The 57671-nt window shown below is 65.9% G+C and carries 48 protein-coding genes and 1 pseudogene (1 of these 49 only partly in view); 27 read left to right on the top strand and 22 right to left on the bottom strand.

Features of this window, described 5'->3' with window-relative positions:
• Positions 1 to 285 precede the first annotated feature (285 nt).
• A complete protein-coding gene (locus AC56LN_RS07325; RefSeq protein WP_499570674.1) occupies positions 286 to 1890 on the top strand; it encodes a methyl-accepting chemotaxis protein in 1605 nt (534 codons plus the stop codon).
• A 17-nt stretch (positions 1891 to 1907) separates the two neighbouring features.
• On the opposite strand, the gene AC56LN_RS07320 is transcribed toward AC56LN_RS07325, so the two are convergent.
• Entirely contained in the window at positions 1908 to 2249 is a 342-nt protein-coding gene (locus AC56LN_RS07320; RefSeq protein ID WP_482899196.1) for a hypothetical protein, read from the bottom strand.
• A 506-nt stretch (positions 2250 to 2755) separates the two neighbouring features.
• On the opposite strand from AC56LN_RS07320, the gene AC56LN_RS07315 reads away from it, so the two are divergent.
• A complete protein-coding gene (locus AC56LN_RS07315) occupies positions 2756 to 4135 on the top strand; it encodes an SRPBCC family protein (protein WP_499570673.1) in 1380 nt (459 codons plus the stop codon).
• Positions 4136 to 4393: 258 nt separating this feature from the next.
• Here the strand turns inward: AC56LN_RS07315 and AC56LN_RS07310 are convergent, their stop codons facing one another.
• The 4 genes from AC56LN_RS07310 to AC56LN_RS07295 are packed head-to-tail and all read right to left on the bottom strand — an operon-like array spanning position 4394 to position 9177.
• Positions 4394 to 4786: a RidA family protein gene (locus tag AC56LN_RS07310; RefSeq protein WP_499570672.1), complete on the bottom strand. Its 393-nt coding sequence runs from the start codon at positions 4784 to 4786 to the stop codon at positions 4394 to 4396.
• Between the two features lie 13 nt (positions 4787 to 4799).
• Entirely contained in the window at positions 4800 to 5969 is a 1170-nt protein-coding gene (locus AC56LN_RS07305) for an acyl-CoA dehydrogenase family protein (RefSeq protein ID WP_499570790.1), read from the bottom strand.
• Positions 5966 to 6805 carry an enoyl-CoA hydratase family protein gene (locus tag AC56LN_RS07300; protein WP_499570671.1) on the bottom strand — a complete coding sequence of 280 codons (840 nt, stop codon included), beginning with the start codon at positions 6803 to 6805 and terminating at the stop codon, positions 5966 to 5968. Before AC56LN_RS07300 ends, AC56LN_RS07305 begins: the two co-directional genes overlap by 4 nt.
• A 41-nt stretch (positions 6806 to 6846) precedes the next feature.
• Positions 6847 to 9177, bottom strand: a complete 2331-nt coding sequence (locus AC56LN_RS07295; RefSeq protein WP_499570670.1) for a bifunctional salicylyl-CoA 5-hydroxylase/oxidoreductase — start codon at positions 9175 to 9177, stop codon at positions 6847 to 6849.
• 248 nt (positions 9178 to 9425) lie between these two features.
• Here AC56LN_RS07295 and AC56LN_RS07290 point away from each other — a divergent pair, with 248 nt between their 5' ends.
• The 4 genes from AC56LN_RS07290 to AC56LN_RS07275 all read left to right on the top strand — a co-directional run bounded on the left by AC56LN_RS07290 (position 9426) and on the right by AC56LN_RS07275 (position 17182).
• Positions 9426 to 11657: a hybrid sensor histidine kinase/response regulator gene (locus AC56LN_RS07290; RefSeq protein ID WP_499570669.1), complete on the top strand. Its 2232-nt coding sequence runs from the start codon at positions 9426 to 9428 to the stop codon at positions 11655 to 11657.
• 165 nt (positions 11658 to 11822) lie between these two features.
• Positions 11823 to 14144 (top strand): putative bifunctional diguanylate cyclase/phosphodiesterase, encoded by a 2322-nt coding sequence (locus tag AC56LN_RS07285; protein ID WP_499570668.1) that lies wholly within the window; start codon positions 11823 to 11825, stop codon positions 14142 to 14144.
• A gap of 63 nt (positions 14145 to 14207) precedes the next feature.
• Positions 14208 to 15854 carry a Na+/H+ antiporter gene (locus AC56LN_RS07280; protein WP_499570667.1) on the top strand — a complete coding sequence of 549 codons (1647 nt, stop codon included), beginning with the start codon at positions 14208 to 14210 and terminating at the stop codon, positions 15852 to 15854.
• A 104-nt stretch (positions 15855 to 15958) separates the two neighbouring features.
• The gene (locus AC56LN_RS07275) at positions 15959 to 17182 is read left to right on the top strand and encodes a DNA topoisomerase IB (RefSeq protein WP_499570666.1); all 1224 of its coding nucleotides are present in this window, start codon (positions 15959 to 15961) and stop codon (positions 17180 to 17182) included.
• A 21-nt stretch (positions 17183 to 17203) separates the two neighbouring features.
• On the opposite strand, the gene pncB is transcribed toward AC56LN_RS07275, so the two are convergent.
• From pncB to AC56LN_RS07260, 3 genes and pseudogenes are all read right to left on the bottom strand, one after another.
• Positions 17204 to 18391, bottom strand: coding sequence for a nicotinate phosphoribosyltransferase (gene pncB, locus AC56LN_RS07270; RefSeq protein ID WP_499570789.1), 1188 nt, complete (start codon positions 18389 to 18391; stop codon positions 17204 to 17206).
• Positions 18392 to 18601: 210 nt separating this feature from the next.
• Positions 18602 to 18994: pseudogene (locus tag AC56LN_RS07265) on the bottom strand (SET domain-containing protein); the annotation flags it as partial.
• A gap of 75 nt (positions 18995 to 19069) precedes the next feature.
• Positions 19070 to 20749 carry an AMP-binding protein gene (locus AC56LN_RS07260; RefSeq protein ID WP_499570665.1) on the bottom strand — a complete coding sequence of 560 codons (1680 nt, stop codon included), beginning with the start codon at positions 20747 to 20749 and terminating at the stop codon, positions 19070 to 19072.
• Positions 20750 to 20909: 160 nt separating this feature from the next.
• Here AC56LN_RS07260 and AC56LN_RS07255 point away from each other — a divergent pair, with 160 nt between their 5' ends.
• Entirely contained in the window at positions 20910 to 21176 is a 267-nt protein-coding gene (locus AC56LN_RS07255; RefSeq protein ID WP_183553191.1) for a hypothetical protein, read from the top strand.
• A gap of 10 nt (positions 21177 to 21186) precedes the next feature.
• Here AC56LN_RS07255 and AC56LN_RS07250 read toward each other — a convergent pair whose 3' ends face one another.
• Positions 21187 to 21621 carry an Lrp/AsnC family transcriptional regulator gene (locus AC56LN_RS07250; protein WP_499570664.1) on the bottom strand — a complete coding sequence of 145 codons (435 nt, stop codon included), beginning with the start codon at positions 21619 to 21621 and terminating at the stop codon, positions 21187 to 21189.
• 141 nt (positions 21622 to 21762) lie between these two features.
• Between AC56LN_RS07250 and AC56LN_RS07245 the strand changes: the two genes are divergently transcribed.
• The 5 genes from AC56LN_RS07245 (at position 21763) to AC56LN_RS07225 (ending at position 27414) form a co-directional block, all read left to right on the top strand.
• The gene (locus AC56LN_RS07245; RefSeq protein WP_499570663.1) at positions 21763 to 22983 is read left to right on the top strand and encodes an MFS transporter; all 1221 of its coding nucleotides are present in this window, start codon (positions 21763 to 21765) and stop codon (positions 22981 to 22983) included.
• 100 nt (positions 22984 to 23083) lie between these two features.
• Entirely contained in the window at positions 23084 to 23977 is an 894-nt protein-coding gene (locus AC56LN_RS07240) for an SPFH domain-containing protein (RefSeq protein ID WP_499570662.1), read from the top strand.
• Positions 23978 to 23989: 12 nt separating this feature from the next.
• Positions 23990 to 24184, top strand: coding sequence for a type II toxin-antitoxin system antitoxin (locus AC56LN_RS07235; protein WP_499570661.1), 195 nt, complete (start codon positions 23990 to 23992; stop codon positions 24182 to 24184).
• Between the two features lie 43 nt (positions 24185 to 24227).
• A complete protein-coding gene (fnr, locus tag AC56LN_RS07230) occupies positions 24228 to 24989 on the top strand; it encodes a fumarate/nitrate reduction transcriptional regulator Fnr (RefSeq protein WP_499570660.1) in 762 nt (253 codons plus the stop codon).
• 160 nt (positions 24990 to 25149) lie between these two features.
• Positions 25150 to 27414 (top strand): penicillin-binding protein 1A, encoded by a 2265-nt coding sequence (locus AC56LN_RS07225; RefSeq protein WP_499570659.1) that lies wholly within the window; start codon positions 25150 to 25152, stop codon positions 27412 to 27414.
• Here the strand turns inward: AC56LN_RS07225 and AC56LN_RS07220 are convergent, their stop codons facing one another.
• Both AC56LN_RS07220 and AC56LN_RS07215 read right to left on the bottom strand, forming a co-directional pair.
• Complete coding sequence (locus AC56LN_RS07220) at positions 27415 to 28251, bottom strand: metallophosphoesterase (protein ID WP_499570658.1); 837 nt, start codon at positions 28249 to 28251, stop codon at positions 27415 to 27417.
• A 51-nt stretch (positions 28252 to 28302) separates the two neighbouring features.
• Positions 28303 to 30570, bottom strand: a complete 2268-nt coding sequence (locus tag AC56LN_RS07215; protein WP_499570657.1) for a catecholate siderophore receptor Fiu — start codon at positions 30568 to 30570, stop codon at positions 28303 to 28305.
• Positions 30571 to 31090: 520 nt separating this feature from the next.
• Here AC56LN_RS07215 and AC56LN_RS07210 point away from each other — a divergent pair.
• Entirely contained in the window at positions 31091 to 31588 is a 498-nt protein-coding gene (locus tag AC56LN_RS07210) for a hypothetical protein (protein ID WP_499570656.1), read from the top strand.
• Between the two features lie 401 nt (positions 31589 to 31989).
• Here AC56LN_RS07210 and AC56LN_RS07205 read toward each other — a convergent pair whose 3' ends face one another.
• The 3 genes from AC56LN_RS07205 to AC56LN_RS07195 all read right to left on the bottom strand — a co-directional run bounded on the left by AC56LN_RS07205 (position 31990) and on the right by AC56LN_RS07195 (position 35542).
• On the bottom strand, positions 31990 to 33378 hold the full coding sequence (locus AC56LN_RS07205) for an oxygenase MpaB family protein (RefSeq protein ID WP_499570655.1): 1389 nt from the start codon (positions 33376 to 33378) through the stop codon (positions 31990 to 31992).
• A 13-nt stretch (positions 33379 to 33391) separates the two neighbouring features.
• On the bottom strand, positions 33392 to 34210 hold the full coding sequence (locus AC56LN_RS07200; protein WP_499570654.1) for a carotenoid biosynthesis protein: 819 nt from the start codon (positions 34208 to 34210) through the stop codon (positions 33392 to 33394).
• A 414-nt stretch (positions 34211 to 34624) separates the two neighbouring features.
• Entirely contained in the window at positions 34625 to 35542 is a 918-nt protein-coding gene (locus AC56LN_RS07195) for a LysR family transcriptional regulator (protein WP_499570653.1), read from the bottom strand.
• A 140-nt stretch (positions 35543 to 35682) separates the two neighbouring features.
• Between AC56LN_RS07195 and AC56LN_RS07190 the strand changes: the two genes are divergently transcribed.
• Complete coding sequence (locus AC56LN_RS07190; protein ID WP_499570652.1) at positions 35683 to 36060, top strand: cupin domain-containing protein; 378 nt, start codon at positions 35683 to 35685, stop codon at positions 36058 to 36060.
• A gap of 238 nt (positions 36061 to 36298) precedes the next feature.
• Here AC56LN_RS07190 and AC56LN_RS07185 read toward each other — a convergent pair whose 3' ends face one another.
• Together AC56LN_RS07185 and AC56LN_RS07180 are read right to left on the bottom strand one after the other, a co-directional pair.
• On the bottom strand, positions 36299 to 38131 hold the full coding sequence (locus tag AC56LN_RS07185; protein WP_499570651.1) for a DUF885 domain-containing protein: 1833 nt from the start codon (positions 38129 to 38131) through the stop codon (positions 36299 to 36301).
• A 139-nt stretch (positions 38132 to 38270) separates the two neighbouring features.
• A complete protein-coding gene (locus AC56LN_RS07180) occupies positions 38271 to 38618 on the bottom strand; it encodes a hypothetical protein (protein WP_499570650.1) in 348 nt (115 codons plus the stop codon).
• Between the two features lie 89 nt (positions 38619 to 38707).
• Between AC56LN_RS07180 and AC56LN_RS07175 the strand changes: the two genes are divergently transcribed.
• A complete protein-coding gene (locus AC56LN_RS07175; protein ID WP_499570649.1) occupies positions 38708 to 39673 on the top strand; it encodes an arsenic resistance protein in 966 nt (321 codons plus the stop codon).
• A 115-nt stretch (positions 39674 to 39788) separates the two neighbouring features.
• Complete coding sequence (locus AC56LN_RS07170) at positions 39789 to 40271, top strand: hypothetical protein (RefSeq protein WP_499570648.1); 483 nt, start codon at positions 39789 to 39791, stop codon at positions 40269 to 40271.
• A gap of 8 nt (positions 40272 to 40279) precedes the next feature.
• Here AC56LN_RS07170 and hemN read toward each other — a convergent pair whose 3' ends face one another.
• The gene (gene hemN / locus AC56LN_RS07165) at positions 40280 to 41713 is read right to left on the bottom strand and encodes an oxygen-independent coproporphyrinogen III oxidase (protein ID WP_499570647.1); all 1434 of its coding nucleotides are present in this window, start codon (positions 41711 to 41713) and stop codon (positions 40280 to 40282) included.
• 79 nt (positions 41714 to 41792) lie between these two features.
• On the bottom strand, positions 41793 to 43427 hold the full coding sequence (locus AC56LN_RS07160; RefSeq protein ID WP_499570646.1) for a methyl-accepting chemotaxis protein: 1635 nt from the start codon (positions 43425 to 43427) through the stop codon (positions 41793 to 41795).
• Positions 43428 to 43588: 161 nt separating this feature from the next.
• Between AC56LN_RS07160 and AC56LN_RS07155 the strand changes: the two genes are divergently transcribed.
• The 4 genes from AC56LN_RS07155 (at position 43589) to AC56LN_RS07140 (ending at position 46695) form a co-directional block, all read left to right on the top strand.
• Complete coding sequence (locus AC56LN_RS07155; protein ID WP_499570645.1) at positions 43589 to 44818, top strand: metal-dependent hydrolase; 1230 nt, start codon at positions 43589 to 43591, stop codon at positions 44816 to 44818.
• An 85-nt stretch (positions 44819 to 44903) separates the two neighbouring features.
• Complete coding sequence (locus tag AC56LN_RS07150; protein WP_499570644.1) at positions 44904 to 45299, top strand: MAPEG family protein; 396 nt, start codon at positions 44904 to 44906, stop codon at positions 45297 to 45299.
• Between the two features lie 93 nt (positions 45300 to 45392).
• Positions 45393 to 46226, top strand: a complete 834-nt coding sequence (locus tag AC56LN_RS07145) for a universal stress protein (protein ID WP_499570643.1) — start codon at positions 45393 to 45395, stop codon at positions 46224 to 46226.
• Between the two features lie 7 nt (positions 46227 to 46233).
• Positions 46234 to 46695, top strand: a complete 462-nt coding sequence (locus AC56LN_RS07140) for a hemerythrin domain-containing protein (protein WP_499570642.1) — start codon at positions 46234 to 46236, stop codon at positions 46693 to 46695.
• On the opposite strand, the gene AC56LN_RS07135 is transcribed toward AC56LN_RS07140, so the two are convergent.
• The 3 genes from AC56LN_RS07135 to AC56LN_RS07125 are packed head-to-tail and all read right to left on the bottom strand — an operon-like array spanning position 46674 to position 48825.
• Complete coding sequence (locus tag AC56LN_RS07135; RefSeq protein WP_499570641.1) at positions 46674 to 47216, bottom strand: flavin reductase family protein; 543 nt, start codon at positions 47214 to 47216, stop codon at positions 46674 to 46676. The two genes, AC56LN_RS07140 and AC56LN_RS07135, sit on opposite strands and share 22 nt — an antisense overlap.
• A 1-nt stretch (position 47217) precedes the next feature.
• Complete coding sequence (locus AC56LN_RS07130; protein WP_499570640.1) at positions 47218 to 48279, bottom strand: NAD(P)H-dependent flavin oxidoreductase; 1062 nt, start codon at positions 48277 to 48279, stop codon at positions 47218 to 47220.
• A gap of 60 nt (positions 48280 to 48339) precedes the next feature.
• On the bottom strand, positions 48340 to 48825 hold the full coding sequence (locus AC56LN_RS07125) for an Lrp/AsnC ligand binding domain-containing protein (protein ID WP_183553235.1): 486 nt from the start codon (positions 48823 to 48825) through the stop codon (positions 48340 to 48342).
• A 112-nt stretch (positions 48826 to 48937) separates the two neighbouring features.
• On the opposite strand from AC56LN_RS07125, the gene AC56LN_RS07120 reads away from it, so the two are divergent.
• The 6 genes from AC56LN_RS07120 (at position 48938) to gudD (ending at position 55936) form a co-directional block, all read left to right on the top strand.
• On the top strand, positions 48938 to 50230 hold the full coding sequence (locus AC56LN_RS07120; protein ID WP_499570639.1) for a D-amino acid dehydrogenase: 1293 nt from the start codon (positions 48938 to 48940) through the stop codon (positions 50228 to 50230).
• Between the two features lie 3 nt (positions 50231 to 50233).
• A complete protein-coding gene (alr, locus tag AC56LN_RS07115) occupies positions 50234 to 51337 on the top strand; it encodes an alanine racemase (protein WP_499570638.1) in 1104 nt (367 codons plus the stop codon).
• Positions 51338 to 51443: 106 nt separating this feature from the next.
• Positions 51444 to 52328, top strand: a complete 885-nt coding sequence (locus AC56LN_RS07110; protein ID WP_499570637.1) for a LysR substrate-binding domain-containing protein — start codon at positions 51444 to 51446, stop codon at positions 52326 to 52328.
• Positions 52329 to 52484: 156 nt separating this feature from the next.
• Positions 52485 to 53558 (top strand): porin, encoded by a 1074-nt coding sequence (locus tag AC56LN_RS07105; protein WP_499570636.1) that lies wholly within the window; start codon positions 52485 to 52487, stop codon positions 53556 to 53558.
• Between the two features lie 30 nt (positions 53559 to 53588).
• Positions 53589 to 54557: a Bug family tripartite tricarboxylate transporter substrate binding protein gene (locus AC56LN_RS07100; protein ID WP_499570635.1), complete on the top strand. Its 969-nt coding sequence runs from the start codon at positions 53589 to 53591 to the stop codon at positions 54555 to 54557.
• Positions 54558 to 54595: 38 nt separating this feature from the next.
• Entirely contained in the window at positions 54596 to 55936 is a 1341-nt protein-coding gene (gene gudD / locus AC56LN_RS07095) for a glucarate dehydratase (RefSeq protein ID WP_499570634.1), read from the top strand.
• Here gudD and AC56LN_RS07090 read toward each other — a convergent pair whose 3' ends face one another.
• A complete protein-coding gene (locus tag AC56LN_RS07090; protein WP_499570633.1) occupies positions 55937 to 56638 on the bottom strand; it encodes an SOS response-associated peptidase family protein in 702 nt (233 codons plus the stop codon).
• A gap of 99 nt (positions 56639 to 56737) precedes the next feature.
• Between AC56LN_RS07090 and AC56LN_RS07085 the strand changes: the two genes are divergently transcribed.
• Positions 56738 to 57671 carry the start of a hybrid sensor histidine kinase/response regulator gene (locus tag AC56LN_RS07085; RefSeq protein ID WP_499570632.1) on the top strand. It continues 2267 nt past the right edge of the window, so only the first 934 of its 3201 coding nucleotides appear in the window; the start codon lies at positions 56738 to 56740; the stop codon falls past the right edge of the window.

Here is a 57671-nt window from a genome sequence, read left to right as displayed (position 1 = left end):
CATCAGACGATTGTTGTGTGGTAACTGCAACAAACATGTCAAAGCTTTAAGCAATCATGCGCAAAGAGTGAATCGCGTTGTTCAGTAAGTTTCCCTGCGAATACAATGCTTGCACAAATGTCCATGTGCAGCAAGGTTTACGCACGTCCATGTCCTGTCGCCACGATCGCAGCCGGGTATGAATACACCACTGGCCTCGTCCTGGATATTCCCATCCTGTGACCAGGCTGTGGCTCCCCCTGCTGCCCGTTCTCCCTATCCGTCTTTCGATCACGTCCACCAACGATGAAACTCAGCTTCCGCACCAAACTTTACCTGCCACTCATTCTCAGCTGGTTGTGCCTGTCAGCGATGGCCATTCTCCATGTCTACGAAAGCAGCGCCCAGCGCCTCGAAGAACGCAAGGTTGCACTCCGGTTTGCCACCGACGTCGGCATGTCCACGATCAAGGAATACGCGCAACTGGCGTCGACCGGCGCCATGACCGTTGCAGACGCCAAGCAGCAAGCCCTCAAGCGTCTCAAGTCCATGCGGTACGGGAAGGATGGCTATTACACGGTCATCGATTCGGCCCCGACCATGCTGATGCATCCGGTCAAGGCCGAACTCATCGGCAAGGACCTCAGCGACTTCAAGGATACGAACGGTACCTACCTGTACCGTGACGTGGCGGCCATCGCCAAGGGCAGCGGTGAAGGCTGGGTCGAATACGTCTGGCCCAAGCCGGGCCACCCGGACCAGCAGCAGGTGTTCCCGAAAGGCGCGTATGTGCTCACCTACAAACCGTGGGACTGGACCTTCATGACGGGTCTCTACATGGATGACCTGCATGACGCTTTCGTTGGCGACATGTGGCGCGCAGTCGCTTTCCTGGCCATCTGCGGCGTGGTACTGAGCACGATGGTCCTGCTGGTGCTGCGTAATATCACGCGTTCGATCCGCGAGGCAGTCAGCGCTGCGGACGCAGTGGCAGGCGGCGACTTGACCCATCAGTTCACGATCGATGGCAAGGACGAGATCGCGCAACTGATGTCTTCGCTCAACAGGATGCAGCAAGGCCTGGCCACCGTGGTGAGCGAAGTACGCCAGGGCACGGACGCGATCGCCGCTGCTTCATCGCAGATCGCGCAGGGCAACCTGGATCTGTCGTCGCGTACCGAGCAGCAGGTCGCTTCGCTCGACAAGACCACCGCGTCGATGGAAACGCTGGCCAGCACGGTGCGCGAGAACGGCGAGTATGCGCGACAGGCCAATACACTGGCGCTGTCGGCGTCGGGTGTGGCAACCCATGGCGGCACGATCGTGTCTCAGGTGGTCACGACGATGGCATCGATCAATGCGTCATCCACCAAGATCGTCGACATCATCAGCGTCATCGATGGCATTGCGTTCCAGACCAATATCCTGGCCCTGAATGCGGCCGTTGAAGCCGCGCGGGCCGGTGAACAGGGCCGCGGCTTCGCTGTCGTGGCCGCCGAGGTGCGCAATCTGGCCCACCGCTCGGCTGCAGCGGCCAAGGACGTCAAGACCCTCATTGGCGATTCGGTGGCGAAGGTCGAGGCAGGCAGCAAACTGGTCGGCGAAGCCGGCAGCACGATGAATGACATCGTCGCGAGCGTCAAGCGCGTGACCGATATCATCGGGGAAATTGCGGATGCCGGCCAGGCGCAGCAGCTGGAACTAGCGCAGATCAACGCCACCATTCACGACATGGACAGCACGATGCAGCAAAACGCCGCGCTGGTGGAAGAAGCGGCATCGGCGTCCGCCTCGCTGCATACGCAGGCACACAATCTGACCGGTGCGGTCAGCCTGTTCAAGCTGACGCCGAGCCAGCTGCGACCGTCCACGGCAACGCGCCTGGCATTGACGTCACGCGCTGACGGCTGATCCGGCCTTACCCGGCGTCAGAAGGTGCTCTTTGCAGCGCCGTGCGCGGGATCGACGTCGATCCCGCCATGCTGTTCCAGAATCGCTGCAGCACGCTCGCGCTGCGAGGCATCGGCAACCGACACCGTCATCATGCACAGGTCGCCGCGCACGGCAGGCTTGAAGACATCTTCGTAATCGGTGCCGCCTTTGACGGCAGGCGAATCACCCACATAGAAATTGCTTTCGGCGGGGCCAGCCTCGTCGGTGGTCACGTTGACGTTGATGCCGTCGCCATCGAAGCCCTCGGCCAGCAAACCATTGCGGGCGGCCTCGGCCGCGTCGAAGTTCGGCAGCATGCGAACGATGTGGTTATTCATGGTATCTCCCTTGTCTCATTTGCAATCACCGTATCAGAATCCCGTGACGAGCGGCGCAGGCTACCCTGCAAGATCCGCTCCAATTGCCGTGCGGCAAACGAACGCCGGGAACGCGAAACCGTGGTGTATGCTCAATGCAATGCACGCAGATACCTGCGCAGCTTCACCGCACCATGCGCGTCGCTGACGTCGTGGCGTCAAGGAAGCCCGAGAACGGCGTACTGCTGTTGACCCCGCAAAAAGCAGGGTGACAAGGCACGTCGTCTGACCATCCACTGCGCGACGGATTGTGCGCGAAGCGTGTGATGGTTCGCCGGAGCGCACTGCAACGCATGACTGCGAAGCGGTGCGTTTTTTTATGCGTGCGATGCAACGCCCAGACGCACGATGAACACAGCAACAGACCAGCGATGGACCAGCGTCATGCATGCCATGGCACCGCCAGGCAGGCGACACGGTCCAGCGCACAGCAGCACATACAGTACAACTAACCGAGAGGAGCCGACATGAACGAATCGAACGATCAGGGAAGTAACGCAGGTAAATGGATTGGCGCCGCAGTGGCTGGCGCCCTGCTGATGTATGCCTTCGACCCGGACCGCGGCCCGAAACGCCGTGCACGCGCCAAGGGCGCACTGCGCGATGCGCGCCATCGCGGCGCCGACAAGCTCGACCACGCGCTGCACGTGGCCGGTGAGCGCTTCGACTCGGCGCGCGAGCGTGCCGAATCCGTGTACCAGCGCGCCGGCGCGCGCCTGGCCGGCGCCGCCCACGCTGCAGGCGACCGCCTGGCCGAAGCGTCGCACCAGACGCGCGACCGCCTCGAACACGCACGCGGCCGCCTGGCCGAAGCGTCGTACGACGCGCGCGACCGCGCCTCGCACGCAGCCGATTACGCGCGTGACCGGGTTTCGCACGCGGCTGACACGGCCCGTGACCGCGTATCGCACGCTGCCGACGCAGCCCGCCACAGCGCTGCCCGTGTCGCCGACGATGCACGTGACTACGCGGACGACGTCCGTTCGCGCGCGCACCACGTCGCCAACGATGCGCGCGACCGCGCCAATGACGCCGCCGAGAAGGCCCGCAGCAACGCCGATGACGCTGCCGATCGTGCACGCCAGCGTGCCGACATCGCCCGTGAAAACCTGGCGCAGGCCGCGCACAGCGCCGGCAATGGCGCCCGTGTCCGTGCCAACGCCGTGGGCAACCAGGTCCGCGAATGGACCGATCACCTGACGCAAGCCTTCGGCTCGCGCAGCCCGACGCTGACCAACTCGGCCCTGCTGGGCACGAGCGCGCTGAGCGTCGTCGGCCTGGCGCGTCGTTCGCCAGCTGTCGCCCTGCTGGGCCTGGGCGCGCTGGCAGTGCTGCTGCGCAGTGACCGTGGCCGCAACCTGGTCGATTCGCTGCGTCACCGCGGCGACGCAAGCCGGGTCGAGGTCGAAAACAGCGTCTTCATCGATGCGTCGCCACGCGAAGTCTTCGATGCCTGGTCCGACGTGGAAAACTTCCCGCGCTTCATGTCGCACGTGACCGAAGTGCGTGACCTCGGCCACCGTCGTTCGCACTGGGTCGTGCGCGGTCCGGCCGGCATGGAATACGCATGGAATGCGGTCATGACCGAGCAGTCGCGTCCGGATCGCCTGTCGTGGCGCAGCGAGCCGGGTTCGGAAATCGAACAGGACGGCAGCGTCACGTTCGAATCTGTCAATGGCGGCACGCGCGCGACGGTGCGCATCAGCTACGCGCCACCGGCGGGCGTGCTGGGCCACGGCGTGGCGCGCATGCTGGGCGTCGATCCACAGCGTCAGATGGATGACGACCTGGCGGAAATGAAAGCGTTCATCGAACGCGGTGGTCCGCGTGGCGCTGGCCGCCGCTGATCGAAGCCTGGGTTGCTGCTGATCGAACCCTGGGTTGCCGCTGATCGAACCCTGGGTTTCCGCTGACGTAGGGTGGGCGGGTTTTCCGCCCACGCGTTCAACGATACCATGCGTACCATGGAGCGAGCGTCGTTTGAACGCGTGGACGGCATAGCCGTCCACCCTACGCGATTGCCCTTGCCATTTCGATTGCGCGGCACGACGGTACAAGATCATGAATGGCCCCCATGCGGGGCCATTCGTTCGTCTGGACGGCGCTCAGTCCGGAACGACGGCCGTGACCTCGATTTCCACGCGCGCCCGGTCTTCCATCAAACCGGCCACCTGCACCGCCGTCATCGCCGGATAATGGCGACCGATGACGTCACGATAGGCCGCACCCAGCGCCGGGCCGGCGCCCAGGTATTCGCGCTTGTCGAGAACATACCAGGTCATGCGCACGATGTGCTCGGGGCCGGCGCCGGCTTCGCGCAGCACGGCCACGATATTGGCCAGCGCCTGGCGCGACTGCGCGACAAAATCATCCGTCTCGAAGACGCCCGCCGGGGTCCAGCCGACCATCCCGCTGACATGGACCTGCCGGCCGTGCGCGACGACCCCGTTGGCGTAGCCTTTCGGACGCGGCCAGCCTGGCGGTTGCAAGAATTCCATGGAGTCTCCCGCCTCAGTGTTCCGGCGCGAGCAGTTCGCGCGCGATGATCAGGAGCTGCACTTCGCTGGCCCCCTCGTAGATGCGCAGCGCGCGGATTTCGCGGTACAGGCCTTCGACGACCTGCCCGCGCTGCACGCCCTGCCCGCCAAACAGTTGCACCGCGCCGTCGATCACGCGCTGCGCCGATTCGGTCGCGGCCAGCTTGGCCATCGCCGCTTCTTTCGTGACGCGCTTGCCGCTGTCGCGCAGCCACGCCGCGCGGTAGGTCAGCAATGCGGCGGCGTCGATTTCGAGCGCCATCTGCGCGAGCCGCGCCTGCGTCAGCTGGAAGTCGGCCAGCAGCTTGCCGAACATGGGCCGCGCCTGCGCATGCGCCAGTGCTTCGGCCAGTGCGCGCCGCGCGAAACCCAGTGCCGCTGCCGCCACCGACGTGCGAAACACATCGAGGGTGGCCATCGCGATCTTGAAGCCATCGCCCTCAAGGCCGACCAGACAGGCGGCCGGTACCCGGCAACCGGCAAAGCGCAGGCGCGCCAGCGGATGCGGCGCGATCACGTCGATGCGTTCGGCGACGTCGAGGCCCGGCGTGGCGGCATCGACGATGAAGGCCGAAATGCCGCGCGCGCTGCGTTCAACCGCTTCGCCCGTGCGCGCGAACACGATGTAGAAGTCGGCGATGCCGCCATTCGAGATCCAGGTTTTTTCGCCATCGAGCACCCAGGCGTCGCCGTCGCGGCGCGCCACGCATTGCAGCGCTGCGACGTCGGAACCGGCAGCGGGTTCTGACAGCGCAAAGGCGGCAATCGCGCTGCCGTCGGCCACGCGCGGCAGCCAGCTCTGGCGCTGTGCAGCGCTGCCAAACAGCGAGATCGCGCCGCTGCCCAGGCCCTGCATCGCGAACGCGAAATCGGCCAGGCCGGCATGGCGCGCCAGTGTTTCGCGGATCAGGCAAATGGCGCGGGTGTCGATGGCAGCGTGTGCGCCGCCGTGATCCACGCCGGCCACGGCGTGGCGCAGCCAGCCGCCCTGGCCCAGGCGCGCGACCAGTGCGCGGCAGACCGCATCGACATCGGCCCCGTGCGCGTCCGCCAGGTTCGCGCTCGCCCAGGCGTCGAGCTCACGCCCCAGCACGCCGTGGCGGGCATCAAAAAACGGCCAGTCCAGGTAGTCGTGTTCCATCAGTTGCCCTCGAACCGCGGCCGCTCTTTGGCTACGAACGCCTGATAGGCGCGCTGGAAATCCTGCGTCATCATGCAGATGGCCTGCGCCTGCGCCTCGGCCTCGATGGCTTCATCGACGCCCATATTCCATTCCTGCTGCAGCATTTTCTTCGTCATCCCATGCGCGAACGTCGGGCCGGCGGCCAGCTGCGCGGCAAACGACTGCGCCTCTGCGAGCACCTCGCCTGGTGCGCACAGGCGGTTATGAAAGCCCCAGCGTTCGCCCTCTTCCCCGTCCATCGAGCGGCCGGTGTACAGCAATTCGGCCGCGCGGCCCTGGCCGATCACGCGCGGCAGCAACGCGCAGGCGCCCATGTCGCAGCCGGCCAGACCAACGCGGGTAAACAGGAAGGCCGTGCGGCTGCGCGCCGTCGCATAGCGGATGTCGGCGGCCAGCGCCAGGATGGCACCGGCACCGGCGCACACGCCGTCCACCGCCGCGACGATCGGCTGCGGACAGGCGCGCATCGCTTTCACGAGGTCGCCCGTCATGCGCGTGAAGGCCAGCAGGCCCGGCATGTCCAGCTGCGTCAGCGGCCCGATGATCTCGTGCACGTCGCCGCCCGAACAGAAATTCTCGCCTGCGCCGGTGAGCACGACCGCCTTGACGTCATCGGCATATGCCAGCGCGCGAAACAGGTCGCGCAACTCGGCATAGGCGGCGAACGTGAGCGGATTCTTGCGCTCGGGCCGGTCGAGCGTCAGGGTTGCCACGCGGGTCGCCGGGTCAAGCGCGAAGCCAATGTGCTGCGCCGCGTAGCCGGTCAGGCCCGTTCGATTGCCCGCTAGATCATGCATGCAGTGCTCCTGAGGACGCATTGAAAAAATGGAAGAACCCGTCACGTGCCTGGCCGCTCACGCGCCAGGTTGCGTTCGAGTTGCTGCTTGCCGGGCAGGTACTGGCGCGGCCACGCGGCGCCAGTGTAGCCGATGCGCGCCGCCTCGTTCAGCGTCCAGGCGGGATTGGCCAGGTGCGGCCGGCCCACGGCGCACAGGTCGGCGCGGCCGGCGGCGATGATGCTGTTGACGTGGTCGGCCTCGCTGATGCCGCCGACGGCGATCGTCGCGATGCCGGCCTCGTTGCGGATGCGGTCCGAAAACGGCGTCTGGTACATGCGGCCGTAGACGGGCTGCTCGGCCTTGCTCACCTGCCCGGACGAACAGTCGATCATGTCGGCGCCGGCGGCGCGGAACAGGCGCGCGATGTCGACCGCATCGCCCGGCGTGATGCCGCCATCGACCCAGTCGTGGCTCGAGATGCGCACGCTGATCGGCAGGTGCGCCGGCCAGGCGGCACGCACCGAGGCAAACACGCGCAGCGGAAAGCGGCAGCGGTTTTCAAGACTGCCGCCATAGGCATCAAGGCGCTGGTTGGTCAGCGGCGAGATAAAGCCCGACAGCAAATAGCCGTGCGCGCAATGCAGTTCGAGCCAGTCGAATCCAGCCTGGCTTGCGGCGAGCGTGGCGCGCACGAAATCCGCTTCGATCTGCGCCATGTCAGCCTCGCTCGCCTGGCGCGCCACCTGCGACACGCCGGCCAGATACTGCTGGGGCGACGCCGCCACCAGTGGCCAGTTGCCCTGCGCGAGCGGCTGGTCGATCCCTTCCCACATCGGCCGGGTCGAGCCCTTGGCGCCGGCATGGCCCAGCTGGATGCCGATCTTCGCGTCGCTCGCCGCATGCACGAAGTCGACGATGCGGGCCCAGGCAAGCGTGTGTTCGGGCAGGTACAGCCCCGGGCAGCGCGGCGTGATGCGCGCATCGGCCGACACGCAGGTCATTTCGGCCATGACAAGGCCAGCGCCGCCCAGCGCGCGCGCGCCGAGATGGGCCAGGTGAAAGTCGCCGGGCACGCCATCGACGCACGCGTACTGCGCCATCGGCGAGACGACCACGCGGTTCTTGAGCAGCACGTCGCGCACCCGCAGCGGCGTAAACATCGGCGGCGTGGCCATCGTCGGCGCGGCCACGCCGGCCTGCCCTGCTGCCTGCGCCGCAAAACGTCGCTCGAAGCCTTCTATATAGGCGGGGTCGCGCAGGCGCAGGTTTTCATGCGACAGGCGCTGGCTGCGCGTGAGCAGCGAGTAGGCGAAGCCGTCGACCGGCATGGCGCCGTAGCGGGCCACGTTCTCGAACCAGTCCATCGAATTGCGCGCCGCGCTTTGCAGCTTGCTCACTTCGGTCATGCGCGCCGCCTGATAGCGCAGCAGCGCGGCATCGAGGTCGCCATCCGCTCCGGCAGGCAGCCCGGCGGCCAGTGCGATCGCGTCTTCCAGCGCCAGCTTGGTGCCCGAGCCGATCGAAAAATGCGCCGTGTGCGCGGCGTCGCCCAGCAGCACCAGCGGCACGCGGCGGCCAGCGACGTCGATCGCATGCACCCACTGGCGGCAGGTCAGACGCGCAAAGCGGTGCCACATGCCCGCGCCGCCACGCGTGGCCTGGGTCAGCAATGGCTCGCCGCCGAGTACGCGGGCGAACAGCCGCTCGCAGAACGCCAGCGTGGCCGCGGGGTCCAGGTCGGCCAGGCCGCTGGCGCGCCAGGTCGATTCCGGCGTCTCGATGATGAAGGTCGCATGCCCGTCATCATATGGATAGGCGTGGGCCTGGAACCAGCCATGCTCGGTCTGTTCGAAGGCAAACGTGAACGCGGCGAAGTGCCGCCGTGTGCCGAGCCACACGTAGCGGCACGTCTGCTCCTGCAAGTCTGGCTGGAACACGGCGGCATGGCGCGTGCGGATCGCGCTGTGCACGCCGTCGGCCGCCACCACCAGATCGGCGCCATGACGGCGTGCCAGCGCCACGGCGTCGGTTACCTCGGTATCGAACACGAGCGCGACGCCCGCTTCTTCGCAGCGCGCCTGCAGGATGCCGAGCAGGCGCTTGCGCGCAATGCCGCAAAAACCGTGGCCATGCGACCTGACGGTTGCGCCGTTGATCAGGACGTCGATCGCGTCCCAGCGATTGAACGCGGCTTCGATGGCGCGCGCGCTGGGCGCATCGGCCAGCGCCAGGTTGCCCAGCGTCTGGTCCGAAAACACGACGCCCCAGCCGAAGGTGTCGCCGGCCCGGTTGCGCTCGACGACCGTCACGTTGTGGCGCGGATCGCGCAGTTTCATGAGCAGGCCGGCGTACAGCCCGGCCGGCCCACCACCGACGCAGACGATGTTCATGGTCTCTCCTCTACTGGCATGGCGCCTATCTTACCTGCGGCCAGGCGGGCCATGTCAACGGCACGTCGCGCACGCGAGACTCATCCACTGTGGATAGGTCAATTTTTAGTACAATCAGGAAACTTCGCTGCCAATTCCCCGCCACAGGTTGCGGGTTTATCGATGAATCGTTCGCCAACCATGTTCCACATCGCACAGACAATCGCGCTACCCGTCGTCACCGGCACGCCGTACCCGGGGCTGCAGCGATGAACAAGTCACCTGGACGCTTTCGCCTGAACAGTCTGCGCAGCCGGTTGATGCTGCTGGTGCTGCTTGCCATCACGCCAATCGCGATCGTTACCGTGCTCGGCGGCCTGCGCGAGCGCGAAGCCGCGATCCGCGCTTCCGAGGACAACCTGAAACGCCTGACGGCGCTGGCCGCCGCCAACGAAGCGCAGTCGATCGACCGCGCGCGCCAGATCCTGGTCGACCTGGCCAGCGTGCCCGACCTGATGGGCGACACGGCCGGCTGCAATGCGCTGCTGGCCAATGTCCTCGATCGCAACGAACTGTACGTCAATTTTGGCCTCATCCAGCTCAATGGCGACGTCAGTTGCAGCGCGGTGCCGATGGTGCATCCGGTGAACCTGGGCGACCGCAGCCACTTCAAGCGCGCCGTCGCCGAACGCCGCTTCATCGCCGGCGACTATATTTTCGGGCGCGTGATCCGCCGCCACACGATCAACCTCACCTATCCCGTCACCAACCGCGACGGCAAGGTGGTCGCGGTGGTGTTCGCCGCAATGGACCTGGCGGGCCTGGATACCTTCGTCAACGACATCAGCCTGCCGGCCGGTTCGATCCTCGAGACGGCCGACGCCTCGGGCAAGCTGATTTCGCGCCGTCCCGATCCCGAGCGCTGGTTCGGCAAGCAGGTGCCTGCCACGCTGTTTGCAGCGATGCGCGGCCCGCACGACAATGCGCTCGTCATCCAGGGCGAGGATGGCGTCGAGCGCCTGCACGCATTCGCGCGCGTCGGCCCGCCGACGCTGTCCGACTATACGGTCACGATCGGTGTGCCGACCGAGACCATCACGCGCGTGGCGCGCGAGGCGCAGCTGATGTCGCTGCTCGGCCTGGGCCTGACCACCATCCTGGCCCTGCTGGCCGCCTGGCTGGCCGGCGACAAGCTGATTGTCCGGCGCGTGCGCAAGCTGATGACGGTGGCGCGCCGGATCGCCGCCGGTGAGCTCGACGCCCGCACCGGCATCGGGTCGAACAGCGAAGAAATTGGCCGCTTGGCCGCGGCCCTGGACGAGATGGCCGAGCACCTGCAACAGAAGGAAGCCCAGCGCAGCCAGGCCGAGCGCGAACTGCGCGCGGCGGACCAGCGCAAGGACGAATTCCTGGCGATGCTGGCCCACGAACTGCGCAATCCGCTGGCGCCGATCAGCACCGGCGCCCATCTGCTCAAGCTCCTGCATTCGGACAATGCGCAGATCACGCAGACCTGCGCCATCATCGCGCGCCAGGTCGAGCACATGACGAGCCTCGTCGACGACCTGCTGGACGTTTCGCGCGTGACGCGCGGACTGGTCACGCTGTCGACCCAGATCCTCGACCTGCGCAAGGTGGTCGACGACGCGGCCGAGCAGATCCGGCCCCTGATGCTGGCGCGGCGCCACAAGGTGGTGCTCGACATGCCGCCCGAACCGGCCAGCGTCAAGGGCGACCACAAGCGCCTGGTGCAGGTGGTGGCCAACCTGCTGGGCAATGCGACCAAGTACACGCCGGAAGGTGGCCACATCACCCTGCAACTGGCGCTGCAAGGCGATACCTGGGTCATCGACGTGACGGACGACGGCATCGGCATGGATGCGCGCCTCGTCGAGCGCGTGTTCGATCTGTTCACCCAGGCCGAGCGCACGCCGGACCGCTCGCAGGGTGGCCTGGGCCTGGGCCTGGCGCTGGCACGCAGCCTGGTCGAGCTGCATGGCGGCAGCGTCGGCGCGGTCAGTGCCGGCCCGGGAATGGGCAGCACGTTCACGGTGCGCCTGCCGCGCTTCGCACAAGAGAACCTGGCCAGTCCGGCCGCATCGCCGCTGCTGGCCGGCGTGGCCAGTGCCGCCGGGCCCCTGCGCATCCTCGTGGTGGACGACAATCTCGACGCCGCCCAGACGCTGAGCCTGTTCCTGCGCGCGAGCGGCCATACCGTTGAAGTGGTCTACAGCGCCCTGGATGCAATCGACGTCGCCACCGTGTTCGCCCCGCAGGTGTGCCTGCTCGACATCGGCCTGCCCGACATGGACGGCAACGAACTGGCACGGCGCCTGCGCGTGCTGCCAGGGATGGACAGCGCCACACTGATCGCTGCCACCGGTTACGGGCGTCAGCAGGACCGCGACCAGGCGCGTCAGGCGGGATTCGACCATTACCTGGTCAAGCCGCTCAACACGGTGCAACTGGGCGATATTCTGGCGCAGACGAGTGGTGACTGACGGCGATACCGCGACTGAACCGCTCTCGTGCGCCGTGCCGTTTCATTGGCACAACACTGGATCAGATAGTACGTGACAGGTGTCATTGTCACTACATAGAATTTGCATCAAGCAAAAAACTATGCTCCGGAGCAATTCCGTTCGGCGTGCCTAACAGGATGCTTCATGACAATTCCTCCGGATGACATCGCGCAGTGGCGCATCAAGGTATTCACCTCGATCCTGCCGATCGTCGTGGCACTGGGCTTTGTTGCAGCCGTGCCCAGCATTCCGCTCCTCATCAGCAAGGGCAAATGGCCCGTCATCGTCATGGACGTGGTGGCGCTGGCCTGGCTGCTGGCCATCTGGCGCTTCGACCGCGTCTCGCACAAGGCGCGCGTTCTCAATTTCATTGCGATGCTGTTCCTGATTTCCGTCGGCCTGCTGTTCGCAGTGGGCCCGGTCGGCCTCGTCTACCTGACGGCGCTGCCGGCGATGGCCGTCATCCTGCTCGGCATGCGCCAGGCCCTCGTCATCCTGGCCCTGGGCGCCGCCTGCGTGCTGCTCCTGGGCGTGAACGGCCAGGTCCACCTGTACGTCCCGGGCCTGGAACAGAACGGCCTGGCATCAGCGATCGTCGTCGTCATCAACTTCTGCTGCGTCGGCGCGCTGATCACGATCACCAGCGGCACCCTGCTCAAGGGCCTGGCCCGATCGCTCCTCGAAGCGCGCACTGCCGCCGCCGGACTGGAAGCGGGCCAGCTGCGCCTGCACGCAGTGAACGACGAACTGCGCCTGACGGCGGCGGCCGTCGCGCGCCTGAACGACATGGTCATGATCGCGCGCATGGTCGACGCGCCCGGCGCCGAGCAGCCGATCATCTTTGCCAACGACGCGCTGCTGCGCCACACCGGTTACGCGCGCGAAGAAGTCATCGGACGCAGCGTGCGCATGCTCGAAGGTCCCGACACCGACCAGGACACCGTCCGGCGCGTGATCACGGCCGTGATGCACAAGGAAGCCGCCAGCGCCGAGATGGTCCTGTACACGAAGCACGGCACGCCGTACTGGGTGGAGGCCGAGATGGTGCCATTCTCCGGCGACAGCGGCGCGATCACGCACTGGGTCATCGTCAGCCGCGACGTCACCGAACGGCGCAACGCGGCCGATGCGATCCATCGCCTGGCCTTCTACGACGTGCTGACCGGCCTGCCGAACCGGCGCCTGCTGATGGAGCGGCTCGACGTGGCGGTGGCCGGCGCGCGCACCGGCGCATCGACGGCGGCGGTCCTGTACGTCGATATCGACAACTTCAAGACCGTCAACGACGCCCGCGGCCATGCCATCGGCGACCAGTTGCTCAAGAACGTGGCCGATCGCCTGGTGGCCATGACCGGCGACGCAGGCTGCGTGGCACGCCTGGGCGGGGATGAATTCGTCGTCCTGCTCGACGCGCTCGGGCAACATGCGGACCGGGCCACCGACCGCGCGCTGGCCGTCGCCGAGCGTATCCGGGCTGCGCTGGCCGACAAGATCGTCATCGACACCCAGCGCTACTACGCCACCAGCAGCATCGGCGTGGCGCTGACCGCGTTCGGTCACGCGTCGCAGCAGACCGTGCATGACCTGCTGCGCGAAGCCGACACCGCGATGTACCACGCGAAGTCGCGCGGACGCAATGGCGTGGCGCTGTTCGAACCGGGCATGCTGTCCGACGCCGAAGGCCGCCTGACGCTCGAGCGCGATCTGGGCCAGGCGCTCGACAACGGCGAGCTGTCGCTGCACCTGCAACTGCAGGTCGACGGTGCCCGCATGCCGAGCGGCGCCGAGCTCCTGATGCGCTGGCGCCGCAAGGATGGCAGCAGCGTGCCGCCCGACGTGTTCATTCCGGTGGCCGAATCGAGTGGCCTGATCGTGGCACTGGGCGACTGGGTGCTGCGCGAAGCCTGCCTCGCCTGGCATGTGCTGGACCGCGCCGGCCACCGCTTCCCGCTGTCGGTCAATGTCAGCCCGATGCAGTTCCGCCAGCACGACTTCGTCACGCGGGTCGAAGCGATCCTGTACGAGACGGGCGTGCCGCCCGGCCAGCTGATCTTCGAGATCACCGAAGGCTTGCTGGTCGACCGGCTCGACCAGACCATCGAGCGGATGCACGCACTGGCCGCACTCGGCATCCGCATCTCGATCGACGACTTCGGCACCGGCTATTCGAGCCTGTCGTACCTGACCCGGATGCCGCTGTACGAACTGAAGATCGACAAGAGCTTCATCCGCGACACGCCGCACGACAAGAACGGCACCGCCATCGTGCAGTCGATCCTGGCGATGGCCGGCCACCTGGGCCTGCGCGTCGTGGCCGAAGGCGTCGAGACGTCGGCCCAGGCCGAGTACCTGGCCGCGCACGGCAACGCCTGCATGCAGGGCTATCTGTTCCACCGGCCGATGCCGCTCGAGGCGCTGCTGGCCGAACTGCAGGCTGCGCCGCGGGCCAGTTTGTCGGCCGCCTGATCAACGGCGTCGCCACGGGCGGCGCTGATCCCTTATCATCCTGTCTTGAACAGGGAGATGTTGATGGATGAAGTGGGAATCGTGCTGGCCATGCTGCTGGCGGTGGTGGCCAGCGGCTACCTGGTGCGCATGCTGCCGTTCGCGGTGCCGCTGCCACTGATGCAGATCGCGCTCGGCGCAGCCATTGCCGGCAGCACCGGCCACGGCGTGCGGCTCGAGCCGCATATCTTCTTCCTCGTGTTCCTGCCGCCGCTGCTGTTTCTCGATGGCTGGCGCATCCCCAAGATCGGGCTGTTCCGCGACCGCTCCACCATCCTCGAACTGGCCCTGGGCCTGGTGCTGTTCACGGTACTGGGCGCGGGCTTCCTGATCCACTGGCTGATCCCGTCGCTGCCGCTGGCCGTGTGCTTTGCGCTCGCCGCCATCCTGGCCCCCACCGATCCGGTCGCCGTGTCGTCGATCGCCGCGCGCGTGCCGATCCCGCCGCGCCTGATGCACATCCTCGAGGGCGAATCGCTTCTGAACGACGCCAGTGGCCTGGTGTGCTTCCGCTTCGCCGTGGCCGCCGCCCTGACCGGCACCTTCTCGCTGGGCGAAGCCACGCTCACCTTCCTGTGGGTGGCGCTGGCGGGCGTGGCCATCGGCGCGGGCATCACGGTGGGCGTGAGCTGGGCCCAGCGCCAGCTGGCCGCGCGCATCGGCGAAGAAAGCGGCTCGCCGATCCTGATCAACCTGCTGCTGCCGTTCGGCGCCTACCTGGCGGCCGAGCACCTGGCCGCCTCGGGCATCCTGGCGGCAGTGGCGGCCGGCGTGACGATGAGCTATGTCGAATTGAGCGGCCGCGCCGCGGCCACGACGCGCGTGCGGCGCGCGGTGGTCTGGGACACGGTGCAGTTCGCGCTCAACGGCATCATGTTCGTGCTGCTGGGCGAACAGCTGCCGGACATCCTGAATGCGGCGCTGGTCTCGCCCGAACTGCCACGCGCAAACGATGTGTGGTGGCTGGCCACCAACGCGCTTGCCATCAGCTTCGGCCTGATCCTGCTGCGCTTCGTCTGGGTCTGGGTCTCGCTGCGCCTGACGCTGCTGAACGCCCGGCGCCAGAAGCTGCCGGAATACCGCCCGAATCCGCGCCTGATCCTGGCCACGTCGCTGGCTGGCGTGCGCGGCGCAATCACGCTGGCCGGCGTGCTCACGCTGCCGCTGGCGATGCCGGGCGGCGCGCCCTTCCCGGGGCGCGACCTGGTGATCTTCCTGGCCAGCGCCGTGATTGTCGTCTCGCTCGTGCTGGCCAGTGTCGGCCTGCCGCGCGTGCTGCGCGGCCTCGAACTGCCGCACGATTCGGCGCATGAAAGCGAAGAGGCGCGTGCGCGTCACGCCGCCGCGCTGGCCGCACTGGAAGCCATCGCCAACGCGCCACCGCCACCGCCCACCTCGGGCTGCGACGCGCAAGGCGCGGTGGAGATGCATGCGAGCGCGGTCGACCAGGTGCGCAGCCTGTACCAGTACCGGCTCGATGGCGGCAACGGCAACGATGTCGATCCGGCGCACGCCCGCGCCGCTGAAAGCGCCGAGCGCCATTACCGCCTGGCCGCGCTGGAGCATGAACGCGCCGTCCTGCTGCGCATGGCGCGCAACAATACCTTGTCCGACGAAGTGGCGCGCAAGCTGCTGCGCGAGATCGATCTGGTCGAGGCGCGCTATCGCTGAACCGGATGCGGGCGCGGCTGTCCCGCACTCCGTTATCTTGCGAACAGTGCGGGCCTTGGCCCGGGCGTAGGATCGGTGCGATATCCACCATTCGCGAAACAGCCATGCCAAGCCAGACAATCGACGCACCCGACGCACCCGACACCAAAGATTCCACCAGCGCCGCACGCGCGGCCGGCCTGCGCTACGTGCACGATGGCCGCGCCGGCGTCAGGCGCGAAGCCGTCAAGGACGGCTTTCGCTACCTTGATTCACACGGCGATCCGGTAAAGGACGAGACGACGCTCGCGCGCATCAAGAGCCTGGTGATTCCGCCGGCCTGGCAGGATGTCTGGATCTGCGCGCAGGCCAACGGCCACCTGCAGGCGACGGGGCGCGATGCGCGCGGGCGCAAGCAATACCGCTACCATCCAAAGTGGCGCACGGCGCGCGATGAAGTGAAGTACGAACGCATGCTCAAGTTTGGCGATGCGCTGCCGGCGATAAGGCACGAAGTCGACCGCGCCCTCAAGCTCCCCGGCCTGCCGCGCGAGAAGGTCCTGGCCACGATCGTCTACCTGCTCGAAGCGACGATGATGCGGGTCGGGAACGAGGAATATGCACGAACCAACAAATCGTTCGGCCTGACGACGCTGCGCAACCGCCACGTGAAAGTCGATGGCAGCGACGTGGAATTCAGCTTCCGTGGCAAGAGCGGCGTGTACCACAAGGTCAAGGTGCACGACCGGCGCCTGGCCGGCATCGTAAAACGCACGCGTGATCTGCCGGGCCAGGAACTGTTCCAGTACGTCGACGAGGATGGCGAGACGCACAGCGTCGACTCCAGCGACGTCAACGACTACCTGCGCGCGATCACCGGCGAAGAGTACACGGCCAAGGATTTCCGCACCTGGTCGGGCACTGTACTGGCCGCACTGGCCCTGCAGGAATTCGAGAAGTTCGATTCCGAGACGCAGGCGAAGAAGAACATCGTGCGTGCCATCGAGTCGGTGGCCGAAAAGCTCGGCAACACGCCGACGATCTGCCGCAAGTGCTATGTGCACCCGGCCGTGCTGGACGCCTACCTCGAAGGCGCGCCGCTGGACGTGATGCGCGAGCAGACCGAAAAGAAACTGGCCGAAGACCTGCACGCGCTGCAGCCCGAAGAAGCGGCCGTGCTGGCAATGCTGCAGCAGCGGCTCAGGCATGAAGAAGAAAAGCCGCGCGCGGCGCCGCGCAGGAAAGCGGCGGCCAAAGCGCCAGCTACTACGGCAAAGAAAACGGCAAAGAAAACGGCGGCCAAGCGCGCCACGCCGAAATCCCGGCGTGGCGCGCCGGTCGCAGCGTAGCGCGGCCCGATCTGCCCCCGCCTACAGCGGGTGGTTGAACACCTGACGCAGGTAGGCGATGTAGGTCACGTCGGTGCACTGCGACTTGCCCGGCTCGTCCGACAGCTTGGCCACCGGCTGGCCGTTGCAGCGCACGAGCTTCATGACGATATTGATCGACGGGAAAGGCGTGTCGTTGGTCAGCTTGGTGCCGATGCCGAAGCCCGTCATCACGCGATCGGCGAAATGGCGGTACAGGCTCAGGGCCTTGGGGATGGTCAGCGCGTCCGAGAACACGAGGCGCTTGGTACGCGCATTGATGCGCAGGCGCGCGTAATGCGCCAGCGCTTTTTCGCCCCACACGACCGGGTCGCCCGAGTCGTGGCGCAAGCCGTCGAACAGCTTGGCGAAGTACAGGTCGAAGTCGGCCAGGAACGCGTCCATGCCGACGACATCGGTCAGCGCCGTACCCAGGTCACCCCGGTATTCCTGCACCCAGTTCTCGAGCGCGGCGCTCTGGAAGTCGACCAGGCGCGTGCCGAAGGCCTGGTGCGCCTGCAGGTATTCGTGCGCCATCGTGCCGATCGGGACCAGGTTGAAGCGGTAGGCCAGGTAGACGTTCGAGGTGCCCTTGAAATACACCGGCAGCTCGCGCGCAAGCGTCTGCACCACCTCGTCGTGCCACTCGCCCGAGAAGCGGCGGCGCACGCCGAAGTCGAAGAACTCGAACGGGTTGGCACGCGGGGCTTCTTCGCCGAACGCGCGCAGCTCGTCGATCTTCTGGCGCAGGCGCAGGCGTGCTTCGGCCATGGCCTCGGCCTGGTCGAAGCGGCGGAAATACAGCTCGTTGACGATGTAGAGGACGAAAATCTCATAGCCCATCACGTGCACCAGCGGGCCGCTGGCGCGGATGCGCAGGTGCGGGCCGTCGGTCGTGACCTCGATGAACTTGCGCTGGAAGCGAAACAGCGTGAGGAAGTCGGCGAAATCACCCTTGATGAAGCGCAGGCCGCGCAGATAGGCGACTTCGTGTTCGGTAAACATCATCGAGCACAGGTGATCGAGCTCGCGTTCGATGTCGTCTTTGAGTTCGGCCAGCGGGTAAGCAGGCTCGTTACGGCAGCGGAATTCGTACTCGCCGGTGGCACCCGGATGGCTGTGCAGCAAGGCCTGCCACATCGTGAATTTGTACAGGTCGGTTTCAAGCAGGCTGCGAACTACTGGTTTCATCGTTGCTCCAGGTCGATGATGGGGCGGGCCGGCCTGACCAGGCCAGCCGGGGCTTGGTTCATTTGCCGGCGGCTGGCGTGCGGGTGCGGCGCTTCGGCGCTTCGGCGCAAGCATCGTGCCTGTGCAGCCGGGCGTACCGCAGCGGCAGGCAAATACTTTCTTGAGCTTGGGCGTATGGCGCTCTTCGTAGATCAGGGCGTAATTGTAGTTCAGCTCTTCACCGGCGTCGATGTCGTGCAGCGCGTGGATATAGACCCTGCCTTCGTCCTCGTACGCTTCGCAGTTGGGCGAGCACGCGTGGTTGATCCAGCGCGCCTCGTTGCCGCGCCGGCCACCATCGATCACGCGACCATCGGCCAGGCTGAAATAGAAGGTGTGGTTGACCGGGCCGCCGGCTTTTTCGGCGCGCTCGGTCGCGAGGTCCCAGCTGATGCGCTCACCGCGGTACTCGATGATGCGCTCGCCCGCCGCGATGGGCTTTCTGGCGAAGACGCCGTTGCCGTGGATCGGCGACTGGCGCACTTCGTACGACGGGCCGGTGTCGGTTGCGGCGGCATTGGGATCGATATCGGTCGGCGTGGACGGGGTTCGCTTGGTGGTCATCAAGGTGGCGCTTGGGCGAGAAAAAAGAGAGCATCCATTATGGCCTCATTCGCCCGAAACGCCACGCACTTGCCGCTACACGGGGAAATCTTCCTCGCGGTATTCGGGCGTGTCGCCCGCCCCGCCCGTCCGCCCTGCTTCCTCGCGCCGCAACTCGACCCGCCGGATCTTGCCCGAGATGGTCTTGGGCAGCTCGCGGAACGTGATGCGCCGGATCCGCTGGTACGGCGCCAGCCGCGCGCGGCTGAACGCGAACAGCGCGGCGGCCATCTCGCGGCTCGGTGCAACGCCGGCGCGCAGCGTGACGAAGGCTTTCGGTACTGACAGCCGCAGCGGGTCGGGACTGGGCACGATCGCCGCTTCGAGCACGCTTTCGTGTTCGATCAGCACGCTCTCGAGTTCGAAGGGGCTGATGCGGTAATCGGCCGACTTGAACACGTCGTCGTTGCGGCCCACATAGAAATAGTAGCCATCGCTGTCGATCGCCGCCGTGTCGCCCGTGTGGTAGTGACCGGCGCGCATGACGTCGCGCGTCTTGTCGGCATCGCCTTCGTAGCCCGCCATCAGGCCAACCGGATTGGCTGCCAGCGCCACCGCGATCTCGCCTTCGGTGGCCGGTACGTCATCGATGTCGAGCAGCGCGATGCGATAGCCCGGCAGCGCGCGGCCCATCGAGCCGGGCTTGAGCGGCTGGCCTGGAGAATTGCCGATCTGGCAGGTGGTCTCGGACTGCCCGAAACCGTCGCGGATACGGATGCCCCAGGCGCGCTCGACCTGCTCAATGACTTCGGGGTTGAGCGGCTCGCCCGCCCCCACCAGTTCGCGCAGGGCCGGCTTGCAGGCCGCCAGGTCTTCCTTGATCAGCATGCGCCAGACGGTCGGCGGCGCGCACAGCGACGTCACGCCGCAGCGCTCGATTACGTTCAGCACAGCGGCGCCGGCAAAGCGTTCGTAGTTGTAGACGAACACGGTGGCGCCGGCGTTCCAGGGCGCGAAGAAGCAGCTCCAGGCATGCTTGGCCCAGCCGGGCGAGCTGATGTTCCAGTGGATGTCGCCCGCCTGCAGGCCGATCCAGTACATCGTCGACAGGTGGCCGACGGGATAGCTCTGGTGCGTGTGCAGCACGAGTTTCGGCCGCGCCGTGGTACCGGACGTGAAGTACAGCAGCAGCGGATCGGTGGCCAGCGTCTCGCCCTCGGGCACGAACACGCTCACGACGGCGTGGCTGGCGACGTAGTCATGCCACCCTTCGTGCGCGCCGCCCACCGCGATGCGGGTAAAGCTGCCCGGCAGCGCAGCGAACTTGTGCGCCTCGGACGCCTGCGCGATCACGTGCCTGACGCCGCCGCGCGCGATGCGGTCGGCCAGGTCGTCGCCGGCGAGCAGCATCGTCGTGGGCACCAGCACGGCGCCCAGCTTGATCCCGGCCAGCATGACTTCCCACAGCTCGACCCGGTTGGGCAGCATCAGCAGCACCCGGTCACCGCGCCGCACGCCGCAGTTACGCAGGTATTCGGCGACCTGGCTCGAGCGGGCGGCCATGTCGGCGAACGTGATCTTGCGCTCGGTGCCGTCTTCGTCGACGACCCACAGCGCAATGCCGTGGTTGTCCCTGGCCTGGTGATCGAAAAAGTCGAGCGCCCAGTTGAAGGTAGTCAGTTGTGGGGGCTGGTAGTGGCGGACCGCGGTGTCGTAGTCGAGCCGGTGCTGCTGAAGGAAGTCGCGCGCCTGCACGAAGCGCTGGGTGGGCGTCATGGTTGTCTCCTGATCAGGTTGCAGGGGGCAGGCTGCGCCAGAGCGCGCCTGCTGTCGTGCTGCCATGCCCATGATGCCACCAAATGCAGCCGGTTTGCCAATTCACGATGGCAGTGCGTTTCGAGAGTAGAATTCGGCTCCAACAAACTAAAGGCACGTGATGAAAAAGACTGACATGGCAAAAGGCGACGCCAAGAAGATTCAAGGCCAGATGGCTGCCCGGGGCGCCGTCGTCGGCGCGCCGGCCAAGGATGCGGCGCCGGATCGCCGCGAACAGCGGGAGCGTGACCGCGCGCTGGGACTGGTGCCGTTCGCCGTCAAGCTCAATGGCGACCTGGTAGCGCAGCTGCAGACGCTGAGCAAGGAACGCGGCGTCGAACTCAATGCGCTGGTGGCGGAGCTGCTGCAAAAGGGTCTGGCCGACTGATTCGCACCAGTCAGAGCTGCGGACTGGGTCCACGTTCGACGAACGTGGACAGCACCACGTAGCTGCGCGTGCCATCGACGCCGTCGATGTCCTGCACCTTGCCCAGAAGCTCTTCCAGACTTTCGGTGTTCTGTGCGCGCACCTTGAGGATCACGCTGCTGTCCCCCGCCACCGTATGGATTTCCTCGATCTCGGGCAGGTTGCCGAGTGCAAGCAGCCGCTTCGTGCTGGTCGCATTCTTCGTATTGACCAGGACAAAGGTCAGCAGCGAACGCCCCACCTTGCAACCGTTGATCGTCGCCACCGTCGCCTTGATCACCCCGTCGCGTTTCAGGCGCTTGACACGATCATGCACCGCCGGTGCCGACAAATGCAGTATGTCACCGAGTTCGGCATAACTGCGCGAACTATTCTCGGCAAGCAACCCTAACAGCGTTCGGTCCATGGCATCGAGTCTGGCCGCTGCATGACGCTCCTGCCTTACGGCATTCGTATCTTCTATTTTATTAGGCATTATCGCTTTACTCCTTAATGGTGTAAGTCCCAGTATGCACACATCGACTACCATTAGCCAAGTGAGAACAGTATGCCAATTGCCCTCTGGGCCCTCGTCATCGGGGCCTTCGGAATCGGAACCACCGAATTCGTGATTGCCGGCTTGCTGCCGTCCATTGCCGCCGATTTTGGCGTCTCCATCCCTGTTGCCGCTTACCTGGCCACCAGCTATGCGCTCGGCGTTTTCGTGGGAGCCCCGGTACTGATCCTGCTCGGGACACGCACCTCCAAGAAAACGATGCTGGTCTGGCTGGCCGTGCTGTTCGTGATCGGCAACCTGGTCACGGCCATGGCGCCGACCATCGAGGTTGCCATCGCCGGCCGCCTGATCACGTCACTTACCCATGGCGCGTTCTTCGGCATCGGCTCGGTGCTGGCAGCCGACCTGGTCCCGAAAGCGATGCGTGTGCGCGCTATTGCCTTCATGTTCTCGGGACTGACCGTCGCCAACCTCGTGGGCGTGCCTGCGGGCACGTGGCTGGGTCAGCATGTCTCGTGGCAGGCCACGTTCTATGCCATTGCCGTGATCGGCGTGGCAACCGTGATCGCCGTACTGACACTGATTCCGGCGACACCGAAACCGGCGCCCCAGCGCATCGGCCACGAGTTTGCCGCCTTTGCCAATACCAGGGTGTTGCTGGCCATGGGCATCACCGTCCTGGGCCCGGCCGCCTTCTTCACGTCGATCACGTATATCGCGCCAATGATGACGGGGGTGGCCGGTTTTTCGGAGGGCGCGATTACCTGGCTGCTGATGGTGTTCGGCCTGGGCCTGTTCGTGGGCAACTGGCTGGGCGGACGCTATGCGGACCGGGCCCTGATGCCAATGTTGTATGGCACCTTGCTGGCGCAGGCGCTCGTGCTGTTCGTGTTTTATTTCGTGGCCGCCAGCCAGATCGCGTCGGTCGTGTGCATTTTCCTGATGGCTGCCTTCGGCTTCGCGACCGTCTCGCCGATCCAGAAACTGGTGATGGACAAGGCCCGTGCAGCGGGTGCTCCGACACTTGCAGCGGCAGTGAATATCGGCCTGTTCAATCTGGGCAACGCACTGGGTGCGTGGCTCGGTGGCTGGGTCATCGCGCACGGCTTCGGCTTCAGCGCACCGAACTGGGCAGGTGCCATGATTTCGCTTGGCGCACTGCTGCTGGCGGTCGCCTCGGGCCTGCTCGACCGACGCGACAGGCAAGCCGCAACGGCCACCGAAACGGCGCGCCTGCTCGCCATCAAACAAACTGCTGCCACCTGCGGCTAACACGCGGCAAACGACGACAGCAATATTGCTTGACAAGACTTTCTGGCAATCCTAAAGTGATATCACTTTGATGTCACACCCACCCAGAAGAGGTCACAGCATGAACGCATCGCACACCCGCCGCGAAAAGGCATTTTCGTCCGCGAATGGCTATCTGGCCGCCTGCGCCGGCATCGTTTTCCTGCTGGGTGCGGCGTACCTGTTCAAGACCGGGATCGAGACGCCCGACGGCCTGTTTCTGCTGGGCGCGGTCGCGGTGGGGTTGGCCGGCCTGCTCTGCCTGACGGGCCTGTTCATGCTGCAGCCGAACGAAAGCGCCATCCTCACCCTGTTCGGCAAGTACATCGGCACCGACCGCAGCGAAGGCCTGCGCTGGGCCTTCCCGCTGTACGTCAAGCGTCGTCTCTCGCTGCGTGCACGCAATTTCAACGCTCCTACGCTGAAGGTCAACGACAAGCGCGGTAACCCGGTGGAAATCAGTGCGGCCGTCGTCTGGCGCGTGCGCGACACCGCGCAAGCCGTGTTCGAGGTCGACGATTTCGAGCGCTATGTCTCGATCCAGGCCGAAGCAGCGCTGCGCCACCTGGCCTCCCAATACGCCTATGACGAAGGCGAGGATCTGCCGCAGGGCGAGACGACGCTGCGCGCCGGCATGGATGTCGTCGCCGACGCGCTCAAGACCGAACTGCAGGCGCGCTTCGAGGCGGCTGGCGTCGAGGTGCTCGACGCCAAGCTGACCCACCTGGCCTACGCCGCCGAAATCGCCCAGGTCATGCTGCGGCGCCAGCAGGCCGAAGCCATCATCAGCGCCCGCAGCAAGATCGTGCATGGCGCCGTGAGCATGGTCGAAGCGGCACTCAAAGGCTTGTCGGAGCGCGGCATCGTGGAGCTGGACGACGAGCGCAAGGCGGCGATGGTCAGCAATCTGCTCGTGGTACTGTGCTCCGACAAGGAAACGCAACCGATCATCAACACGGGCACGCTGTACAACTAGCGGCCGACCAGCATGGCAAGTCCAGGAAAAAAAGCATTCGCGCTACGCATCGACCCGGCGCTGTGGGATGAACTGCAGCGCCTGGCCGCGCGCGACCTGCGCAGCGTGAACGCGGAAATCGAATTTTTGCTGCGCGAAGGCCTGGCCCGGCGCGGGGTGAAACTGGCCGAGTCAAAGGGCCAGAGCGATACTGACGGAGAAAGCTGACGGCGGGACTATAATCCAGGCTGAACCTCTGCCGGCCTATCCCATGATCCCCGCATCACCCTCCCCATCCGCACCAATCGTCAACATCCAGGCGCTCAAGTCCTGCGCCGCGTGCAGCATGCACCAGCTGTGTCTTCCGATGGGCCTGGAAGACGCCGACATCGTGCGCCTCGACCAGATCATCGGCCGGCGCCGGCGACTGGTACGCGACGAGCGCCTGTACCAGGTGGGCGAGCCGTTTCGTAACCTGTATGCGGTGCGCTTCGGCCACTTCAAGACCTTCCAGGTCAACGCCGCCGGCGAAGCCCAGATCACGGGCTTCCAGATGGCCGGCGAATTGCTGGGCATGGACGCGATCAGCGGCACCCACCATTGCGACGCCGTCGCACTGGAAGACAGCGAGGTATGCGAAATCCCGTTCGTGCGTCTCGAAGAACTGTTCGGTGAAGTGCCGGCGCTGCTGCGCCACTTCCACCGCATCATGAGCCAGGAAATCACGCGCGAGCAGAACGTCATGCTCCTGCTGGGGAATATGCGCGCCGAGCAGCGCTTCGCCGTCTTCCTCGTCAACCTGTCGGCGCGCTACGCGGCGCGCGGGTATTCAAGCACCCGGTTCCAGCTGCGCATGTCGCGCGAAGACATCGGCAACTACCTGGGCCTGACCATCGAGAGCATCAGCCGCCTGCTGTCACGCTTCAAGAAACAGGGCTGGGTCGACGTCGACAAGCGCGAACTCACGCTGCTCGATCCGGCCAAGCTCAAGGCACTGGCGGCGGGCACGGATGTGTGCAGCCCGATGGCGTGACACCGGGACCGAAGCAGGTAGCACCCGGCGCGCCCTGTTGGCGCAAGGTGCGGTACCCGGTGTCAATGCCAGCAGGCGCAGCCCGGCGGACGTAAGATCGGCATCGAATCGTCGTGACGATTCATCGACGATGCCCTGACTACCTACCTGACCATTTGCCATGATTCCTGCCCGTCCCTTCCTGACTTTGCTGTTGTCCGCGCTGATCCTCGGTGCCCCGCTTCCGGTGGCCGCATCGATCCTGCCCGACGTGCCGGACATCAGCGCCGTCACCGACTACCGCCCGAAGATTCCGCTGCGCGTCTACAGCGCCGACAAGGTGCTGATCGGCGAATTCGGCGCCGAGCGGCGCGACTTCGTGCAGATTGCGAAGGTACCCGCCCTGATGAAGACCGCCGTGCTGGCGATCGAAGACACGCGCTTCTACGAGCACGGCGGCATCGACTGGATCCGCGCACTGGGCGCGGCCAAGGCCAATATCACCGACTTCGGCAGCCAGGGCGCGTCGACGATCACGATGCAGGTGGCGCGCAACTTCTTTCTCTCGCGCGACAAGACGCTGCCACGCAAGCTCACCGAAATCGCGCTGGCCTACAAGATCGAAAAGGCGCTGACCAAGGACCAGATTCTCGAGGTCTACCTGAACCAGATCTATCTGGGCCAGCGTTCGTACGGCTTTTCCAGCGCGGCGCGCACCTACTTCGGCAAATCGCTGAACGACCTGACGCTGGCGGAAACAGCGATGCTCGCCGGCCTGCCGCAGAATCCGTCCAGCAGCAATCCCGTCACGAATCCGGCTGCGGCAAAGAAGCGCCAGCACACGGTCCTGCGCCGGATGTTCGAGTTGAAAGCCATCACCGAACTGCAGTACCGGCGCGCGCTGGCCGAGCCGTTGACGCTCAAGCGTGACGGCGCCGGCTACGGCGGACGCGCTGCCTGGGTCGCCGAGATCGCGCGCCAGGCCGTGCATACGCGCTTTGGCGCGGCGGCCTACGAACGTGGGATCACGGTGACGACGACCGTCATCGCCGCCGAGCAGGAGGCCGCCTGGGATTCGGTACGCCGCAATGTCGTGGCCTACGACCGGCGCCACGGCTACCGCGGCCCGGAGGCGCGCATCCTGCTACCGGCAGCGGGCGATGCGCGGGACGATGCGGTGGCCGCCGCGCTGCAGAAACACCCGGCCGTGTACGGCTTCGTGCCCGCCGTCGTCGTAAGCGCCTCGGCCAAACGCGTACGGGCTGCCACGTCGAGCGGCGAGACGATCGAGATCACCGGCGCCGGCCTGCGGTTTGCAGCAGGCGCGCTGGCACCGGCTGCGAAGGCTGGCATCAAACTGTCCCCCGGCGCCGTCATCCGCCTGAGCAAATCGCAAGGCGACTGGGGCATTACGCAACTGCCCGAAGTGGCAGCCGCATTCGTCGCCGTCGATGCCGGGACGGGCGCCTACCGCGCGCTGGTCGGCGGCTTCGACTTCGGGCTGCACAAGTTCAACCACGTGACCCAGGCCTGGCGCCAGCCGGGATCGAGCATCAAGCCGTTCGTGTACTCGGCGGGCCTGGAGCGCGGGTTCTTCCCCGGCACGCCGATTCTCGATGCGCCGCTCGACCTTGGTGGCGAAAACGGCGCTGCCGGCTGGTCGCCCCGCAATGACGACAATACCTTCGAGGGCCTGGTGACGGTGCGCCATGCGCTGACGCGCTCGAGGAACGTGCCCACCGTGCGCATGCTGCAGGCGATCGGCGTGGACGACACGCGCGCGCACCTGGCGCAATTCGGCTTCGACGCCGCGCGCCATCCGCGCAACCTGACCATGGCCCTGGGCACGGGCGCCGTCACGCCGCTGCAGATGGCCGGCGCCTACGCGGTGCTTGCGAACGGCGGCTCCCGGGTCGAGCCGTGGCTGATCGCCCGCATCCAGGATGGCGATGGGAAGGTCGTCTACGAACACGCCCGCAAGGAACCGGTGCGCGTGCTCGATGCGCGCAATGCCTTCATCACCGACAGCATGCTGCGCGACGTGGCGCGCGTGGGGACGGCGGCGGCCGCATCACGCCAGCTGGGGCGCAGCGACCTGGCCGGCAAGACCGGCACGACGAGCAATGCGATCGACGGCTGGTTTGCCGGCTACAGCGGCCCGGTGGTGGCGGTGGCGTGGATGGGCTACGACGAACCGCGCTCGCTGGGCGGGCGCGAATTCGGCGCGACGCTCGCACTGCCGATCTGGGTCGACTACATGCGCGTGGCCTTGGCCAACGCACCGCAGCGCGCGCCGCTGGTGCCTGAGGGCGTCGTGAATGTCGCTGGCGACTGGGTGTATGCGGAGTATGCGGATCAGCAGCAGCTGGAAACGCCCCCACCGCAGGTGGACAGCATCGACGCGCTGATGGAGAACCTGCTGCAGGAACGCCCGCCGCGCCAGTAGCTACAGCTCGATTACCAGCGCCGGACGATACCCTTCCTGCTCGCCCTTGCTCAGATACCCGAGCGGGTTGGCCACGACGCGGCAGCCCCACGACAGCGGGCCGTCGCGGCCCTCGACCACATAGTCGTTCGCGCAATGCAGGTGGCCATGCATCCATACCTGTGCGCGTTTGAACAACGCGTCCAGCGAATTGCAGAAGCCGGCCGTGCCGGGCGTCCTGCCGTAGCGCGGGTCAGCGCTCTCGAGGCTCGGCGCGAAATGCGTGACGACGACCGTCTTGCCCTCGAACGGCGTGGCCAGTGCCGCGCGCAGCCAGGCCTGGCAATCGAGCGACAGCGCGCGGATGCCTTCGCCCAGTACCGGCTCGCCATCCCTGATGGTCGTGTTCTTGCTCAGGTAGTAGTTCGCGGCGCGGAAGGCCTTGGTGCGCTGCTGCAGCTGCCTGGTCAGCGGCGCGCCCTCTTCCACCAGCGCGTCGAAATCGCTCCACAGCGTGGTGCCGATGAAGCGCACGCCATCGATCGTGACGATTTCGCGATCCAGCCAGGTGATGCCCAGGCGCGCGCAGGTGTCTTGCAGGCGCGCGTAGGTGGCGTCGTAATCGAGCGCGTCGAATTCGTGGTTACCGGGGATGAACAGGACCTGCGCCTGCGCCAGGGCAGGCACCAGCAGTGGTGAAAAACGTTCCAGCCCGAAGTCCTGCGTGAGCAGGCGCGAGCCAGGCTGGTACGAGCCGATGTCGCCGGCCAGCACCACGACGTCCGTGCCGGGGAGGATCTGCGGCTGGAAGTCGGGGTACCGTTCGAGGTGGAGGTCGGAAAAAAGCTGTATGCGCATGGCCGGCGAGTATAGCGCAAGCGCCATCTGCCGGCCCGCAACGCACGGGTTTTAGAACCCGATATTCGCCGTCAGGCTGGCCGAACGCGCCACGCCCGGCGTGTAGCGGTAGCCGCTTTTGTTGATCGCAACGACGTATTTTTCGTTGGTCAGGTTGTACACGTTCAGACGCAGGTCGATGTTCTTCGTCAGGCGGTAACCCAGCATCGCATCGACCACCCAGTACGAATCGGTGTAGGCCGGGGTGCCGATGGCGCCATCGGTGCCGCGTTTGAGCTTGTCCGAGAAGCGCGCGCCGCCGCCGATGCGCAGGCCCCACGGCAGGTCGTACGAGGTCCAGGCGGTGAACGATTGCTTCGGCGTGTAGGTCAGGCTGTTCTCACCCGAGGCAGTCACGTTGCGGCCACGCTCGACGCTGGTGTCCATGTACAGGTAGCCAGCGCTGACGAGCCAATGCGGTGCCAGTTCGCCCGTCGCACCCAGCTCGATGCCCTGCACGCGCTTCTCGCCCGTCTGGTAGTACTGCAGGTCGACCGGATCCTGCTCGACCTCGTTCTTGACATCGGTGCGGAACAGCGCGCCCGAGAGCGACAGCTTGGACTTGAGCAGATCGAGCTTGCCGCCGAATTCCGTCGTCGTCGACTCCTGCGGATCATAGATCGGATTCTGCGCGCTGTTGGCATTGCCCGAGACGGTGAAGTTGCCGCCCGGCGGCTGCTTCGAGCTGGCCACCATCGCATACACGCTGCTGTTGGCGGTCGGCTTGTACAGGGCCGACAGTTTGCCGTTGACCAGGTTGTCGCCGACCTTGAAGCGGTTCGCCACGAGCACGTTGTTGGTCAGCGCCACGGTCGAATAGTCTGCGCGGAAATGGTCGACCCGCACGCCGCCATTGATGATCCAGCGCTCGCCGATCTTGGCGGTGTCGAACAGGTACAGGCTCTGGGTATCGACCTCGCCTTCGTTGTAGGCGCCGGTGCGGCGCGCATTCACGGGCGTGGTCGGCGCGTCGTTCGGGTTCGGGTTGTAGATGTTCGCGGCCGGCAGCGTGCCCAGGCCCGTCAGGCCCCAGGTGGTCTGGCGTTCGCTGGTCAATTCCAGGCCAGTCACCAGCGTGTGCTTGACTGCGCCGGTGTCGAACTGCGACGTCAGCGTCGTCACGTTGGTCAGGATTTTATTTTCCTGGTCCTTGCCGGTGCGGATGCTGCGCGCCAGGGTCCACGTGTTCGGGTCGGCCGGATTCGGGGTGCCCAGGTTGGCGGCGCTGGTGAGGAATGCGGTCAGCAGGTAATCCTGCGATGTCTTGCCGTAGCGGCTCGTGTTCTGCAGCTTCATCGTCGGCGAGAAGTCATGCTCGACGCGCACCGTGGCCATGTCGGCCTTCACGTCATCGTAGTCGCCGGTCGAGCCATAGAAGTTCTTCGGATCGACCTTCTTGCCGGCGCTGACGAAGGGACGGGTGCGGTCCGGGCTCGTGTAGCCAGGCAGGCCGATGACGAACACGCCGCCATCGGGGATGTTGTTCTGGTCAACGTGCAGGTAGTCCAGATGCACGCGCGTGGCGCCGTTCAGGCCAAAGCCGATGCTCGGCGCAATCGCCCAGCGCTTGTTCTCGACCACGTCGCGCGAGGCGCTGCCGGCATCCTGGGCCAGCACGTTCAAGCGCAGCGCGATGCCGCGCTCTTCGTCGAGCACCTGGTTGGCGTCGGCCGTGATGCGCTTTTGCGAGCCGCTGCCGCCGGTAATCGCGGTCGACATCGCATTGGTCATGCTGGCCTTCTTCGACACCAGGTTGACCGAGCCGGTCGGCGAACCGCGCCCGTTGTCGGTGCCCGCCGGGCCCTTGAGCACTTCGATCTGTTCAAGGTTGAAGACGTCACGCGAGATCGAGCCGATGTCGCGCACGCCGTCGACGAAGATGGAGCTGGATGTGTCGAAGCCGCGCATGAAGATCGCGTCGCCGGTGGTGGTGTTGCCGTTCTCGCCGAGGAAGAACGCGCCCACGCCTGGCGTGTTGCGCAGTGCTTCGGTCAGCGTCAGGGCGCCCTGCTGCTCGAACAATTCCTTCTTGATGACCTGGAGCGTCTGCGCGGTATCGACGAGGCGCTCGGTGTACTTGGGCGACGACGCCTGTTCGGCGCGGAACGCGTTTTCATATTTGCCGACGATTTCGACCTTCGTTTCCGGGACGACGTCGAGGGGTGCCGCTGCATCGATGCCGGCAGCCTGCGCGCCGAGCGGCAGCAGGACAGCGGCCAGCGCGGTGCGCATGACCTGGTTGCGGGTGGACGAATGCTTGCGGCTTGTTATTGCTTTCATGGCGAGACGGTCTCTCTGGTGTGAGTGAGTGGAAACACTGCTTGAAAAACAATGATTCTACCGGGAATGTAAGGACATGTAAACGATAATCATTATCATTTGCATTCGTACCCCACGGGTTTGAGGCGGATCACGCGTGCTGTCAAGCGTTGTTCCTTCGTGGATGCGAGACGCCTGGAGACGCGTCCCGGCGATTTCCTGTGAAGATGGCGACTGCGGTTGCCGTTGCGGTTGCGGCGAATCTGGCCACTGGTGACGATGTTGGCGAAGGGTCGTGGTCTTCGCCCTTCGATAGGGCTTCGGCAACGATCTTGCACTGCGACGGGTGCAGTCGGGTTGTCTGTCGGCGCAGCGTTTTCGGCGTGCGTTTCACCGACGCTTCACAGCGTCATTGCCACGCCGCAGGCATGTGAATAACTTGCAACAACGTGAAAAAAACGAATCGTGCGCGCAACATAATTCACGGCTTGTCTTTAGTATTCAGCCTTATCATTTTTTTAATAACCAAGGAAATATCGTAATGAATACTGTCTCAGTCCGCCTCTTGTCCAGCCTGGTCCTGATGGCCGCATCGTTCTCGGCATCGGCCGGTCCGCTTGTGGTCAGGGCACTGGAAGTCAAAGGCGTATTCAATGAAAAAGTCGGTCCTGCGCCGCAATGCGCGTCCACCCTCGGCGGCAAGCTTGCCGGCCACGGTGAGACGGCCGAAGGAACGCCTGTCGCGTTCGTCGGCGGGGATTGCTTCGCCCAGTCTGGCACGACGTTCACCTTCAGCAACGGCAAGTTCATCCTGCTGTATCCGAACGGCGACCAGATTTTCGCGAACTACGGCGGCCAGTTCGTGCCCACCGGCGCCGGCACCGCCTACGTCATGAACGGCGGCACGTTCACCATCACCGGCGGCACCGGCACCTACTCTGGCGCACTCGGCGGCGGCTATCTGAGCGGAACGGAAGACTTGTCCAACGGCGCCGGCACGATTGGCTTGTCGGGTCGCGTCTACTACAAGCTGAAGTGATCGCTGAAACAACGCCGAACTGCGTCGCAACAGCCTGAGAAAAAAGAGCGGCATCTATCCCGATGCCGTTCCATCTACACAGCCGGGGTCAGGTCTGACATTCGGACACGACCTTAGCCGTAACAACTGCCGAGAATGCCTTGCCCGGCATCTACAGCCGGGGTCAGGTCTGACATTCAGACACGGCCTTAGCCGTAACAACTGCCGAGAATGCCTTGCCCGGTATCTGCATAGCCCGGTACCAAGTAGTTACGATTACCCGACTGTTGGGCTCGTGTCCGAATGTCAGACCTGACCCCGGCTGTTCCGATGTCCCGACTGTTGGGATCGTGTCCGAATGTCAGACCTGACCCCGGCTTTTCCGAATGTCGGGCCGGGCACCAGAACGTTCGCTCCCTGGCTTATACGCCGATCGATTCGCTCCAGTCGCCCCTGGTCGTGAAATAGTCTTCCATCCTGTTCATCCAGCGCGGTGCGTGGCGGTCGCTGCTCCACTCCTCGAGCATGACGTTGATCTCCCTTCGGGTGCTTTCGGGAAGATCGATCGGGCTGGCGTCGTCGGTCAGGACCGCATGCACCAGTTTGTAGCCGGCCACCCGGAACAGGAAGCGGACCAGTGAAAACTCAGGGCTGAGCTTGCGGATGACGCGGTCCATCAGCTTCGCAGTGCCCATGCCGATGCCGAACACGCAGCGTGACGCGAGCGATGCGCGCGCGTGGAAGCCCAGGTCACGCGCGGTTGCTGCGCTGGTCAGGTACTCGACCACGAGTGCGGCGGCTGGCTGCAACATGACATGCGGAATCGATTTCTCGATGGATCCCAGCAAGGCGCCGCCCAGCGCACCGCGCGGGTCGTCCGCCAGCGGCCTCGCCCGCGCGCGCGCCTGCAGGCGTGCAAACAGGATGGCGGCGTCGTCCATCGTATGCGCCATCATCCGCGTATCGATGCCCAACAGATAGCCAACCACGTTCCACAGGTGCAGGTAGGCGTCCTCGTCCGCCCTGGCAAAGCCGAGGCCGAGTCGGCGCAGGCCACGCAGATAGACGAAGCCGAAGGTCAGCAGCGTATATGCGAGTTCTTCCTGGTTGCACGGCACCCCATCGTTGGCCGGATTCCATCCGTGGGCAAGCGCCTGGCGGAAGGCGTTCTCGGTGCGGGCAACCGGTGCCAGCGGTGGCACTTCCTGCAGCTGGCCCTGGGCGACATATTCCTCCGGGCTACCGCGCAGGAACAGGCGGCGCATCACGGCGTGGATGAATCGGGCCTTCAGCACTTTCGGCCGGCCCGCGCCAGGCGCCTTGCGCAGGCCGCCGCTCATCAGGGCCGCCATGATCATCGCGGACGTCGCGCGGATGCGCTGGTCGGTCATTTTCTCGAGATTGCCGGTAGCGCGCAGGACCGTCGAGATATCGGGAACGACATACACTTCCGGCAGGCAGGCGCAAAAGAACAGGATGCAGGAGACGACACCGCCTTCCCGGAACAGCTGTTCTGCCCGCTCGATCTGCTGGTGGTCTGCCCATTCCGGCAAGGCCGCGCATGCCTCGACGAGTGCAGCGAGCGCATCCTGTTCGCCGTGGAGCGTGCGCCGCTCCGCGATTCCGGCAGCGATATCCTGATTGAGGGACAACGGCCGCAGGAAGGCAAACGCCTGTTGCAGCGCGCGCAGCTTGGCGTCCGTGCCAGCGTCCGTGTCGCCCTGGCTCGCGAGCAAGGCGGCCACAGCGCGGTCGGCCGCGGGGTCGCCGCGGTACTTGAAACCATCGATCAGTTCATCGGACCACTGCATGCGCGTCACCCTGTCAACTGGCGGCAGCATCGGACCGGAAAGACCAGTTCTGGTACGTCAGCAAAGCGGCAAGCAGGGGGATGCCCATCGCGAACAACACGATCGTCCGCGTTTCGACAGGTTCGCCGTGCATCATCAGAAATACCATCAGGTCCCCGTAGATCAGGATCGGCACGAGCGCATGCACTTTCTTGAACGGCTCCGTGCCGGCAGGCTGCGGAGTGGGACGGGTCAGCAGATTGAACAGCACGGCAATCACCGTCGAAATCGTCATCCAGCCCACAAAGCCCTGCAGGGTTTCCCCGAACCAGTAGCCATCGGTCTTGAGCATGATCCATGCCTTGGCGACGAAGACCATATACGGGTCCGCTCCGAGGTCGTAGGCCGTCACGAGCATGCCGCAGAATACGGAGGAAGCGATGATCGTACCGACACCGCGGGTTGGCGCGACCGGCGTGCGGTACAGGATGATGTTGCCGAGAACGAGGCACATATGCACGAGGTTGAACCACATCAGCGGAATCACGACCGGCACGCCCAGCAGCCGCAATCCGAGTCCGTCCGTGAAATCGTAGTCGCCGAAGAACCAGCCGTAGTTCTCACCCATGTACTCGACGAAGAAGCCGATGCCCACCGCCAGGACCACGAGCCTGAGGCCCGTCCGCACGCCATACAGGTGCATCGCGCTCGACACGCACGTGACGAACATCAACACCGAGACGATGAACATGGTTTCGACGCTCAGATGCAATGCTGCGGCGCCCATTGCGCACAGCAGCAGGGCGAACGCCCCGAAGGTCAACAGGGTAAAACGGTTATTCGAGAAGCTCATCTACATCCTCAGCAGGCGACAGGGGCAACCGAACCCGGACTACGTGGGGAAGTCCCGGGATCCTGACGCTGCGAGAACATGCTCCCAGGGTCCTTCCCGCCCGATCGGACGCGCTGAACAAGCACGCTTTTCGAAGTGGCAAGCAATTGCAGGCGCCATTCTATGGGGGCGGTTGCGACAGGTCAACTTTTATGCCGATGAAGAATTGCACGATGCAGCCTGGATATGTGGCATGCATATTTGTCGGATCTCGGCACAGGATCGGGGTCAGGTCTGACATTCAGACACAGGCTCTGCAGTGAGAAACCGGTGTCCGTCCGACTGGAACACGCATAGCGTTGTGCCTGTGCCCGAATGTCAGACCTGACACCAGAATGGACGTGTTTTCCAGGCCCCCTGCAGTTCAGTTTTGCTCTATTCCGGAGTCTGGCGTTTGAGGCGGTGTTGTCGGCAATGTGCGACCAGCGCATCGATGAACACCCGGAGTCGTGATGGCATGAGCCTGTTGCCAGGCCAGACGACACTGACCGGCATCGGGTACGGCCTGAAGTCTGGCAGCACCTCGACCAGATCACCGCGTATCAATTCGTCCGCCGCCATGTAATCGGGCACCTGGGTCAGTCCCGCACCGAGGCGCGCTGCCTGCACCAGGGCTTCGCCGTCGTCGAGGATGACGCGGTATGGCGGATACAGGTTGATCATCGATCCATCAAGCTGGAGTTGCACCGGCCTCTGCCGTCCCGACGTCGGGTTGCGGAAGACGACAAAATCATGTTCCGGCAACTGGTCGGGATGCGCCGGCAAGCCCCGACGCGCCAGATAGGCAGCGCTGGCACACAGCGTCAGGTGCTGTTCATCCACTTGTCGAAACGCGAGCCGTGAATCGTCGAGCGGCATGATCCGCACTGCCGCATCAAGGCCTTCCCGGATCAGGTCGCACTGCTGGTCTGACAGGCGTACGTCAGCACGCAGTTCAGGATGGTCGCGCAGCATGCGTGCCAGGACCGGCATGACCATCTGCTTGCCATAGGTGATGGGAAGGCTGATTCTCAACTCGCCGCGCGGTGCAGTGTTTGTACTGGCCGCCAGATGTTCGAGTTCGCCGATGTCGGCCAGTATCTTCTCGCAGCGGGCATGCAAGACCTCGCCGTCGGCGGTGAGCTGGACCTGGCGCGTGGTACGGTGAAACAGCTTGACGCCGAGCTCGCTCTCCAGATTGCTGATGCGTTTGGCGACAGTGGACGGTGTCAGCGCCAGTTCCCTGCCCGCCTGGGCAAAGCTGCCATGGCGGGCGGCGCACGAGAAAGCAATGAAACGACCAAAACCGCTCATGATGCCCTCACTCTGACCAGAAAGATTGAAGAAGGATTTTCTCCAATATTAGTCAAGTGGCGTGTCTTTTAAAACCATCCGTCGCCGCCGATACTGTATTGACGCCATCACCCGACGGCATCCATGAGAGGAGAACAGCCATGCATGTGATTTCCAACCAACAGCCTTTGCCCAGCGCCCTTCCGGGCATTGCCCATGTCACCCTTGCTGGCCATGAGGAAGGGCTGAGCAAGCTGTCGGTCTGGCAGCAATCGGTCGCGCCTGGTGGCGCCACGCCGCCACATCGGCATGATTGCGAGGAAGTGGTGATCTGCAGCAGCGGTACCGGGGAGTTGCGTCTGGGCGAAAAAGTCGAACGGTTTGCGCGCGACATGACCGTCGTCATTCCTGCCAATGTCGAACACCAGATCATCAATATCGGGCGCGATCACCTGCAGTTCGTTGCCGTATTTTCGATGTCCCCCGTGCTTGCTTGCCTACCAGACGGTACTGCAATTGAACTTCCCTGGAGGTCTTGACGCCTGAACACCAGAACAGGCAAAGCGCGGATCCCTGGCACTGAAGATTTTGCAAGTGCGTACGACTGGTTCGGCCCAGTGGATGCGCACCATGTCCCGGTCCAGCATTGCAAGCCGGACCACATGCCAGCGGACATGCGCGCTTTATGAAAAACATCCCCACGCAGGGACAGGCCTGCATGGGGATGTCGTCGTCACATCGGCTCGAAAAAAACCCGCTAACGCACCGCGCCCGACATCACGCCTTCTTCTGCCCCGCAATCCAGTTATCCACCAGATTGCCCAGCACATCCAGCGGCACTGATCCGGCGCCAAGCACCAGGTCATGGAACGCCGGCAGAGAGAACTTGTCGCCCAGTTCGGTCTGCGCCTTCTGGCGCAGTTCCAGGATGCGCAGCATGCCGATCATGTAGGCATTGGCCTGGCCGGGCCAGACGATGTAGCGCTCGGTTTCCTGCACGCCCATGCCGTAATCGATCGCCTGCTGGCGCGTCCAGTTCTTGGTGTGCAGGCCGGTGTCGGCCACCAGGCGGCGGGCGCGGAACAGTTCCGACCCCAGCGCGCCAAGCAGCCCCGGCACGTCACCTTCATACCAGCCCTGCTCGACCGCCAGGCGCTCGGTATACAGCGCCCAGCCTTCCGAGTGGGCGCTGCCGCCGCTGAAGATGCGCTGGCTGCGGAACTTCGGCAGATCCTTCATCTCCTGCTGGATCGCGAGCTGGAAGTGGTGACCCGGCACCGCTTCGTGATACGACAGGCTGCGCATGCGGATCATCGGGAACGTCGGGCCGACCAGCGGCACCCAGAAGATGCCCGGGCGCGTGCCATCCGGCGCAGGCATGCTGTAGTGGGCGGCGGCCGACGGCTCCGTCATCGGCGGCACGCGGCGCACGTCCACCGGCGCGCGCGGCTTGAGGTTGAACAGCGGCGCGCTGCGGCGTTCGGCGTCGCGCACCATCTCGTTGTAGCTGGCGATGATGCCCGGGCGCGGATCGCCCTCGCCTTTCGGCTGGAAGCGCGCGTCGAGCTGCTTCATGCGCGCTTCGATGCCGCCTTCGCTCAGGCCCAGCGACGTCAAGTGCTTGTCCATCTCCGCTTCGATGCGCGCCACTTCGCGCAAGCCGATCGTGTGGATCTGGTCGGCGGTGAGCTTGGTGCTGGTGAAGTTTTCCAGTGCGCGTGCGTACGCGGCAGCGCCGTTCGGCAGGCGCGAGATGCCTGCCACGTCAGTCGTCGCCGGATGGATCTCGGCCATGAAAGCCTGCACGCGCGCATACGCCGGGCGCACCTTCGTTTCGACGATGCTGGTGGCGCGGGCGATGGCGGAGCTACGCGCTTCCGGCGTCAAATCTTTCAGCTCGGCGCTGCGCTCGGTCAGCGAGGTCACGAACACGTTCCCGGCAGCCGAAGGCTTGAGGAAGTGGTCGACCTGGAACTGGGCGCGCTCGAGGATGAAGCGTGGCGGGATCAGCTTTTTGGCGGCAGCGGCGCGGGCGCGCACCAGGGCCTCGTCCATGCGCATGCCTACCTGGTCCAGGCGCGCCAGATAGCTGTCGACGTCCTGCTTGTTGCGCATCGGGTGCGTATTGGTCATGAAGTTGACCAGGCCATTCTGCACGCCGCTGAACTGCGAGAACACGAAGTTGTAGTCCTCGAATGGCTCGTTCGCGATCACGTTGTCCAGCGACCAGCGCATCACCGATGCCGAAATCTTCTGGGTCGCATCCAGCGGGGCATTCTTGAAGCCGTCGAGACGCTTGAGGCCTTCGCGGGCCAGCGCCACGGCCTTCTGGCGATGCGCGGCGGTCAGCGGCGTCAGTTCGCGATCCAGGCGCGCCTGCTCGGCGCCGCTGAAGTACTGGGTCGAGGTGGCCGACTGTGGCGACAGGCGGACCCAGTCTTCGGCGAAGCGGTCGGCCCAGACGTTGAACGCAGCGTCCGGTTTACTCGCGCTGGCCTGTGCGACCGGCGCGGGCGCGGCGGCTGCCGGCAAGGCCACCCCGGCAAGCATGGCGGGAACAAACAGGGCGGCGATGAGGGCGCGCGTACTGCGCTGGCGGGTCAATGGCATGTCGTGGGCTTCCTTGTGATTGTCTGTCGTCGGCGGTGGCTGCTTTTTGCCGTGAAGAATCTAACATGGAAGTAAACAGATCGACAACATGGGTGTTGCGGGGCGGCGTAAGTACTGCGCTGCCGAAAACGACGCCCTGTCAGTCCGTATAACCGCGCGCCGCCGTGATCATCCGGTCCTTGAAGACGCTCTCACCACAGTAACAAAGCAGCGCGGCCGCGCAGCAGGCCAGCACCTTCCAGCCCAGCAGCAGGCTGCCGATGCACACGACCGCCGCGCCGATGGCCAGCCGGATCGCGAACGTGCGCCGGGTCATGCCGAACACGAAGCGGCTGCGCGGCCGCGTGTGCAGGAACACGACGAACATCAGCCAGTAGGCAATCGCGTAGACGAAGTACAGCAGCGCACCGATGCCCAGCGCGAAGCCGACGCCGGGCACGCGAAACGCCAGCAGCCCGCCAAGGCCGAGGGCCAGCCAGTACAACATGAGGTTCCGGTACTGCACATGCTCTCCTGATCGATCGATAGCGGCATCTTACAATACGGGCACCATTCATCCGACCAGGCGACCCTCCCATGCAGGCACTGCGCGACAAGCTGGAACAGCGGCAGATCGCCATCTACTTCGGCGCCGTCGCGCTGGCACTCATCGTGGCAGGCTTGACGCCGGCAACGACGGGGCTGGCCACTGTCGTCAATCCGGCCCTGGCCTTCATGCTGTTCGTGACCTTCCTGCAGGTGCCGCTGGCAGAACTGGGCCGGGCTTTTACGCACCTGCGCTTTCTGGCCGCGCTGCTGGTCACCAACTTTCTTGTCATTCCCCTGCTGGTGGCGTGCCTGCTGCCGCTGGTGCCGGCCGACCCGTTGATCCGGCTCGGCGTCCTGCTGGTGCTGCTTGCGCCCTGCATCGATTACGTGGTGACGTTCTCGCACCTGGGCCGCGCCGATGCGCGCGCCCTGCTGGCCGCGACGCCCGTGCTGCTGGTGGCGCAGATGGTGCTGCTGCCGGTCTACCTGCGCGTCCTGCTGGGCGAGGAAGCGGCCGCCCTGATCCAGCCGGCGCCATTCATCGATGCCTTCGTCTGGCTGATCGCGGCGCCGCTCGTGCTGGCAGGCGCGGTGCAGTGGTGGGCGGCGCGCACGCGCACCGGCGCGCAAGCCGCCACGGTGCTTGGCGTATTGCCGGTGCCGGCCACGGCGCTCGTGCTGTTCGTCGTGGTGGCGTCCGTGCTGCCGCAGCTGGGCCAGGCGCGCGCTGCGGCGCTGGCCGTCATCCCGGTGTACCTCGCCTTTGCCGTGCTGGCGCCGCTGGCCGGCTGGTTCGTGGCGCGGCTGTGCCGGCTGGCGGCGCCGGCCGGGCGCGCGGTCGCCTTCAGCGGCGCCACCCGCAATTCGCTCGTGGTCCTGCCACTGGCGCTGGCCGTGCCGGGCGCGGTGCCGCTGCTGCCGGCGATCATCGTCACGCAGACGCTGGTCGAACTGGTCGCCGAGCTGGTCTACGTGCGCGCGATCGCGCGCCTGGGCGCCCGCGACACCGACTGACGCTTGCCGCAGCGCAGACGCCGGTGTGGCGTCGTGGCACAACCTGCCCCGCATCAAGGATGCTCGCACGGCGCACGGTCATGATGTTTCCACTTGGAAACCAATGGAGACTGCCGTGGAAACCCTCCTCGATGCCGCGCCCGACGCGCCGTCAACAATCCCCAGCAAGGCCTGCGCGCTCGATGCGAGCCTGCCGCTGTGGAATCCGCGCGCGGCAACATACCTGGGCCTGCTGCTGTCGCCCGCCTTCAGCGCGTACATCCACATGTGCAACTGGGATACGCTGGGCGAGGACGACCAATCGCTCGAAGCGCGGGCCTGGTGCTGCATGATGCTCGGTTACTTCGTCACGTTCGGCGTCCTGCTCGGCGTCAGCGACATCGTCGGGCGCAACCTGGCGCCCCCGGTGTCGGCAACGATCGGCATCCTGGCCGGCTGGCATGCCTGGGGCGGGCGCGCGCAGGAGCGCTATATCGCGGTGATCACGGGCGGAGCCTACCGGCGCCGCCCCTGGCGCCGCGTCATCCTGGCGGCGCTGGCCGTGCTGGCCGTGCTGGTCGTGGCGGTGGCGGTCGTGGTGCGGGTCGTGCGGACCTGATCTGCGTCCTAGATCGTGCGCGAAAAACGTGACGCCTCGGCGTGCTGCCCGAGGTAGCGATCGAACACCATGCACAGGTTGCGGATCAACAGGCGGCCCTTTGGCGTGACGCTGATCCACGCGTCCTCCACCAGCACCAGGCCGTCGGCCTGCAACGCACGCAGGGCCACCAGTTCGGCCGCAAAGTAGTCGCCGAACACGATGGGAAACGCCTGCTCGATCGCGGCGACCGACAATTCGAACTGGCACATCAGCTTCTGGATGATCGCGCGGCGCAGCAGGTCGTCCATCCCGAGCCGGATGCCGCGCTGCAGCGGCAGCGTCCCCTCGTCGATCAGCGCGTAGTAGTCGTCGAGCGTCTTGGCATTCTGGCTGTAGGTCGCGCCCACGGCGCCGATGCTCGACACGCCGCACGCGACCAGGTCGGCATCGGCATGCGTGGAGTAGCCCTGGAAGTTGCGGTGCAGCCGGCCCTGGCGCTGGGCCACGGCAAGGTCGTCACCCGGCTTGGCGAAGTGGTCCATGCCGATATACACATAGCCGGCCGCGCCCAGGCGCTCGATGCACAGCTGGAGCATGCCGAGCTTGGTGTCGGCGCCCGGCATGTCGGCCTCGAGGATGCGCCGCTGCGGCTTGAACAGGTGCGGCATGTGGGCGTAGTGATACACCGAGATGCGGTCCGGACTCGCCTGGATGACTTTTTGCAGCGTCTGCGCCATGCTGGCCAGCGTCTGCTTCGGCAAGCCGTAGATCAGGTCGATGCTCACCGAGCGAAAGCCCGCGGCGCGCGCCGCATCGATGATCGCCACCGTCTCGGCCTCGGGCTGGACGCGGTTGACGGCGCGCTGCACATCCGGATCAAAATCCTGCACCCCCAGGCTGATGCGGTTGAAACCCTGCTGGCGCAGGCTGTGCACCCGCTCGGGCGACACGGTGCGCGGGTCCACTTCAATCCCGTACTCACCGATCGCATCCGGCGCAAACCGGAAGCTGGCCTGCAGATGCGCCATCAGGTCGTCCATCTGCGCATCAAGCAGATAGGTCGGCGTACCGCCGCCAAAATGCAGTTGCTCCACATCGTTCATGCCGGCAAAGAGCCGGCTCTGCATCGTGATCTCGCGCTTGAGGTAATCGAGATAAGTGTCCGCCCGCTCGCGCTTGCGCGTGACGATCTTGTTGCAGGCGCAGTAGTAGCAGACGGTGTCGCAGAACGGAATGTGCACGTACAGCGACAGCGGGCGCCCGCCGCGCTGGCGCCGGGCTGCCACGGCGGCCAGATAGTCATCGGCGCCGAACCCCGCATCAAAACGGTCGGCGGTGGGATACGAGGTATAGCGCGGCCCGGACTTGCCCAGCCGGGCCAGTAACGCACCATCGAACTGGGCAGCGGGAAAGACAATGGCGGAACGTGCAGAGGAAGAAAATTCGGCGTGACCCGGCATGATGAAGAACTCCAGCAAAGAATAGCAATAAGCTGTGGCAATGACCGCGTTGCAGGAAGCAACGCAGCGCCAACAGCGATCAGCTTATTGATCCGTACCGGATGATTCCATGCGGTGCATCAAACGCGGCCAAACCCGCTGGCGCCGGCCGGGTTGTCGTGCCAAATTTGAAGACCGACAGCGCCAGCGACAGGCGCGCCGCCTCATCGGCCACATTGCCCGAGGCCGCCGCCGATTCCTCGACCTGGGCCGCATTGCGCCGCGTGATCGCATCGAGTTCCACCATGGCGGCATTCACGCCGTCGATTTCCCGCGCCTGCTCGCGGCTGGCCGCCGTGATCGCACTCATGATCGCGGTCGCATCGGCCACCTTGCCGACCACGTCGCGCATCGTCTGGCCGGCAGCGCCCACCAGTTGGCCGCCCTGGCCGACGTGGGCGCGGGACGCCTCGATCAGGCCCGTGATTTCGCGGGCGGCGCCGGCCGTGCGCTGGGCCAGGCTGCGTACTTCACCGGCCACGACCGCGAAGCCGCGTCCCTGCTCGCCGGCGCGGGCCGCTTCGACGGCGGCATTGAGCGCCAGCAGATTGGTCTGGAACGCGATGCCATCGATGAGGCCGATGATGTCGCCGATCCGGCTCGACGAGGCGCTGATTTCCTGCATCGTCGCCCCCACCCGTTCTACCGCCTGGCCACCGTACCCGGCGACGGTGGCCGCGGCCAGCACCATGCCATCGGCGCGCACGGCGCTGTCCGTGTTGCGGCTCGCCGCCTCGGCGATCGTGCCCAGGCTGCCCGCGGTTTGCTCCAGGCTCGCGGCCTGCGCTTCGGTGCGGCTGGCCAGGTCGGCATTGCCGACGGCGATCGCCCGGGTGGCGTGTTCGATCGAACTCACGTTGTCGCGTACGTCGCCGATGACCGCCGTCAGATTCACGGTCAGCTGGCGCAGCGCCAGTTGCAGGCGGCCCATCTCGCCGCTGCCAGCTGCCGACGTCGGCGCCGGGTGCGCCAGGTCGCCGCCGGCCAGCGCGTGGACGGTCGCAATCGCGTCGTGCAGTGGCTGCACGACGCTGCGCTGCAGTCCGTACCAGGCCGCCAGTGTGGCCAGCGCGCCGGCACCGGCAGCCGCACGCCAGACGCCATCTCCGCCCGCCAGGCCCAGCGCTGCCAGCAACAACGCCTGGCCGCCCATCAGCCAGCCGAGCCGCTGGCCGAGCGGCGCATCGCGCAGCAGGCGCAGCCCGCGATCCAGACCCAGGCTGCTGCGCACGACGCGCCCGCGCACGATGGCCAGGCCGCGTGCTTCGTGGTCCGTGAACTTGCGATACAGCGCGTCTGCTGTCTCGACCTGTTCGCGCGTGGGCGCGGTGCGCACCGACATATAGCCTGTCACCTGGCCGTGCTCGCGGATTGGCGCCACATTGGCCACCACCCAGTAAAAGTCGCCGTTCTTCCGCCGGTTCTTGACCAGGCCGGTCCAGGGTTCACCGCCCTGCAGCGTGCGCCACATGTCGGCGAACGCCTCGGGCGGCATGGCCGGATGGCGCACCAGATTGTGGGCCTTGCCCAGGAGCTCGGCTTCGGAAAAACCGCTGGCCTCCACGAAGCTCGGGTTCACATACGTGATGCGGCCCTTGGTATCGGTTTTCGAGACAATCGACTGCCCCGGTTGCAACCGGTATTCGGTCGTGGTGACGGGCTGGTTGTGACGCACTGCGTTCTCCTTGAGGTTTCCTTGATGCAATTTTTAAATTGTACGGACAGCTTTCGTAAAAAAATTTGATGTGGATCAAATATGGCCAGGTCACTCCGCTGTAGTGCGTGCGAGATCCTTGGCCAGGGTCAACTTGTTGCTTTTCAGGATAAACTTGGCACATGGATAACCTGACCCACTCCCTGATCGGCCTGGCCCTCGGCGAACTTGTCGACCGCGCCCTGCCGGCCCACCTCGACCCGCAACGCGGGCGTACCCGTCGCCGCGTCCTGCTGGCCACCGGCGCGCTGGCCAGCAACTTCCCTGACCTCGACCTGGTGCTCACGCCGTTGCTGGCCCCGCCGCTGGGCTATCTGCTGCACCACCGGGGCCACACGCACACGCTGCTGTTCGCGCTGCCGCAGATCGCGCTGTTGCTGGGCCTGATGTGGCTGCTGTGGCCGGGTGCGCGGCGGCTCATGCAGGGCGACCGGACAGCGCGCAACGCGATCCTTGCCACGGCCGCCCTTGGCATGGTGCTGCACCTGTCGTTCGACTTCCTGAACGTGTACGGCGTGCACCCGTTCTATCCGCTCGATTCGCGCTGGCTGTATGGCGACATCGTGTTCATCGTCGAACCCGTGTTCTGGACCGCCCTGGGCGTGGCGCTGGCGCTGCGGGTGCCGGGGCGCGTGCTGCGCTGGCTGTTCACCGGGCTGATGCTGGCCGCGCCGGTACTGTTTTTCACGCTGGGGTTTCTGCAGTGGGCGTCGCTCCTTGGACTGCTGCTGCTGGCCGGCGTGGTCGCACTGGCCTCGCGCCGGCCCGGCATCACCGGCCTGGTCACTGCCGTCGTCGCCTGCCTCGGGTTCATTGCCATCCAGGGTGTGGCCGGGCACCTGGCGCGCGAACAGATCCGTAGCGCATTGGCCCAGGTGGAACCGGGCAGCCGCGTGCTCGACATGCCGTTGTCGGCATTCCCGTCCAACCCGCTGTGCTGGTCATTCGCGACCGTGACCGACAATGGCGGCGCCGGTAGTTATGCAATCCGCCTTGGCGTGCTGAGCCTGGCGCCGGGCGTGACCGGGGTGGAAGCCTGCCCCGCCCGCTTTGGCGGCATGCCAGGCAGCACGCCTGCCGACTTCGCCTGGAAGTATCGCGAAGGCGGCAGCCTGGCCGGCTTGCGCGGCCTGCAGCGCGACAATTGCCAATTCGACGCCTGGCTGCGCTTCGCGCGCGTTCCGTCGCTGATCGATGGCAAGGCCACCGACATCCGCTTCTCGGCACCCGGCGAGGACAATTTCTCGACGCTGCCGTACGGGGCAATGGCCAGCCAGCCGTGTCCGGCGCCCGTGCCCCAGTGGGGACGGCCGCGGGGCGATCTGCTCGGCGAGCGCGAGGTCAGCCCGTAACCAACCGGGCCGGTCAGCAGTGCGCGCCTGAACACGGGAAAGGCGCGACACTACTCCCGTCCGCTCACACAACAAGGAAACCACGATGACGACCGAACTGACCCTGCTGGCCTGGACCCTCGTGCTGGCGCTGGTCCAGATCATGCTGGTGGCCAACCTGCGCACCGCCGAGACCGGTATCCAGTACAACGCCAGCGCCCGCGACGGCGAGGCGCCGCCGCCGCGGCCGGTGACTGCGCGCCTGCAACGCGCACAGGCCAACCTGTTCGAGACGCTGCCGCTGTTCATCGGCGCGGTCCTGATCGCGCACGTGTCGGGCAGCGAAGGCGACCTGACGCTGTGGGGTTGCTGGATGTATCTGATCGCGCGCATCGTCTACATCCCGCTGTATGCCGCCGGCATTCCGTACGTGCGCTCGCTGGTCTGGCTCGTGTCACTGGCCGGCCTGGTCATGGTGCTGGCGGCTGTGCTGACTGCTTGACCTGCATCAAACGCGCGCCTGACATGGGCGCGCGCCGGGCGTATGCTTTTCTCGTCGTGCAGCGTTGCACGCCCCATACGAACGGAGTCAACCATGTTCAAGACTATCCTGGTGCAGGTCGACGGCGGTGCGGGCCAGGCCAGCCGCTTGCGCGCGGCGGCCGTGCTGGCCGAGATGCACGGCGCCCACCTTGTCGGTGCCGGCGCCACCGGCATCTCGCTGGCCAACTATGCAGTGCTCAACGGCGGCATGGCCGTGCCATTGTCCGACCAAGCGTTCGAGGCACTGCGCGAGGACGTGCGCACCCGTCTCAGCGCGTTCATCGAGCAGGCGCAGCGCATTGGCATCGCCGGCGCCGAAGTGCGCCTGTTCGAAGGCAGCACGCACGACGGCCTGCTGCTGCAGTCGCGCTATGCCGACCTGATCGTCGTCAGCCAGCCAGACCCGCACGATCGTTTCGGTGCAGAACACGGCTTGCCGCAGACGCTGGCGCTGGGCGGTACACGTCCCGTGCTGGTGGTGCCCCCCGCCTACGACGGCGCGCCAATCGCCGGCAACGTGCTGGTTGGCTGGGATGGCTCGATGCCGGCCCAGCGCGCCATCAGCGCCGCCCTGCCCCTGCTCGTGCAGGCCCGCAGCGTCACGCTCGCGCTGATCAACCCTGAGCGCCAGGCCGAGCTGCACGGCGAAGAACCGGGCGCGGATATGGCGCTGTACCTGGCGCGGCACGACGTGAAGGTCAATGTCGTCGTCGAGCATACCCGTGCACGGGAGAGCGATGCACTGATGGCGTTGGCACGCCACCGTCATGCAGACCTGATGGTCATTGGCGCCTTCGGCCACAGCCGCTACCGCGAATGGTTCCTGGGCGGAGTCACGCGCGATTTGCTCGGCAGCGCGCCCGTGCCGCTCCTGATGGCGCACTGATCGCACCATGGGTTTTCGCCATCATCCTGGCGCTGGGGCGGGCGCCGTCGGCGCCGCCATGCGCCACGCGCGGCGCCGCCTGTGCATGCGCCTGACATGTGCGCTCGATCCGGTCAGCACGCCGGACGCCAGCTTCGTGCGCGAATTTCCCGCGCTGATCGCGCTCGTCGAAGCGGGATTCCGGCACGAAGAAACGGTGATGGAATTGCTCGGCTACGAGCGCCGGCACGATCACCTGGCCGACAACGCCATCGTCCTGGCGGCGCTGCACCGTGCCTTGCCGCTGGTTGAAGAAGGCGATATCGCGCTCGGCCGGCGGCTCGTCGCGGTGCTGCTCGATCTGCTGTCGCTGCATCGCCTCTGCACCGACCTCGCGCTCGTGACGATGCCCGGCCTGCCCGCGGGCCGCCAGGGCAGCCATCTTGCAGGCGCCTTGAAACGGCGCGACTACTTCAAGCCGTCACGCTGACGCCGGATGACCTTGCCCGCCACCATGAACGTGCCATCGCCCTTGTAATGCAGCGTTTCCGGATGCCGCGGCCGCGCCGCCGCGCGCGCCGCCACCACTTCCCAGATGAAAAAATCATAGCGTTCCACCAAGCTGTCGTCGTGCAGCCGGCACTCGAACTGCGCGTGACATTCGCGAATGGACGGCGCTGTTACCAGTTCGCTGGCCTCCGGCGTCAGGCCGAACGCGGCAAACTTGTCGGTGTCGACACCCGATGTCGAGCCCACGCCCAGCACCGCCTCGAGCTGGCTGCTGGTCGGCAGGTTGATCACGCATTCGCCGCTGGCGCGGATCAGGCCATGGCTGTGGTTCGCCGACGAGATCACGCAGCCGATCAGTGACGGCGAAAATTCCATCACCGTGTGCCAGCCCATCACCATCACGTCGCGCTCGCCCGCATGGGCGGACGTGACCAGCACCACCGGTCCTGGCTCGAGGAAGCGGCGCACCTCGTGCAGCGGCAGGTCGGGCTTGCGCGCCATCTTATGCCCCGTGTGCCGTGCGCATTTCTTCGGCCAGCAGCGCCACCAGCTGCGCCGCCGGCATCGGGCGCGCCAGCGCATACGCCTGCCCGGCCCAGTTGACGGAATAGTCGTCGATGCCCTGACTGCTGGCGGCGGCATGCAGCGCCTTGGCGGCGTCGTAGGCGATCGGGTAATCGGGGACCGCCGGATGCTCCGGCGTGTCGATTTCTTTCACAAAGTGGTTGATGATGCCGCGCGCCGGCCGCCCGGAAATCGTTGCAGTGACCGCCGTGCCAAGATCCGGTTGCGCCAACAGCGCGCGATAGTGCTGTGACGTCTGGGCTTCCGGGCAGGCCAGGAAGGCCGTCCCCATCTGCGCGCCACTCGCGCCCAGGCGCAGGCTGGCAGCAATGCCCTCCCCGTCCATGATGCCGCCGGCCGCGAGCACCGGGATCCGCACCGCCTTTGCCAGCAGGCGCACCAGCGCGAACGAGCCGAGCGCCGGGTCGGGCACCGACGGATCGAAGATGCCCCGATGCCCGCCTGCCTCGTAGCCTTGTGCGACGATGATGTCGATGCCGGCTGCCTCGATGGCGCGCGCTTCGGCCGGATTGGTGGCGGTGGCCATCAGCAGGCAGCCGGCGCCGTGCAGCGTGTCGATCTGCTGTGCGGTTGGCACGCCGAAATGAAAGCTGACCACGGCCGGGCGCGTGCGCACCAGCACCTCGAGCATGTCGGGGTCGTCCAGGAAGCTGCGGTAGATTTCGCGCAGCGCCGTCGGCGGCGCCTGGCCCGTGCGCGCGAAGTGCGGCGCCAGGTGATCGAGCCAGCGCGCCTCGCGCGCCGCATCGGGCTGCGCCGGCGCGTGGGTGAAGAAGTTGACGTTGAACGGACCGCCGGTCAACCCCTGCAGCGCCGTGATCGCGCTTTCCGCCTGCGCTGGCGTGACGTGACCGAGCGCGAGCGACCCGAGGCCGCCGGCGTCGGTCACGGCCGCCGCAAGTTGCGGCGTGCCGAAGACGGCCATCGGCGCCTGGATGATCGGATGGCGGATGCCGAGCAGCGAAGTCAGGGTGTTCACGGGCACTCCATGGGTGATGGGATTGGCCCACCAGTATAGAGCGTCGCCCGGCGCGCTGCCCTAACGCGGAATCGACAGCGCCAGCGTCTCCTTCAGTTCTTCCATGACCACATAGCTCTTGGACTGGCCCGCATCGGCCACGTGCAAGATCTCGCCCAGCAGGCGCCGGTACTCGGACATCTCGGGAATGCGCGCCTTGATCAGGTAATCGAAGTCGCCCGACACCAGGTGGCATTCGAGCACCTCGGGAATGGCCAGCATCGCGCGCCGGAAGCGCTCGAAGGCCTTGTCCGATTTCTGGTGCAGGTTGATCTCGACAAACACGAGAATCTGCATGCCCAGCGCCTGCGGATTGACGCGCGCGTAGTAGCCCATGATCACGCCATCGCGCTCCATGCGCTTGACGCGTTCGATGCAGGGCGTGAGCGACAGGCCGACCTGCTCGGCCAGGTCTTTCATGACGATCCGCGCATCCTGCTGCAGTACGGACAGGATGTGCAGGTCGATGCGGTCGAGGATGCGGTTCGAGGCCTTTTGTACGCGCATGGGCAAACTCCGTAATTTTTGCTGAAAACTGCCGTATTAACAGAAACAATTATCGGGCTTCTGGCAGTACGATGGCAAGCTTTACCAAATCCTGATTCTTTTCGAGGAAATTATGCGTGTCATCGTATTGGGCAGCGGCGTGGTCGGCGTCACCACCGCGTATTACCTGGCCCTGGCCGGCCATGAAGTCACCGTGATCGACCGCCAGCCCGGTCCCGCCCTCGAAACCAGTTTCGCCAATGCCGGCCAGATTTCGCCCGGCTACGCCTCGCCGTGGGCCGCGCCCGGGATTCCGCTGAAAGCCGCCAAGTGGCTGTTCCAGCGCCACGCGCCGCTGTCGATCAAGCCCGATGGCTCGCTGTTCCAGCTGCAGTGGATGTGGGAGATGTACCGCAACTGCGACCCGGCGCGCTACGCCGTCAACAAGGAGCGCATGGTGCGCCTGGCCGAATACAGCCGCGACTGCATGCGCCAGCTGCGGCGCGACACCGGCATCGCCTACGAAGGCCGCCAGCAAGGCACCGTGCAGCTGTTTCGCACGCAGCAGCAGTTCGACAGCGCCGCCAAGGACATCGAGGTGCTGCGCGAGGCCGGCGTGGCCTACGAAGTGCTGCAAGGTGCGCAACTGGCCGCAGCTGAACCGGCGCTGGCCAATGTCTCGCACAAGCTGGTAGGCGGCTTGCGCCTGCCAAACGATGAAACGGGCGACTGCCAGCTGTTTACCACCCGCCTGACCGCCATGGCGCGCGACCTGGGCGTGCGCTTCGAGTTCGACACCACCGTGCGTCGCCTGGAGCAGGCCGGCGGCGAGATCGCCGGCATCGTCACCGACAAGGGCGTGTTTACCGCCGAGCAGTACGTGCTGGCCACGGGCAGCCACACGCGCGCCCTGCTCCAGCGCTGGTTCCCGGTGCCGGTGTACCCGATGAAGGGGTACTCGCTGACGGTGCCGATCGTCGACGCGGCGCGTGCGCCCGTCTCGACCATCCTCGATGAAACCTACAAGATCGCCGTGACGCGCTTCGACGACCGCATCCGCGTGGGCGGCATGGCCGAGCTGTCGGGCTTCAACCTTGAGCTCAATCCGCGCCGCCGCGAAACGCTCGAACTGGTGGTCAACGACCTGTTCCCCGGTGCCGGCGACACGGCCCAGGCCAGCTTCTGGACGGGCCTGCGCCCGATGACGCCGGACAGCACGCCGATCGTCGGCGCCACGCCGCTGCGCAACCTGTTCCTCAACACGGGCCACGGCACGCTGGGCTGGACGATGGCGGCCGGTTCTGCGATGGTCATCGCCGACCTGGTGGGCGGCAAGACGCCGGCGATCCGCGCCGACGACCTGGCCGTGTTCCGCTATGCCGGTGCGCGCGACGTCTCTCCTGATGCCGAACTGGCGCGGGCGTAACCGATGACGTCCGCAGCGCGCGCCGGCGCGTACCTGACCGTCGACCTGCACGCGGTGCGGGCCAACTATCGCCATCTGCGCGCTCTCGGCGGCGGGGTCGAATGCGGCGCCGTGCTCAAAGCCGATGCGTATGGCCTGGGCATGGCGCCGGTGGCCGCCGCACTGGTGGCCGAAGGCTGCCGCACGTTCTTCACGGCGCACCTGGACGAAGGCATCCGCCTGCGCACGCTGCTGCCGGCCGGGACCACCATCTATGTGATGCACGGCGCGATGCCGCGCGCCGCGCGCGACTGCCTGGCGCACGACCTGGTGCCGGTGCTGAACGATCCGGGCCAACTCGCAGAGTGGCGCGCGCTGGCCCGGGAAACCGGCCGCGAGCTGCCGGCCGCGCTGCAGTTCGACACGGGCATGGCGCGCATGGGCCTGGCGGGCGCGGATGTCGAGCGCCTGCGCCAGGACCCGGCCTGGCTGGATGGCCTGCGCCCGCAACTGGTCATGAGTCACCTGGCCTGCGCCGACGAAGCGCAGCATCCGCTCAATGCGCACCAGCGCCAGCGTTTCGATGCCGTGCGCGCGCTGCTTCCCGGCGTGCCGGGCAGCCTGGCCAATTCGTCGGGCGTGTTCCTCGGCCCGGCCTTTCATCACGACCTGCTGCGCCCGGGCGCGGCACTGTACGGCATCCACCCGCAGCCCGGCGGCGTCAATCCGCTGGCGCAGGCAGTGTCGCTCGCTGCGCGTGTAGTGCAGCTGCGCAGCATCGATGCGGGCGACATCGTCGGCTACGGCGCGCGCTACGTGGCGCCCGGCCCGCGGCGCATCGCCACGATCGCCATCGGTTACGCCGATGGCTGGCTGCGCGCGCTGAGCGGCCGCTCGTACGCGTACATCGACGGCGTGGCCGTGCCGTTTGTCGGCACCGTGTCGATGGACAGCATCACGCTCGACGTGACCGGCGTGCCGGACGAGCGCATTGCGCCGGGCCAGAGCGTCGGCCTGCTGTGTGCGCAGCAGACCGTGGACGACGTGGCGACGCAGGCCGGCACGATCGGCTACGAAGTGCTCACGCGCCTGGGCAGCCGTTTCCACCGGGAGTACATCGGCTTGTAACCCGCGGCTTGTAACCCGCGGCTTGTAACCCGCGGGGCTTGCGCCATCCTTCACGGGTTACACTATTTGCCCGGCGACCCGCCGTATCCTGGTGAAGAGGCAACCCTTGTTTGAAATCAGCCAGCTGCGCTGCTTCGTCGCGGTCGCCGAAGAGCTGCACTTCAGCCGCGCCGCCGAGCGCCTGAACATGACGCAGCCGCCCCTGAGCCGCCAGATCCGCCTGCTCGAACACAGCGTGGGCGTGGCCCTGCTCGAGCGCACCAGCCGCTCGGTCACGCTGACCGCGGCCGGCGCGGCCTTCCTGCCCGAAGCGACGCGCATCCTGCGCCTGGCGCAGGAAGCGGCGGTCAAGGCGCGCCGCACCGCCAGCGGCGAACAGGGTTCGCTGACGATCGGCTTCAGCGCCGCATCGGGTTACAGCCTGCTGCCGGCCGTCGTGCGCGGCATCCGCCAGGCCTGCCCCGAGGTCGCCCTCAATCTCAAGGAACTGGTCAGCACGGCGCAGGTCGAAGCGCTGAACGCCGGCGAAATCGACCTTGGCCTGATGCGCCCGCACACCATCAACACCGAACTGGAAAGCATCCTGATGGTGACCGAATCGCTGATGCTGGCGATCCAGGAAAGCGACGCCCATCTCTGGCCCGAGGCCCCGACGCTGGCCTGCTTTCACGGCAAGCCGTTCGTCATGTACTCGCCGTACGAGGCACGGCCGTTCTACCAGATGCTGAGCGAACGGTTCGCAAAGGCTGGCGTGGTGCCCGACATCGTCGAGCACATCGGCCAGGTGCACACGATGCTGGCGCTCGTTGGCGCCGGCATGGGCGCGGCCCTGATCGCGGAAGGCGCCGCGCGGCTGAAGTTCGAAGGCATCGTCCTGCGCAAGGTCGCCACTGACCCGGTGCACCTGGTGGCCACCTACCGGCGCGACAATGACAATCCCGTGCTGGCGCTGCTCCGGCAAAAGGTCCTCGCACCGTTCCACCCCGCGTGATGGCGGCATTGATTCAATTCCTGTATTGCCGGCGACACCCTTTGGATTGATTCGGCATTGATCTCCGCTCTATGATGGACCCAGCCCAAAGCGTGCGACTGCTGAAGGCTGCGTACGGACCACATAAGGTCCGACCACATAACAAAGGAGACAGTCTTGAAAAAAGCAGCAGCGCTCGTCCTGTTACTGGGCGCCGGCACGGCCCATGCCCAAACGTCCGTCGCGTTCTACGGCCTGGTGGACGCCGCCATCGTCGTCGAGGATGGCGGCACCGCCGGTCGCGTCACCAAGGTCACCAGCGGCGCCGCCGCCGCATCGCGCTTCGGCCTGCGCGGCGTGGAAGAACTGGGCGACGGCATGGCCGCCTACTTCACGCTCGAAGGCGGCACCAAGATCGACACCGGCGAAATCGATGCCGCCGGCACGATCTTCAACCGCCAGGCGTTCGTCGGCTTGCGCACCAAGTTCGGCTCGGTAGCGCTCGGACGCCAGTACACGCCGTATCACACGGCGATGGTCTCGATCGTCGACCCGTTCAACACCGGCTATGCGGGCAGCGCCAAGAGCCTGTTTCCCCACAACGGCACCAATATCCGCACCAGCAATACGATTACCTACGCCACGCCAAAGAAGAACGGCTTCGACGGCGAACTGGCCTACAGCGTGGGCGAGCAAAGCCGCTCGGCTGCCGGCCGCCAGTTCGGCGGCGCGATTGGCTACGCGGCCGGCCCGCTGGCCGTGCGCCTCGTCTACAACAACAAGAACACCGATGTCGCCGCCAGTGGCGCGACGCCCGCTGTTGACCGGTCGATCGGCCGCAACATCCTGCTCGCGGCCTCGTACAACGCCGGCTGGATCAAGCTGCACTCGGGCATCAGCAGCGACAAGGGCGACAACGCCGCGCCGCTGATCAACCCCAACAACCCGTACGGTGGAACGCGGCCGACACCATCGACGGACGGACGCAGCTACCTGCTCGGCATCTCGGCGCCGGTCATGGGTGGCACGCTGCTGGCGTCGGTCCTGCACAAGGACGACCGCACCCGTTTCAACCAGGATGCCAACGCCTGGGGCATCGGCTACCTGTATGCGCTGTCCAAGCGCACCGGCCTGTACGCCGCTTACGGCCACGTCGACAACCGCAACGGCGCCGGCTACACGGTGGCGAACAATACCGAATCGGGCAGCGGCGACACTGCGTACAACCTGGGCCTGCGCCACAGCTTCTGAGTTCTGACACCATAACAACGAGGAGACACAATGACGATCCGTACCAAAGTTTCATCCCTGCTCATCGGACTGGCAATCGCTGGCAGCGCGCAGGCAGCAGGTTTTCCGGACAAGGCGATCAATGTCGTCGTGCCGTTCCCGGCGGGCGGCTCCACCGATGCCATCGCCCGCGCGATCGGTCCAAAGGTCAGCGCCAAACTGGGCCAGCCTTGGGTGGTCGATAACCGTCCCGGCGCCACGGGCGCGCTGGGCGGCGGCTACGTCAAGCGCGCGGCGCCCGATGGCTACACGCTGATGGTCGCCTCCATTGGCGTGTATTCGGTCAACCCGCTGCTGCAAAAGACGCTGCCCTACGATCCATCGAAGGACTTCGACCTGCTGACCGTGGCCGTTCAGGCCCCGAACGTGCTGGTGACGAATGCGACCGTGCCGGCTACCACGGTCGCGGACTTCGTCGCCTACCTGAAGAAAAATCCCGACAAGATCACGTTCGCCACGTCCGGCGCCGGCAGCTCGGATCACCTGACGACCGCGCTGTTCTGGCAAAAGACCGGCACCTCGGGCCTGCACGTGCCGTACAAGGGCGGCGCACCGGCGATCACCGACCTGCTGGGCGGCCATGCCAATGCATCCTTCCAGAACATCAACGTCGTGCTCAGCCACATCAAGGCCGGTAAACTCAAGGCGCTGGCCGTCACGGGCAGCAAGCGCTCGGCAGTGCTGCCGAACGTGCCGACGCTGGGCGAAGCAGGCGTCAAGGAAGTCGACGTCTATTCGTGGCAGGGCATCGCGGCGCCGAAAGGCTTGCCGAAGGACGTCAAGGCCACGCTGCACGCGACGATCACGGGCGCGCTGCACGATCCGCAGATTGCCGCCAAACTGACCGAACAGGGTTTCGAGGTCGTGGCCTCGACGCCCGAGCAATTCGCCAAGTTCCAGGCGCAGGAGCTGGTGCGCTGGCGCGAGGTGATCATCAACGGCAAGATCACGCTGGACTGACGCCAGATTCGTTCAACTCTTTTTTCAAGCAGCCCATCATGTCCCCTACTTCGTCCTCTGCCCCTGTCATCACCAGCCTGCGCGTCGTCCCCGTCGCGGGCCAGGACAGCATGCTCCTGAACCTGAGCGGCGCGCACGGCCCCTGGTTCACCCGCAATATCGTGATCCTGACCGACAGCGCCGGCAATACCGGCCTGGGCGAAGTGCCCGGCGGCGAAAAGATCCGCCAGACCATCGAGGATGCCGGCCCGTTCGTCATCGGCGCCACGCTGGGCGATTACAACAAGGTGCTGAACGCGATGCGCAGCGCGTTTGCCGACCGCGATGCTGGTGGCCGCGGCCTGCAGACGTTCGATCTGCGCACGACCATTCACGCCGTCACGGCCGTCGAATCAGCGATGCTCGACCTGCTCGGTCAGTTCATGGGCGTGCCGGTGGCGGCGCTGCTGGGCGAAGGCCAGCAGCGCACGGCGGTCGAAATGCTGGGCTACCTGTTCTACGTGGGCGACAGCGGCAAGACGCCGCTGGGCTACCGCAGCGAGACCGATGCGCTTGACCCCTGGCTGCGCCTGCGCAACGAACAGGCCCTCACGCCGGAGGCCATCGTGCGCCTGGCCGAAGCGGCGCGTGAACGCTACGGTTTCAATGACTTCAAGCTCAAGGGCGGCGTGCTGGGCGCCGATGAAGAGATGGAAGCCATCGTCGCCCTGCACGAGCGCTTCCCGCAGGCGCGCGTGACGCTCGACCCGAATGGCGGCTGGCTGCTGGCCGACGCCATCCGCGTCTGCCGCGACAAGCACGACATCCTGGCCTATGCCGAAGACCCGTGCGGCGCCGAGAACGGGTACTCGGGCCGCGAAGTGATGGCCGAATTCCGCCGCGCCACGGGGCTGCGTACGGCCACCAACATGATCGCGACCGACTGGCGCCAGATGGCCCACGCGATCCAGCTGCAGTCGGTCGACATCCCGCTGGCCGACCCGCACTTCTGGACCATGCAGGGTTCGGTGCGGGTGGCCCAGTTGTGCGAGATGTTCGGCCTGACCTGGGGTTCGCACTCGAACAACCACTTCGACATTTCGCTGGCGATGTTCACGCACGTGGGCGCCGCCGCGCCGGGGCGCGTCACGGCCATCGACACCCACTGGATCTGGCAGGATGGCCAGCACCTGACCAAGGAGCCGCTGCGCATCGAAGGTGGCATGGTGCAGGTGCCGGCTCGTCCGGGCCTGGGCATCGAACTCGATCTCGACAAGCTCGAAGCAGCGCACCAGGCCTACAGGAACCTGGGCCTGGGCGCACGCGACGATGCAGTGGCGATGCAGTATCTGATCCGAGACTGGGAGTTCGACAACAAGCGCCCGTGCCTGCTGCGCTGATCAGAACAGCTCACCGTTGACCGGCAGCGGCGCCGCGGTCGGCGAGGCTGCCCGCCTGGGCACCAGCGGCGCCGGCCACGCCGTCATCGCCTCGGCAGGAAAATGGCGCAGGAAGCTGTGCGCCACATCGAGGTCGCGGCTGCCCAGCCAGTCGCGCACCTCATCGTCGCCCAGCAGCACGAGCGAGCGCTTTTCGTCGCCCGGCCGGTGCATGCGGCGCATCAGGGGATGCGTGTCGGCGTTGATCGTGATCTGCGTGAACGCGCTGGTCATGCTGCCGTCGGCTTCCTGCCATTCGCGCCACAGCCCTGCCACCCAGAACAGCGATTTGTCGCGCATGCCGATCGCGGTGCGTTCGGCGCGACCGCTCTCGTAGCACGGCTCATAAAACCACAGCATCGGCACCGCGCACAGTTGCAGGCGGCGCCAGGCCGACGCGAATGAACGGCGCGCAACGAGCGATTCGGCGCGCGCATTCATCGTGTCGAACGGTTTCACGTCGGGCGGGATATGGCGGCGCGGGACCATGCCATAACTTGCCACGCGCGCCTGCGGCGCCAGGCCGGGCGCGGCGCACAGGATCGGGGCATCGTAATCCTTCCACGTTTCTTCCGGCCACTGCCAGTCGCGCGGCAACTGGCTGAACGCACCAATGCGGCCGTTGAACATCTCCGGCGTCGGGGGGCGGTAATTCACGCACATGGCTGTACTCCAAAAATATTTCTTATCGGTAATGATGCGTCACTGCTCAGCGGTCCAAGTGTAAAATACCAGCGTCCATTTTTTAGCATTTTACCCACGATGCCCGCCAGCCTGCCCTTCCTGCCCGAAATCGACGAAACCTCGCGCCTGGTCCTGGCCTACCCCTGGCAAAGCACCGATCTCGGCCCGATCGACGCCTGGCCGACCGTCCTCAAGACCACGGTCGCCCTGATCATGGCCACGCCGACGCCGATCGTCACGCTGTGGGGCCCGGACGGCTACATGATCTACAACGACGCCTACCGCGTATTCGCGGGCGGGCGCCATCCGACGCTACTGGGCTCGAAGGTGCGCGAAGGCTGGCCCGAGGTGGCCGCGTTCAACGACAACGTCATGCGGGTCGGGCTGGCGGGCGGCACACTCAGCTACCAGGACCAGGAACTCACGCTGCACCGCAGCGGCGCGCCCGAGCAGGTCTGGATGAACCTCGACTATTCGCCGATCCGCGACCAGGATGGCGTGATCGCCGGCGTCATGGCGGTCGTGGTCGAGACCTCGAGCAAGGTCAAGGCCGAACGCCATATCCAGGCCGAGCGCGCGCGCCTGCACACGATGTTCGAGCAGGCGCCGGGCTTCATCTGTCTGCTCGATGGCCCCGAGCACCGCTATGCGCTGGCCAACGACGCCTACCGCACGCTGACGGGCAGGCGCCCCCTGCTCGGCATGCCGGTCGCACAGGCCTTGCCCGAACTGGCCGCGCACGGCCTCGTCGAACAACTCGATCGCAGTTATGCCGACGGCACGGCGTTTCGTGCCGAAGGGGTCGAGCTGGTACTGAACAATCCCGGCCAGGACGGGCCGACCCGCACCTTCATCGACGTCGTGCTGCAACCGCTGCGCGATGCCGATGGCGCCGTATTCGCCACCTTCGTGCTCGGCAACGACGTCACCGAGCGTGTGCACGCCGAGCGCGCGCTGCGCGCAAGCGAAACGCGCTTTCGCACGTTCGCCCAGGCGATGCCGAACCATGTGT

Source organism: Telluria sp. ZT3P26 (genome assembly GCF_059686035.1).
Note: the sequence above shows the minus strand (reverse complement) of the source record. Positions and strands in the feature narration are given on the sequence as shown.

Excerpts from the sequence above, each read along its gene's own strand:
- AC56LN_RS07325 (WP_499570674.1), top strand. The coding sequence starts at position 286 with ATGAAACTCAGCTTCCGCACCAAACTTTACCTGCCACTCATTCTCAGC.
- AC56LN_RS07320 (WP_482899196.1), bottom strand. The coding sequence starts at position 2,249 with ATGAATAACCACATCGTTCGCATGCTGCCGAACTTCGACGCGGCCGAG.
- AC56LN_RS07315 (WP_499570673.1), top strand. The coding sequence starts at position 2,756 with ATGAACGAATCGAACGATCAGGGAAGTAACGCAGGTAAATGGATTGGC.
- AC56LN_RS07310 (WP_499570672.1), bottom strand. The coding sequence starts at position 4,786 with ATGGAATTCTTGCAACCGCCAGGCTGGCCGCGTCCGAAAGGCTACGCC.
- AC56LN_RS07300 (WP_499570671.1), bottom strand. The coding sequence starts at position 6,805 with ATGCATGATCTAGCGGGCAATCGAACGGGCCTGACCGGCTACGCGGCG.
- AC56LN_RS07295 (WP_499570670.1), bottom strand. The coding sequence starts at position 9,177 with ATGAACATCGTCTGCGTCGGTGGTGGGCCGGCCGGGCTGTACGCCGGC.
- AC56LN_RS07290 (WP_499570669.1), top strand. The coding sequence starts at position 9,426 with ATGAACAAGTCACCTGGACGCTTTCGCCTGAACAGTCTGCGCAGCCGG.
- AC56LN_RS07285 (WP_499570668.1), top strand. The coding sequence starts at position 11,823 with ATGACAATTCCTCCGGATGACATCGCGCAGTGGCGCATCAAGGTATTC.
- AC56LN_RS07280 (WP_499570667.1), top strand. The coding sequence starts at position 14,208 with ATGGATGAAGTGGGAATCGTGCTGGCCATGCTGCTGGCGGTGGTGGCC.
- AC56LN_RS07275 (WP_499570666.1), top strand. The coding sequence starts at position 15,959 with ATGCCAAGCCAGACAATCGACGCACCCGACGCACCCGACACCAAAGAT.
- pncB (WP_499570789.1), bottom strand. The coding sequence starts at position 18,391 with ATGAAACCAGTAGTTCGCAGCCTGCTTGAAACCGACCTGTACAAATTC.
- AC56LN_RS07260 (WP_499570665.1), bottom strand. The coding sequence starts at position 20,749 with ATGACGCCCACCCAGCGCTTCGTGCAGGCGCGCGACTTCCTTCAGCAG.
- AC56LN_RS07255 (WP_183553191.1), top strand. The coding sequence starts at position 20,910 with ATGAAAAAGACTGACATGGCAAAAGGCGACGCCAAGAAGATTCAAGGC.
- AC56LN_RS07250 (WP_499570664.1), bottom strand. The coding sequence starts at position 21,621 with ATGGACCGAACGCTGTTAGGGTTGCTTGCCGAGAATAGTTCGCGCAGT.
- AC56LN_RS07245 (WP_499570663.1), top strand. The coding sequence starts at position 21,763 with ATGCCAATTGCCCTCTGGGCCCTCGTCATCGGGGCCTTCGGAATCGGA.
- AC56LN_RS07240 (WP_499570662.1), top strand. The coding sequence starts at position 23,084 with ATGAACGCATCGCACACCCGCCGCGAAAAGGCATTTTCGTCCGCGAAT.
- AC56LN_RS07235 (WP_499570661.1), top strand. The coding sequence starts at position 23,990 with ATGGCAAGTCCAGGAAAAAAAGCATTCGCGCTACGCATCGACCCGGCG.
- fnr (WP_499570660.1), top strand. The coding sequence starts at position 24,228 with ATGATCCCCGCATCACCCTCCCCATCCGCACCAATCGTCAACATCCAG.
- AC56LN_RS07225 (WP_499570659.1), top strand. The coding sequence starts at position 25,150 with ATGATTCCTGCCCGTCCCTTCCTGACTTTGCTGTTGTCCGCGCTGATC.
- AC56LN_RS07220 (WP_499570658.1), bottom strand. The coding sequence starts at position 28,251 with ATGCGCATACAGCTTTTTTCCGACCTCCACCTCGAACGGTACCCCGAC.
- AC56LN_RS07215 (WP_499570657.1), bottom strand. The coding sequence starts at position 30,570 with ATGAAAGCAATAACAAGCCGCAAGCATTCGTCCACCCGCAACCAGGTC.
- AC56LN_RS07210 (WP_499570656.1), top strand. The coding sequence starts at position 31,091 with ATGAATACTGTCTCAGTCCGCCTCTTGTCCAGCCTGGTCCTGATGGCC.
- AC56LN_RS07205 (WP_499570655.1), bottom strand. The coding sequence starts at position 33,378 with ATGCAGTGGTCCGATGAACTGATCGATGGTTTCAAGTACCGCGGCGAC.
- AC56LN_RS07200 (WP_499570654.1), bottom strand. The coding sequence starts at position 34,210 with ATGAGCTTCTCGAATAACCGTTTTACCCTGTTGACCTTCGGGGCGTTC.
- AC56LN_RS07195 (WP_499570653.1), bottom strand. The coding sequence starts at position 35,542 with ATGAGCGGTTTTGGTCGTTTCATTGCTTTCTCGTGCGCCGCCCGCCAT.
- AC56LN_RS07190 (WP_499570652.1), top strand. The coding sequence starts at position 35,683 with ATGCATGTGATTTCCAACCAACAGCCTTTGCCCAGCGCCCTTCCGGGC.
- AC56LN_RS07185 (WP_499570651.1), bottom strand. The coding sequence starts at position 38,131 with ATGCCATTGACCCGCCAGCGCAGTACGCGCGCCCTCATCGCCGCCCTG.
- AC56LN_RS07180 (WP_499570650.1), bottom strand. The coding sequence starts at position 38,618 with ATGTTGTACTGGCTGGCCCTCGGCCTTGGCGGGCTGCTGGCGTTTCGC.
- AC56LN_RS07175 (WP_499570649.1), top strand. The coding sequence starts at position 38,708 with ATGCAGGCACTGCGCGACAAGCTGGAACAGCGGCAGATCGCCATCTAC.
- hemN (WP_499570647.1), bottom strand. The coding sequence starts at position 41,713 with ATGCCGGGTCACGCCGAATTTTCTTCCTCTGCACGTTCCGCCATTGTC.
- AC56LN_RS07155 (WP_499570645.1), top strand. The coding sequence starts at position 43,589 with ATGGATAACCTGACCCACTCCCTGATCGGCCTGGCCCTCGGCGAACTT.
- AC56LN_RS07150 (WP_499570644.1), top strand. The coding sequence starts at position 44,904 with ATGACGACCGAACTGACCCTGCTGGCCTGGACCCTCGTGCTGGCGCTG.
- AC56LN_RS07145 (WP_499570643.1), top strand. The coding sequence starts at position 45,393 with ATGTTCAAGACTATCCTGGTGCAGGTCGACGGCGGTGCGGGCCAGGCC.
- AC56LN_RS07140 (WP_499570642.1), top strand. The coding sequence starts at position 46,234 with ATGGGTTTTCGCCATCATCCTGGCGCTGGGGCGGGCGCCGTCGGCGCC.
- AC56LN_RS07135 (WP_499570641.1), bottom strand. The coding sequence starts at position 47,216 with ATGGCGCGCAAGCCCGACCTGCCGCTGCACGAGGTGCGCCGCTTCCTC.
- AC56LN_RS07125 (WP_183553235.1), bottom strand. The coding sequence starts at position 48,825 with ATGCGCGTACAAAAGGCCTCGAACCGCATCCTCGACCGCATCGACCTG.
- AC56LN_RS07120 (WP_499570639.1), top strand. The coding sequence starts at position 48,938 with ATGCGTGTCATCGTATTGGGCAGCGGCGTGGTCGGCGTCACCACCGCG.
- alr (WP_499570638.1), top strand. The coding sequence starts at position 50,234 with ATGACGTCCGCAGCGCGCGCCGGCGCGTACCTGACCGTCGACCTGCAC.
- AC56LN_RS07100 (WP_499570635.1), top strand. The coding sequence starts at position 53,589 with ATGACGATCCGTACCAAAGTTTCATCCCTGCTCATCGGACTGGCAATC.
- gudD (WP_499570634.1), top strand. The coding sequence starts at position 54,596 with ATGTCCCCTACTTCGTCCTCTGCCCCTGTCATCACCAGCCTGCGCGTC.
- AC56LN_RS07090 (WP_499570633.1), bottom strand. The coding sequence starts at position 56,638 with ATGTGCGTGAATTACCGCCCCCCGACGCCGGAGATGTTCAACGGCCGC.